47 protein-coding genes and 1 pseudogene are annotated in these 57,671 nt (G+C 56.7%); 26 read left to right on the top strand and 22 right to left on the bottom strand.

Features of this window, described 5'->3' with window-relative positions:
* The first annotated feature begins 121 nt into the window (after positions 1–121).
* Genes ACT3R7_RS15530 through ACT3R7_RS15510 form a run of 5 tightly spaced genes read left to right on the top strand, consistent with a single transcriptional unit; the run spans position 122 to position 6,159 of the window.
* Positions 122–616 carry a formate dehydrogenase subunit gamma gene (locus ACT3R7_RS15530; protein WP_018916916.1) on the top strand — a complete coding sequence of 165 codons (495 nt, stop codon included), beginning with the start codon at positions 122–124 and terminating at the stop codon, positions 614–616.
* Complete coding sequence (locus ACT3R7_RS15525; RefSeq protein WP_192538633.1) at positions 613–2,169, top strand: formate dehydrogenase beta subunit; 1,557 nt, start codon at positions 613–615, stop codon at positions 2,167–2,169. Before ACT3R7_RS15530 ends, ACT3R7_RS15525 begins: the two co-directional genes overlap by 4 nt.
* Positions 2,166–5,048, top strand: a complete 2,883-nt coding sequence (fdhF, locus tag ACT3R7_RS15520; protein WP_192538634.1) for a formate dehydrogenase subunit alpha — start codon at positions 2,166–2,168, stop codon at positions 5,046–5,048. The genes ACT3R7_RS15525 and fdhF overlap by 4 nt, the downstream gene beginning before the upstream one ends.
* Entirely contained in the window at positions 5,045–5,896 is an 852-nt protein-coding gene (fdhD, locus tag ACT3R7_RS15515; RefSeq protein WP_192538635.1) for a formate dehydrogenase accessory sulfurtransferase FdhD, read from the top strand. Before fdhF ends, fdhD begins: the two co-directional genes overlap by 4 nt.
* A gap of 11 nt (positions 5,897–5,907) precedes the next feature.
* On the top strand, positions 5,908–6,159 hold the full coding sequence (locus tag ACT3R7_RS15510) for a formate dehydrogenase subunit delta (RefSeq protein WP_192538636.1): 252 nt from the start codon (positions 5,908–5,910) through the stop codon (positions 6,157–6,159).
* A gap of 422 nt (positions 6,160–6,581) precedes the next feature.
* Here ACT3R7_RS15510 and ureG read toward each other — a convergent pair whose 3' ends face one another.
* From ureG to ACT3R7_RS15470, 8 genes are all read right to left on the bottom strand, one after another.
* Positions 6,582–7,211 carry an urease accessory protein UreG gene (gene ureG, locus ACT3R7_RS15505; RefSeq protein ID WP_192538637.1) on the bottom strand — a complete coding sequence of 210 codons (630 nt, stop codon included), beginning with the start codon at positions 7,209–7,211 and terminating at the stop codon, positions 6,582–6,584.
* A gap of 12 nt (positions 7,212–7,223) precedes the next feature.
* Complete coding sequence (locus ACT3R7_RS15500) at positions 7,224–7,934, bottom strand: urease accessory protein UreF (protein ID WP_087110732.1); 711 nt, start codon at positions 7,932–7,934, stop codon at positions 7,224–7,226.
* Entirely contained in the window at positions 7,924–8,472 is a 549-nt protein-coding gene (ureE, locus tag ACT3R7_RS15495) for an urease accessory protein UreE (protein WP_193092667.1), read from the bottom strand. Before ureE ends, ACT3R7_RS15500 begins: the two co-directional genes overlap by 11 nt.
* Positions 8,473–8,747: 275 nt before the next feature.
* Positions 8,748–10,463: an urease subunit alpha gene (ureC, locus tag ACT3R7_RS15490; RefSeq protein ID WP_192527747.1), complete on the bottom strand. Its 1,716-nt coding sequence runs from the start codon at positions 10,461–10,463 to the stop codon at positions 8,748–8,750.
* Positions 10,460–10,780, bottom strand: coding sequence for an urease subunit beta (locus ACT3R7_RS15485; protein WP_087110727.1), 321 nt, complete (start codon positions 10,778–10,780; stop codon positions 10,460–10,462). The genes ureC and ACT3R7_RS15485 overlap by 4 nt, the downstream gene beginning before the upstream one ends.
* Positions 10,781–10,860: 80 nt before the next feature.
* A complete protein-coding gene (locus ACT3R7_RS15480; protein WP_009098441.1) occupies positions 10,861–11,163 on the bottom strand; it encodes an urease subunit gamma in 303 nt (100 codons plus the stop codon).
* Positions 11,164–11,185: 22 nt separating this feature from the next.
* A complete protein-coding gene (locus ACT3R7_RS15475) occupies positions 11,186–12,070 on the bottom strand; it encodes an urease accessory protein UreD (RefSeq protein WP_087110721.1) in 885 nt (294 codons plus the stop codon).
* 403 nt (positions 12,071–12,473) lie between these two features.
* Positions 12,474–12,680 carry a hypothetical protein gene (locus tag ACT3R7_RS15470; RefSeq protein WP_225733841.1) on the bottom strand — a complete coding sequence of 69 codons (207 nt, stop codon included), beginning with the start codon at positions 12,678–12,680 and terminating at the stop codon, positions 12,474–12,476.
* Between the two features lie 213 nt (positions 12,681–12,893).
* Here ACT3R7_RS15470 and ACT3R7_RS15465 point away from each other — a divergent pair, with 213 nt between their 5' ends.
* From ACT3R7_RS15465 to ACT3R7_RS15440, 6 genes are all read left to right on the top strand, one after another.
* Positions 12,894–15,065 carry a TonB-dependent receptor domain-containing protein gene (locus tag ACT3R7_RS15465; RefSeq protein WP_444489847.1) on the top strand — a complete coding sequence of 724 codons (2,172 nt, stop codon included), beginning with the start codon at positions 12,894–12,896 and terminating at the stop codon, positions 15,063–15,065.
* Between the two features lie 85 nt (positions 15,066–15,150).
* Positions 15,151–16,521 (top strand): PepSY-associated TM helix domain-containing protein, encoded by a 1,371-nt coding sequence (locus ACT3R7_RS15460; RefSeq protein ID WP_087110715.1) that lies wholly within the window; start codon positions 15,151–15,153, stop codon positions 16,519–16,521.
* A gap of 398 nt (positions 16,522–16,919) precedes the next feature.
* Entirely contained in the window at positions 16,920–17,894 is a 975-nt protein-coding gene (locus ACT3R7_RS15455) for a metal ABC transporter solute-binding protein, Zn/Mn family (protein WP_192538643.1), read from the top strand.
* A gap of 15 nt (positions 17,895–17,909) precedes the next feature.
* Positions 17,910–18,692 (top strand): metal ABC transporter ATP-binding protein, encoded by a 783-nt coding sequence (locus ACT3R7_RS15450; RefSeq protein ID WP_087110711.1) that lies wholly within the window; start codon positions 17,910–17,912, stop codon positions 18,690–18,692.
* Positions 18,693–18,695: 3 nt separating this feature from the next.
* Entirely contained in the window at positions 18,696–19,787 is a 1,092-nt protein-coding gene (locus tag ACT3R7_RS15445) for a metal ABC transporter permease (protein ID WP_192538644.1), read from the top strand.
* On the top strand, positions 19,784–20,704 hold the full coding sequence (locus ACT3R7_RS15440) for a metal ABC transporter permease (RefSeq protein ID WP_087110707.1): 921 nt from the start codon (positions 19,784–19,786) through the stop codon (positions 20,702–20,704). The genes ACT3R7_RS15445 and ACT3R7_RS15440 overlap by 4 nt, the downstream gene beginning before the upstream one ends.
* Before the next feature lie 63 nt (positions 20,705–20,767).
* On the opposite strand, the gene ACT3R7_RS15435 is transcribed toward ACT3R7_RS15440, so the two are convergent.
* Positions 20,768–21,385 (bottom strand): TetR/AcrR family transcriptional regulator, encoded by a 618-nt coding sequence (locus ACT3R7_RS15435; RefSeq protein WP_087110705.1) that lies wholly within the window; start codon positions 21,383–21,385, stop codon positions 20,768–20,770.
* A 201-nt stretch (positions 21,386–21,586) separates the two neighbouring features.
* Between ACT3R7_RS15435 and ACT3R7_RS15430 the strand changes: the two genes are divergently transcribed.
* From ACT3R7_RS15430 to ACT3R7_RS15400, 7 genes are all read left to right on the top strand, one after another.
* A complete protein-coding gene (locus ACT3R7_RS15430) occupies positions 21,587–23,389 on the top strand; it encodes an ABC transporter ATP-binding protein (RefSeq protein WP_087110703.1) in 1,803 nt (600 codons plus the stop codon).
* 2 nt (positions 23,390–23,391) lie between these two features.
* A complete protein-coding gene (locus tag ACT3R7_RS15425; protein WP_225733845.1) occupies positions 23,392–25,152 on the top strand; it encodes an ABC transporter ATP-binding protein in 1,761 nt (586 codons plus the stop codon).
* Positions 25,152–26,093: an ABC transporter permease gene (locus ACT3R7_RS15420; protein ID WP_087110699.1), complete on the top strand. Its 942-nt coding sequence runs from the start codon at positions 25,152–25,154 to the stop codon at positions 26,091–26,093. The genes ACT3R7_RS15425 and ACT3R7_RS15420 overlap by 1 nt, the downstream gene beginning before the upstream one ends.
* Entirely contained in the window at positions 26,093–27,040 is a 948-nt protein-coding gene (locus ACT3R7_RS15415) for an iron chelate uptake ABC transporter family permease subunit (RefSeq protein WP_087110697.1), read from the top strand. Before ACT3R7_RS15420 ends, ACT3R7_RS15415 begins: the two co-directional genes overlap by 1 nt.
* Positions 27,037–27,813: an iron ABC transporter ATP-binding protein gene (locus tag ACT3R7_RS15410; protein WP_087110694.1), complete on the top strand. Its 777-nt coding sequence runs from the start codon at positions 27,037–27,039 to the stop codon at positions 27,811–27,813. Before ACT3R7_RS15415 ends, ACT3R7_RS15410 begins: the two co-directional genes overlap by 4 nt.
* Positions 27,810–28,781 (top strand): siderophore ABC transporter substrate-binding protein, encoded by a 972-nt coding sequence (locus ACT3R7_RS15405; RefSeq protein ID WP_172116955.1) that lies wholly within the window; start codon positions 27,810–27,812, stop codon positions 28,779–28,781. The genes ACT3R7_RS15410 and ACT3R7_RS15405 overlap by 4 nt, the downstream gene beginning before the upstream one ends.
* A gap of 248 nt (positions 28,782–29,029) precedes the next feature.
* Entirely contained in the window at positions 29,030–31,132 is a 2,103-nt protein-coding gene (locus ACT3R7_RS15400) for a TonB-dependent receptor (protein ID WP_303393867.1), read from the top strand.
* A 107-nt stretch (positions 31,133–31,239) separates the two neighbouring features.
* Here ACT3R7_RS15400 and urtE read toward each other — a convergent pair whose 3' ends face one another.
* From urtE to ACT3R7_RS15350, 10 genes are all read right to left on the bottom strand, one after another.
* Positions 31,240–31,947: an urea ABC transporter ATP-binding subunit UrtE gene (gene urtE / locus ACT3R7_RS15395; protein WP_192538647.1), complete on the bottom strand. Its 708-nt coding sequence runs from the start codon at positions 31,945–31,947 to the stop codon at positions 31,240–31,242.
* Positions 31,947–32,783: an urea ABC transporter ATP-binding protein UrtD gene (urtD, locus tag ACT3R7_RS15390; protein ID WP_192538648.1), complete on the bottom strand. Its 837-nt coding sequence runs from the start codon at positions 32,781–32,783 to the stop codon at positions 31,947–31,949. Before urtD ends, urtE begins: the two co-directional genes overlap by 1 nt.
* Entirely contained in the window at positions 32,780–33,958 is a 1,179-nt protein-coding gene (urtC, locus tag ACT3R7_RS15385) for an urea ABC transporter permease subunit UrtC (protein ID WP_192538662.1), read from the bottom strand. Before urtC ends, urtD begins: the two co-directional genes overlap by 4 nt.
* A 6-nt stretch (positions 33,959–33,964) precedes the next feature.
* Positions 33,965–35,581, bottom strand: coding sequence for an urea ABC transporter permease subunit UrtB (gene urtB / locus ACT3R7_RS15380; protein ID WP_192538649.1), 1,617 nt, complete (start codon positions 35,579–35,581; stop codon positions 33,965–33,967).
* A gap of 89 nt (positions 35,582–35,670) precedes the next feature.
* Complete coding sequence (gene urtA / locus ACT3R7_RS15375) at positions 35,671–36,960, bottom strand: urea ABC transporter substrate-binding protein (RefSeq protein WP_225736215.1); 1,290 nt, start codon at positions 36,958–36,960, stop codon at positions 35,671–35,673.
* A gap of 486 nt (positions 36,961–37,446) precedes the next feature.
* Positions 37,447–38,946 carry a tripartite tricarboxylate transporter permease gene (locus ACT3R7_RS15370; protein WP_192538651.1) on the bottom strand — a complete coding sequence of 500 codons (1,500 nt, stop codon included), beginning with the start codon at positions 38,944–38,946 and terminating at the stop codon, positions 37,447–37,449.
* A 38-nt stretch (positions 38,947–38,984) separates the two neighbouring features.
* Positions 38,985–39,467 carry a tripartite tricarboxylate transporter TctB family protein gene (locus tag ACT3R7_RS15365; protein ID WP_192538652.1) on the bottom strand — a complete coding sequence of 161 codons (483 nt, stop codon included), beginning with the start codon at positions 39,465–39,467 and terminating at the stop codon, positions 38,985–38,987.
* Positions 39,468–39,578: 111 nt separating this feature from the next.
* The gene (locus tag ACT3R7_RS15360) at positions 39,579–40,577 is read right to left on the bottom strand and encodes a Bug family tripartite tricarboxylate transporter substrate binding protein (protein ID WP_192538653.1); all 999 of its coding nucleotides are present in this window, start codon (positions 40,575–40,577) and stop codon (positions 39,579–39,581) included.
* Positions 40,578–40,765: 188 nt separating this feature from the next.
* Positions 40,766–41,497: a response regulator gene (locus tag ACT3R7_RS15355; protein ID WP_192538654.1), complete on the bottom strand. Its 732-nt coding sequence runs from the start codon at positions 41,495–41,497 to the stop codon at positions 40,766–40,768.
* A 32-nt stretch (positions 41,498–41,529) separates the two neighbouring features.
* Positions 41,530–43,212, bottom strand: a complete 1,683-nt coding sequence (locus ACT3R7_RS15350) for an ATP-binding protein (protein ID WP_192538655.1) — start codon at positions 43,210–43,212, stop codon at positions 41,530–41,532.
* Positions 43,213–43,376: 164 nt separating this feature from the next.
* Here ACT3R7_RS15350 and ACT3R7_RS15345 point away from each other — a divergent pair, with 164 nt between their 5' ends.
* From ACT3R7_RS15345 to ACT3R7_RS15325, 5 genes are all read left to right on the top strand, one after another.
* Positions 43,377–44,081: a DUF481 domain-containing protein gene (locus ACT3R7_RS15345; RefSeq protein ID WP_192538663.1), complete on the top strand. Its 705-nt coding sequence runs from the start codon at positions 43,377–43,379 to the stop codon at positions 44,079–44,081.
* Between the two features lie 259 nt (positions 44,082–44,340).
* On the top strand, positions 44,341–45,897 hold the full coding sequence (locus tag ACT3R7_RS15340; RefSeq protein ID WP_192538656.1) for a BCCT family transporter: 1,557 nt from the start codon (positions 44,341–44,343) through the stop codon (positions 45,895–45,897).
* A 398-nt stretch (positions 45,898–46,295) separates the two neighbouring features.
* Positions 46,296–47,291: a TAXI family TRAP transporter solute-binding subunit gene (locus ACT3R7_RS15335; RefSeq protein ID WP_192538657.1), complete on the top strand. Its 996-nt coding sequence runs from the start codon at positions 46,296–46,298 to the stop codon at positions 47,289–47,291.
* 59 nt (positions 47,292–47,350) lie between these two features.
* Positions 47,351–49,309: a TRAP transporter permease gene (locus ACT3R7_RS15330; protein ID WP_496199294.1), complete on the top strand. Its 1,959-nt coding sequence runs from the start codon at positions 47,351–47,353 to the stop codon at positions 49,307–49,309.
* A gap of 72 nt (positions 49,310–49,381) precedes the next feature.
* Positions 49,382–50,299, top strand: a complete 918-nt coding sequence (locus ACT3R7_RS15325; protein ID WP_172116943.1) for a LysR substrate-binding domain-containing protein — start codon at positions 49,382–49,384, stop codon at positions 50,297–50,299.
* Here ACT3R7_RS15325 and gcvA read toward each other — a convergent pair.
* Positions 50,268–51,155: a transcriptional regulator GcvA gene (gene gcvA / locus ACT3R7_RS15320; protein WP_172116942.1), complete on the bottom strand. Its 888-nt coding sequence runs from the start codon at positions 51,153–51,155 to the stop codon at positions 50,268–50,270. The genes ACT3R7_RS15325 and gcvA overlap by 32 nt on opposite strands.
* Positions 51,156–51,279: 124 nt before the next feature.
* Here gcvA and amaB point away from each other — a divergent pair, with 124 nt between their 5' ends.
* From amaB to amaA, 3 genes are all read left to right on the top strand, one after another.
* The gene (amaB, locus tag ACT3R7_RS15315; RefSeq protein WP_192538659.1) at positions 51,280–52,773 is read left to right on the top strand and encodes an L-piperidine-6-carboxylate dehydrogenase; all 1,494 of its coding nucleotides are present in this window, start codon (positions 51,280–51,282) and stop codon (positions 52,771–52,773) included.
* A gap of 64 nt (positions 52,774–52,837) precedes the next feature.
* Positions 52,838–54,274: a Na+/H+ antiporter NhaC gene (nhaC, locus tag ACT3R7_RS15310; protein ID WP_172116940.1), complete on the top strand. Its 1,437-nt coding sequence runs from the start codon at positions 52,838–52,840 to the stop codon at positions 54,272–54,274.
* 54 nt (positions 54,275–54,328) lie between these two features.
* Positions 54,329–55,621 carry an L-pipecolate oxidase gene (amaA, locus tag ACT3R7_RS15305; RefSeq protein ID WP_172116939.1) on the top strand — a complete coding sequence of 431 codons (1,293 nt, stop codon included), beginning with the start codon at positions 54,329–54,331 and terminating at the stop codon, positions 55,619–55,621.
* 56 nt (positions 55,622–55,677) lie between these two features.
* On the opposite strand, the gene hglS is transcribed toward amaA, so the two are convergent.
* Entirely contained in the window at positions 55,678–57,051 is a 1,374-nt protein-coding gene (hglS, locus tag ACT3R7_RS15300) for a 2-oxoadipate dioxygenase/decarboxylase HglS (protein WP_192538660.1), read from the bottom strand.
* Between the two features lies 1 nt (position 57,052).
* Positions 57,053–57,671 (bottom strand): annotated as a pseudogene (locus ACT3R7_RS15295) (FAD-binding oxidoreductase); the annotation flags it as partial.

Below are 57,671 nucleotides of genomic sequence, written 5' to 3'. Positions count from 1 at the left end.
TTGTCTCTGTTAGCTTGATGCTAGCGTTACATAGACCGTGGTGCACGCCTTTTTCATATCTACTCTAAATAAGCATAAGCGTGCATATATGCAAACAATAATCAGCACCAGGAGAGACATGATGAACAAGTCTCAAGAATGGTCGTTGCAGTCGATCCAGACTGAGATCAACGCTCTTCATCACAAACCAGGCGCGTTGCTGCCAATTCTGCATGCTCTCCAGGACCGCTTCGGCTTTATTCCTTCAGAGGCCATACCCCTTATTGCCGAATCACTGCAACAGACCCGTGCCGAAGTGCATGGCGTTATCAGTTTTTATCACCATTTTCGTACCACGCCACCGGGACGCCACGTGGTACAGATCTGCCGTGCCGAGGCCTGCCAGTCGGTAGGCGCGCGCCAGCTGGAAGCTCACGCCAAGGCGCGCCTGGGGGTTGATTACCATCAAACGACGCCCGACCGCGAAATTACCCTTGAAGCCGTTTATTGCCTTGGCAACTGCGCCTGCGGCCCGTCGATCCGTGTGGACGACAGCGTTCGCGGACGGGTTACGCCCGAAGCCTTCGATGCGCTGCTCGATGAGCTGCAAACCCGGCCGCTGGAGGTGATGGCATGAGCATTCGCGTTTTTGTCCCCCGCGATACCACTGCACTAGCGCTGGGCGCCGATGCTATCGCCAACCGGCTGGCGCGTGAAGCCGCGGCCCGTGGCGAGCCCATTACGCTGGTGCGCAACGGCTCCCGCGGGCTTGCCTGGCTGGAACCGCTGGTCGAGGTGGAAACCCCAACCGGCCGGTTCGCCTACGGCCCGGTTACCTCTGCCGATATACCCGCTCTGCTCGAAAGCGGCATGCTGGAAGGCAGCGTTAATCATTCCCTGGCGCTGGGGCCAACCGAAGACATCGACTATCTCGCCCGCCAGCAGCGTCTTACCTTTGCGCGTATCGGCATCACCGACCCGCTATCGATTGATGACTATCGCGCCCACAGCGGCTTTGTTGGTCTTGAGGCTGCGCTGGCCCTTGAGCCGCAGGGTATCGTCGAGGAAGTGAAGGCCTCCGGGCTTCGCGGTCGCGGCGGCGCGGCGTTCCCTACCGGCATCAAGTGGCAGACGGTGCTCGACACGCCCGCCGATCAAAAGTACATCGTGTGTAACGCCGATGAAGGCGACTCCGGCACCTTCGCCGACCGGCTGGTGATGGAGTGCGACCCCTACATGCTGATCGAGGGCATGACCATTGCCGGGCTCGCGGTGAAGGCAACTCAGGGCTACATCTATCTGCGCTCGGAATACCCGCTGGCCAAGGAGATTCTTGACGAGGCCATTGCCCGCGCCGAGCAGGCCGGCTTTCTGGGTGAGAACCTTTGCGGCAGCGGCCGCGCCTTTCATCTGGAAGTGCGCCTGGGTGCGGGGGCGTATATTTGCGGTGAAGAAACATCGCTGCTTGAAAGCCTGGAAGGCAAGCGCGGCCTGGTGCGCTTCAAGCCACCGCTGCCCGCCATTGAAGGTCTGTTTGGCCGACCGACCGTGGTCAACAACGTGCTCTCGCTGGCCGCCGTGCCGTTTATCCTCGCTGAAGGCGCTGAGGCTTACGCCTCGCACGGCATGGGTCGCTCGCGGGGCACGCTGGCACTTCAGCTGGCGGGCAACGTTCAGCGCGGAGGGCTGATAGAACTGGCCTTCGGCACCACGCTGCGCACTCTAATGGAGGAGTTTGGCGGCGGCACGCTAAGCGGCAAACCGCTGCGTGCCGTGCAGGTAGGCGGCCCGCTGGGTGCCTATTTGCCTGAAGCGCAGTGGGACCTGCCGCTGGACTACGAAGCCTTCGCGGCAGAAAGTGCGGTGCTGGGCCACGGTGGCGTAGTGATGTTTGACGAGAGCGTGGACATGGCCGAACAGGCGCGCTTCTCGATGGAATTCTGCAAGGTAGAGTCCTGCGGCAAATGCACGCCGTGTCGTATCGGCTCGACCCGTGGCGTGGAGGTCATCGACCGTATCCGCGCCAATCATAACCGCGAGGACAACCTCGCCCTGCTCCATGACCTCTGCGAAACGATGGTGGATGGCTCGCTCTGCGCCATGGGTGGCATGACCCCCTTCCCGGTACAAAGCGCGCTCAAATACTTCCCTGACGATTTCCAGCGGGCCGCGAACGGAGACAGATCATGATCGGACACTTTGACCCTAAACAGTACGCCAGAAGCGCCGCCCACGATAAAGACCTGGGCACGCCTTTCCCAACCGGTACGGCGCTGGTGAACCTGGAAATTGATGGCATCACCATCACGGTACCGGAAGGCACTTCGGTACTGCGCGCAGCGGCACTGGCCGATATCAATATTCCCAAACTGTGCGCCACCGACAGCCTGGAGCCGTTCGGCTCTTGCCGGTTATGCGCCGTAGAGGTAGAGGGCCGCCGTGGGCTGCCAGCCTCCTGCACCACCCCTGTGGTGGAAGGCATGAAGGTCACCACCCAGAACGAGCGTCTCGCTAAACTGCGCCGCAACGTGATGGAGCTGTACATCTCCGACCACCCGCTGGACTGCCTGACGTGCCCGGCCAACGGCGACTGCGAGCTGCAGGACATGGCGGGCAGTGTGGGCCTTCGCGAAGTGCGCTACGGGTTCGAGGGCGAGAACCACCTTGATGCTGTCAAGGATGAATCCAACCCCTACTTCAGCTTCGATCCGAGCAAGTGCATCGTCTGTTCGCGCTGCGTACGCGCCTGCGAGGAAGTCCAGGGTACCTTTGCGCTGACTATCGACGGACGCGGGTTTGATTCCAAGGTGGCGGCGGGGCAGGACGAAGCGTTCATGGACTCGGACTGCGTCTCCTGTGGTGCCTGCGTTCAGGCCTGCCCAACCGCCACGCTGATGGAAAACAGCGTGATCGATCACGGCGTGCCGGATAGAAGCGTCGTCACCACCTGCGCCTACTGCGGTGTGGGCTGTTCGTTCGAGGCTCAGATGAAGGGCGATAAGCTGGTCCGCATGGTGCCGTACAAGGGTGGCGACGCCAACCACGGCCACTCGTGCGTGAAGGGGCGCTTTGCGTTCGGCTACGCCACTCACCCGGACCGCCTGACTACTCCGATGATTCGCGAGAGCATCGACCAGCCATGGCGCGAGGCCAGCTGGGAAGAAGCCATCGGCTTTGCCGCCAGCCGTCTGAAGGCGATTCAGGCCGAGCATGGCCGCGAAAGCATCGGCGGCATCACCTCGTCACGCTGCACCAACGAAGAGACCTATCTGGTTCAGAAGTTGATTCGCGCGGCGTTTGGCAACAACAACACCGACACCTGTGCGCGAGTCTGCCACTCGCCCACCGGCTACGGCCTGAAAACCACGCTGGGCGAATCAGCGGGCACCCAGACCTTTGACTCGGTGATGAAGGCCGATGCGATCATCGTGATCGGCGCCAACCCCACCGACGCCCACCCGGTGTTTGGTTCAATGATGCGCAAGCGCCTGCGCCAGGGTGCCAAGCTGATCGTCGCCGACCCGCGCCGTATCGACCTGCTCAAGACCCCGCACCTGAACGAAGCCCAGCACCTGCCGCTGCGCCCCGGTACTAACGTCGCGCTGATCAATGCGCTTGGGCATGTGGTGATCACCGAAGGCCTGGAAGACCAGGCGTTCGTCGCCAAACGCTGCGACACCCAGGCGTATCAGAGCTGGCGCACGTTTATCGCCGACCCGCGCCACTCCCCGGAGGCCAGCGAGGCGATCACCGGCGTGGCCGCAGCAGCCGTACGCCAAGCGGCACGCACCTATGCCACGGCAGGTAACGGCGCTATCTACTACGGCCTGGGTGTTACCGAGCACAGCCAAGGCTCCACCATGGTGATGGGGATCGCCAACCTGGCCATGGCCACCGGCAATATCGGCCGCGAGGGCGTGGGCGTCAACCCGCTGCGCGGACAGAACAACGTACAAGGTTCGTGTGACATGGGCTCTTTCCCCCATGAGCTTCCGGGCTATCAGCACGTCGCCGACCCAATCGCGCGTGGCCGTTTCGAAGCCGCCTGGGGCGTGCAGCTTGACGACGAGCCAGGGCTGCGCATTCCTAATATGTTCGATGCCGCCATTGAAGGCACCTTTAAGGCGCTTTACGTGCAGGGCGAGGACATCGCCCAGTCCGACCCCAACACCCAGCACGTCGAGGCGGCGCTGCGCTCGCTGGACTGCCTGATCGTTCAGGATATCTTCTTGAACGAGACTGCCAAGTTCGCCCATGTGCTGCTGCCAGGTTCGAGCTTTTTGGAGAAGAACGGCACCTTTACCAATGCCGAGCGACGTATCAACCGGGTGCGCAAGGTCATGCCACCGGTAGCTGGCAAGCAGGATTGGGAAATCACTCAGGATCTGGCCAATGCGCTGGGCTACCCGATGAACTATGTCCATCCATCCGAAATCATGGATGAAATCGCTAGCCTAACACCGAGCTTCACAGGTGTGAGCTACGCCAAGCTTGAAGAGTACGGCAGCCTGCAGTGGCCGTGCAACGACGAGCACCCGCAAGGCATGCCGACCATGCATGAAATCAACTTCCCCATCGGCCTGGGACGCTTTGCAATTACCGAATACGTGGCCACCGAAGAGCGTACCAATCGGCGTTTCCCGCTGCTTTTGACCACCGGGCGGATACTCAGCCAGTACAATGTTGGCGCCCAGACCCGGCGCACCGATAACCAGCACTGGCACAACGAGGACGTGCTGGAACTGCACCCAAGTGACGCCGAAGTGCGCGGCGTGCGCGACGGCGACTGGCTGGGGATTACCAGCCGCTCGGGCCAGACGGTGCTGCGCGCCAGGCTGAGCGAACGCATGCAGCCGGGGGTGGTCTACACTACCTTCCACCACCCGGGCAGCGGCGCCAACGTTATCACTACCGATAACTCCGATTGGGCCACCAACTGCCCCGAATACAAGGTTACCGCCGTGCAGGTAGAAAGAGTCAGCCAACCTTCCGCCTGGCAGCAGCGGTTTAACGCCTTTGATCAGGCCCAGCGCGGCTATCTGGAGAAGGCACAACAGGAGGCGCCATGAGCGCAGACCGCGAAGGCGGCACGCCACCTCAACCGGATACCGCCCTGGCGCGTCTGCCGGTTGAGGTGCGCAAGAGCGCAACCGGCTGGTTCGCCGATATGCAGGAGGACACCCTGGCCCAGGAAGTGCCGGTGGCGCTGGTCTACAACGGCATCTCTCATGCGGTGATGATGGCAAGCCCTTCGGAGCTTGAAGATTTGGCCCTGGGGTTCAGCCTAACGGAGGGCATTCTGGCTCATCCCCACGAATGCTACGACCTGGAGCTTCGTGAGGAAGCCCAGGGTCTGGCCGTTCACCTGACCATTGCCACCCAGCGGCTGGCCGAACTCAAGCAGCGTCGCCGTAGCCTGACCGGGCGCACCGGCTGCGGGCTATGCGGCACAGAAGCCCTTGAACAGGCCATTCGGCCGATCCCCGCGGTAACAGCGCCGCAACTTGATGACGCGGCTATTCAACACGCCCTGGGAGAACTTGCCGCCTACCAGCCGTTAAAGGCGGCGACAGGCGCCGTACACGGTGCCGCTTGGTGCGATTTACACGGGCGCATTCAGCGGCTGCGCGAAGATGTAGGCCGCCATAATGCCCTGGATAAGCTGATTGGCTCGCTTGCCCGCGATGCAGCGCCGCTTGCAGAGGGCTTTGTGCTGGTTTCCAGCCGTGCCAGCTACGAAATGGTGCATAAATGTGCCAGTGCCGGGATCGGCGCGCTGGTGGCCGTTTCCGCCGCGACGGCCCTGGCGGTAGAGCAGGCACGCACGGCGGGCTTGCTGCTGGCGGGCTTTGCTCGCCCCGGCCGTCATTTAATCTACCACCGCCCTGTGGCGGCCGCTGCTATGGCTCAATGCTGAGGAGACACGCGATGTCGACGCACACCGATGCGAACCTGGTTCACATGATTAATCAGATCGCCGCCAACCTGGGCGGCGGGCGCGACGAAGAAGCCGCCGCGACCGCTACGTGCCGCCACCTGGAAACTTTCTGGGCGCGGCCCATGAAGCATCGCCTCGTTGCCAATCTCGAACTTGAGGGCGTCGAATTTTCCCCCCTGGCGCGGCGTGCTGCCACGCTGCTGGCGACCCGGCTTTTAGAACGGCAAAGTATCACGCGTTAGAAAGTGATCGTGTTAGAGCGTAATAAGGCTTGCCGCGCGGCAAGCCTTTTTTGCATCCGCACATCTTTATTTTACGTTTGAGCACTTCTCACTCATCTTCAGCATGCGCGCTGAGGATCGTTTTATTGGGTAAGCCAACTACTTATTGAGTTATTTTTCCTACTGTTCATCAGTCGCCAAATGACTGCTATCAAATTGACTTTTATCAACATTCTCATTATTTACGCTGATCTTTTGACCAATACAGCGTTAAAACACAGTATAAATTTAAATTCATAACCTAGGTTAAGGATATAAAGAATTACAACGTTCACTGTAACGGCGTGGTGGCCAGGGATGGCCCGTTTGGCATGAAGCCAACCACCTTTTTTTGGCTGCCATGACCTTTTACCGCCTGGTCATGGCAGCCTTTTTGTTTATATTTATTCAATAGCTTGCGGGCGTCTTTCGTCCAGCATCCCTTTATCCAGAATGAACCGGATAATTTCCTCAAGCCCCACGCCGTCATACAGATTGGTAAACACGAATGGCCGTTCGCCGCGCATTTTTTTTGAGTCGCGCTCCATGATCTCAAGCGACGCGTGAACCTGCTCGGCAATATCAATCTTGTTGATAATCAGCAGATCCGATTTAGTAATTCCCGGTCCGCCTTTACGGGGGATTTTATCGCCCGCCGAGACGTCGATTACATAAAGGGTTAAATCGGAAAGCTCGGGGCTAAACGTCGCCGAAAGATTATCGCCCCCCGACTCCACCAACACGAGCTCAAGCTTGGGGTGGCGCGCCTGTAGCTCATCAATGGCCGCCAAATTCATCGAGGCGTCTTCACGAATGGCCGTATGCGGGCAGCCGCCTGTTTCTACGCCCAGAATACGGTCAGCCGCCAGGGCATCGTGCTTGAGCAGAAAGTCAGCGTCTTCGCGGGTATAAATATCGTTCGTCACCACCGCGATATCGTAATAGTCGCGCAGCGCCAGACAGAGCTGCTTGAGTAGCGCCGTTTTACCCGAACCAACGGGGCCGCCCACACCAATACGTAAACAGTGAGTCATGGTAAGTATCTCCTAACTTCTAAATAGGCGTGAATATTGAGTTTCGTGTAGGGCACTGGCTAGCGCCAGCCCCGGCAATATGGGGCCAAGGTCGTGATCGTCGAGCGTTAATGCTTCATCTACCGCGCTAACCAGCGGCGATCGCAGCTGTTCGATAATCCGCTGAGCGGCCGTATGCCCAAGAGGTAGCGCTTTACAGGCCACCGCCAGCTGGTTTTCAAGCCATGCCCAGGCAAACCCGATCAGCGCCTGACGAATGCTTACGCCTCGCGCATGGGCGGTAAACGCAAACAGCGTGACATAGCCCGGCTGAACCGGTAACAAGGACGGTAGTAAGCCCTCACTGGGTAGCAGGCCAAGGCTACCCAACAGCCGCTTGAGAGAGGCTCCCAAGCGACTGTCTTCAGCGGCAAGCTCGGCGGTTTCCCGCGTGGCACTCAGCCAACCATCCCACTGGGCAATCGCCGCGCTGTCGTGCTGCGTAAACGCCGTATATAAGCGGACAATTACCGGTAGTTCACAGCGGGTCAGGCCATCTTCCAGCACGCCGGAAAGCCACTCGGCCAACGTCTGCTCATCGTGAACCCAGCCAAGTTCAAAGGCACTTTCCAGCCCTTGAGAAAACGCAAAGGCCCCGATGGGCAGTGCCGGGCTGACTAGCTGCATCAGCCCGAGCAGGGCTAGATCAGGCTGGCTGCCCAACGCTGCGGATTCAGTGGGCATGGTGATGGCTGTGGTCGTGGTCGTGGTCGTGGTCGTGGTCGTGGTCGTGGTCGTGGTCGTGAGCATGCGAGTGCCTGTGTGAATGACCATGTCCACCCACCTGGTTATAGGCGCCCGGCTCTGGATCAAACGTGGCCGCGTGACGTTCAAGCGTTGCGCCCAGCAGTTCAGCCAGCTCCTCCAGCACGTGATCGGGCGGAAAGCGTACCCAGCCGCCGCGCTCGTCTTCGCCCAGCGCCAACTGCACATGGCGGTTGCCCAAGTGGTAGGCCAACCGCGCCAGGGGTAAGCCAGCACTTACTCGTGCGGTCACTACCGGTTCAATGGCGGCGCATACGCGAATGACCTCGCCGCTTTCCGCTTTTAACCCTTCACCACTGCGCAGTACGGGGCCACGGTCTAAAAATAGCCCCAGCGCCTGGCCATTGTCGCTTTCGGCTTTTAGGCGCCCACGGATGCGCAGTTCAAAGGGAAGTGTGAGCGTATCGCTGGCTGCGCTTTCATCCACCGGGCCTAAACGTTCTATCAGTTTCAGCATCATTAACCTCTTAATCGCCCAATACATTGAACCTTTCCAATCAGCCTACGCCCTGCAGGAGCAGCTCCAGCTAGCGATGCAGTGCGCAGCGCTGCCGGGTTGGTGGCTAACACCATGTACCGCGCCATGCCAACCAAGGGCGGCTGCGCCGCCATCGCCGAGTGAACTCAGCTCCTACCGGTTAAAGTGCATGCACCTCCCGCAGGAGTAGCTCACGCCCCCTGTAGGAGTAGCTTCAGCTAGCGACGCAGTGCGCAGCGCTGCCGGGGTTGCATCTAGAACAAATGATAACGCTGAGCCAACGGCAGCTCTGTGGCGGGCTCGCAGGTTAACAGCTCGCCATCGCAGCGCACTTCATAAGTCTGCGGATCCACGGTCAGCTCGGGGCAGGCATCGTTGAGCTTCATATCCTTCTTACGCACCCCGCGTACGTTCTTGCACGCGGCAAGCGTGCTCTGAAGCCCCAAGCGCTCCTTGAGGCCTGCATCAATCGCCGCCTGGCTGACAAAATTGAGCCGGGTCTGGCTGGCCGCGCGGCCAAAAGCGCCGAACATGCGTCGATAATGAACCGGCTGGGGCGTGGGGATTGAAGCGTTAGGGTCGCCCATGGGTGCTGCCGCGATCATGCCGCCTTTTAAAATCAGCGACGGCTTAACGCCGAAGAAAGCCGGTTTCCAGAGCACCAGATCGGCAAGCTTGCCTACCTCAATAGAGCCCACCTCGTGAGCGATACCGTGGGTGATCGCCGGGTTGATGGTGTACTTGGCGATATAGCGCTTGGCACGCAGATTATCGGCACCAAGCGCTTCATCTTCAGGCAGCAAGCCACGCTGTACTTTCATTTTGTGCGCGGTTTGCCATGTGCGGCAGACCACCTCGCCTACCCGCCCCATGGCTTGAGAGTCGGAGGCGATCATTGAGATCACGCCCAAATCGTGCAGGATATCTTCGGCAGCAATGGTTTCACGGCGAATGCGTGAGTCGGCAAACGCCACGTCTTCGGGAATGTTGGGGTCCAGGTGGTGGCAAACCATGAGCATATCCAGATGCTCATCAATGGTGTTCACCGTGTAGGGCCGCGTGGGGTTAGTCGATGACGGCAGTACGTACTCTTTGGAACACGCAGTGAGGATATCCGGCGCGTGTCCGCCGCCCGCGCCTTCAGTGTGGTAGGTGTGAATGCCACGCTCTTTAAACGCCGCCAAAGTATCTTCCACAAAGCCCGATTCGTTAAGCGTATCGGTGTGAATGGCGATCTGCACGTCATAGCGCTCGGCCACGCTCAGGCAGGTATCAATTGATGCGGGCGTTGTGCCCCAGTCTTCGTGAAGCTTGAGGCCCATGGCGCCCGCTTCCAGCTGGGCCTCCAAGGCTTCCGGCAGGCTGGCATTACCTTTACCCAGCAGGCCGATATTCATGGGCAGGTCATCCACCGCCTGAAGCATTTTGCCAATGTGCCACGCGCCCGGCGTACAGGTGGTGGCATTCGACCCGGTGGCCGGGCCGGTGCCGCCGCCCAGCATGGTAGTGACACCGCTCATCAGCGCTTCGTCTACCTGCTGGGGGCAGATAAAGTGGATATGCGCGTCGATGCCGCCCGCGGTCAGGATCTTGCCTTCGCCCGAGATAATTTCCGTACCGGGGCCAATCACGATATCCACATCGGGCTGCACGTCTGGGTTGCCCGCTTTGCCAATCGCAGCAATACGTCCGTTCTGTAGCCCCACATCGGCTTTGACGATGCCCCACCAATCGAGAATCAGCGCGTTAGTGATGACGGTGTCCATGACGGTTTCATCGTTACGTTGGCTCTGACCCATGCCATCGCGGATCACCTTGCCGCCGCCGAATTTGACCTCGTCGCCATAGTGGGTGGCGTCTTTTTCGACCTCAATCCACAGCTCGGTATCGCCCAGGCGTACCCGGTCGCCTACTGTGGGGCCGTACATATCAGCATAGGCTTGCCGACTGATCTTGTTACCCGGTTTCATTGTTTATCTCCGTCCAGCGGTCCCATCACCTCGCCACGAAAGCCGTAGATCTCTCGCTTACCCACAAACGGAATCAGCGTGACTTCACGGGTCTGGCCAGGTTCAAAGCGGATTGCTGTGCCTGCGGCCACATCGAGGCGAAAACCGCGGGTCTTGTCGCGATCAAACACCAGCGCGGGATTGGCCTCAGCAAAGTGGTAGTGGGAGCCGAGCTGAATCGGCCGGTCACCGGTGTTCGCCACGTCCACCGTGATGCGCTCACGCCCCACGCATAGCTCAATATCATCTTCTTTTAACTGATACTCACCGGGAATCATCTACTTACTCCTTGTTTTGTTGTGAGGAGTAAGATGTGAGGAGTAATACCGCTTACCCCTAACCATTCACTCCTCACCCCTCACACAATAGGCGTGTGAACCGTCACGAGCTTGGTACCATCCGGAAAAGTGGCTTCGACCTGGACTTCGTCGACCATCTCGGCCACGCCTTCCATCACGTCATCACGGCTCAGAATCTCGCGCCCGTAGCTCATCAAATCCGCCACACTGCGACCGTCCCGAGCACCTTCGATAATCTCGAAACTGATCAGCGCGACCGCTTCGGGATAGTTAAGCTTCAACCCTCGCGCTTTGCGCCGCTCGGCAAGCTGGGCGGCGGAAAACAGCAGCAGCTTGTCTTTATCTCTTGGGGTTAATTCCATAGGGCGCCTCCATCAGAATCGATTAAGTTAACCAAATACGTGGAATATGGGCCTCGCGCTCAATCCAGCGCGGGCGCAGCAATTGCCAGGCCTGTTCGCACAGCGCCCAGGCTTCATTTCGTGAGTCACCCAGATAGCGCAGCAATAAAACGTCCTGGCGCACCGTTACCGCCCAGCGTGGGTTATCCGGCAGGGCATTACGCAGCTCCTCAATCGCCGCTGGCGCATCACTCATTCCCACCGCCCAAAGCGTGGCCTGCACCGTAGCGCCGCCCTGCCCCCAGCGCCCCATAAAGCGCGGGTGTAACGGGTCTAACGGCTGGCGTTCTAGCCACAGCGGCTTGCCATCCAGCGTCAAACGAAAATACTGCTCAATGCGTCCTGATAAGTATGGCAACTCGCTCGCCGGGCGGCCCAAGGCCATGACTTCCCAGCCTAAACAGCGAGCACTGCCGTGAAGATCAATATGGGTACGCTGTTCGCCTTTAGAGCCATCAAAGGCAATGGTTTCCTGAGGTAGCCACTCAAGCGTTGCGCCATCGGCGACCTCAAGTTCAGTGCGCTGGCTCCAGGCCACGCCTTGGCTATCGGCCTTATAAAGCTTATTCGCCGCCGGGGTGGTCAACAGGGCATGTGCGCCCTGCTCGACGTGAGCCTTGATGGTGAGCGCGTCGCCGCTGACCAATCCGCCGGGTGGGTGCAGTACGTAGATATGGCACGCCTCCTGGCTGCCTTCAGGATAAAACGGCCGCTGGACCCGAAGTGGCCCTTGGTGGCGTGCCTGGATTAACCGCGTGGCGCCATCGCGCTTGGCAAAACGCAGCGCCAGTGAGGCCGCCCAGTGGCGTTCCTGGTCAAAGCGGTGGCCGGAGCCCGCAAGCGGTGGGGCGAGTTCGCGCAAGGTCATGGAAGACAGTCGCATCCTTTTGAATAGGTCATAGCCTTTCAAATGCAAGGAATGCGCCAAAATGGGGAAAAGTGGACTTTTACTATCGCTGCAAAGTTTTAGCCGTCATAACCCATCAGCACTAACGGCTTTTTGCACCAAAAAAGATCATTAAAAGGGTCGGCCGCACCAAAAATAACAAGTAGTTAACCGCCCCTTGTGTGGCAAAAGACCACACGCCCAACACTTCTTATTTGGGAACTTTCCGATACTATTGGGCCATCCTCCGTCAACAGCTTGTCTGTTGCCCACCAAGGTAGATGGCTTCGTGCAGTTACAATGCTCAGCAAACAAGCTCTGGTATCGCATTGCGCTTTGTATGGCGTTTGTGGCGATGCAGCTGCTGTTAGTTGGGCCGCTGATTTCACAGTATCAGTCCGATGGGCAACATCACGCGCATCACGAAGCTAGTCATCACTCTAGCCATCAAGGCGGCGGTCATCATCAACATACTGCCCCTCAAGCAAGCCACCATCATCATGCGGGCCATGCTGAAGAAGTAGAACCGATATTCAACTGGTTCCACCAATGTGGTTACTGTGCCATCTGGCAACAGTTTCCAACGGCGCATACCTCTCTCCCTGCGATCAGCTTGCAAGCGTTTATTACGCATGACCAGCTGCTGACGCAACCGACACAGGCTATAAAGTCCTGTGATAACTACCCCCACGCGCTAACGCGCGCCCCGCCCTTTTTTCGGATCGTATAACGCCACATCGTCAGCCTTTTTAGCCTGAAGTTTGCTTCTGGCTGGCGGCTGTCTACACCAAAAAAAGGGATCATCATGCCGCATCTAACTATTGGGCATGGCGTCGTTACGCCTGCCCGCTTAAAAAACCGTTTTCAACGACACGTACTGACATTAAGCGTCGCTGCCGCATCGAGCGTTGTTGCTCAAGGCGTATGGGCACAGGCGCCTGCCGCTCACCACGAGCATCATCATGCGTTAAACACGATGGTCGTGACCGCTGTACCGCTAAGCTCACCGCTCACGGTGGAAACCGACCCGCGTATACCGCGGCAACCGGCCCCTGCCAGCGACGGCGCCGACTACCTTCAGACCATCCCCGGGTTCTCTGCCATTCGTAACGGTGGCACCAACGGTGATCCGGTGTTCCGTGGCATGTTTGGCTCACGTCTTCGCGTGCTGACCAATGGCAGCCAAATGCTAGGCGCCTGCCCGGCAAGAATGGATGCGCCTACGTCTTATATCTCACCTGAAAATTACGACAGCCTCACCGTCACCAAAGGGCCGCAGTCCGTTCTGTGGGGCCCCGGCGCTTCAGCGGCAACGGTGCGCTTTGACCGCGGCCCGGAGGAGTTCGATGAAGCCGGTGTGCGAGTGGATGGCAGCGTCATGCTGGGTACCTATGGGCGCTTTGATCGCCGCATTGATGCCGCTTTAGGCAATAAAGACGGCTACCTGCGCATTACCGGCAATCAATCCGAAGCTAATGACTATCAGGATGGCGATGGCAACGCCGTGCCCTCGTTATGGGATAAGTGGAACGGTGACATAGCGCTTGGATGGACACCCGACAACGATACCTGGCTTGAAGTCACCGCAGGCCGAGGAGACGGCGAAGCGCGCTATGCCGGGCGAGGTATGGATGGCAGCAAATTTCTGCGCGAAACCGTGGGCATCCGTTTTCAGCGCGAGAATTTAGGTGAACACTGGAAACGTCTGGAAATGCAGGCCAACTATGCCTATGCCGACCATATTATGGATAACTTCACGCTGCGCTCACCGGGCAGCATGGACATGGGTGGTGGCATGGACATGGGCAGCGGCATGGACATGGGTGGTGGCATGGACATGGGCGGCGGCATGGACATGGGCAGCGGCATGGATATGGATGGCGGTATGGACATGAGTGACGGCATGGCCATGCGGCTAGACCGTCGCACCCGCAGCGCGCGCGTCGCATCAACGTGGGAGTGGGAAAACACCACGTGGACGGCCGGTGTCGATGTCGAGCATCAGGTACATCGCAATCTGGATGGCGAACACTGGCAGCCCGACTACGAGCAGACCCAGTTTGGCGCCTTCAGCGAAGTCACCCGTTTTATCGATGAACGTGACCGTCTTATTGGCGGCGCCCGCGTAGACCGCTACCGCGTCAGTGACGAAAGCCTGGACACAGCTACCACAGGCCTCACCCGCCGCGACACTCTGCCCAGCGCTTTTATCCGCTATGAGCAGGATTTAGCCTCAGCACCGGTCACCTGGTATGCCGGGGTCGGGCATGTGGAGCGCTTTCCCGATTACTGGGAATTGAGCTCTAGTCAGGCAGGCCCGGCCGGTAGTTTGAATGCCTTTGACGGTGTTCAACCCGAAAAAACCACCCAGTTGGATATAGGCGCGCAGTATAACGACCAGCGCTTAAGCGCATGGGTGTCCGGGTATGCAGGATACGTTAACGATTTCATCTTGTTTGATTACAACACCGCGGGCATGGGCGGTACTCAGATCGATAACATTGATGCTCAGATTGCGGGTGCCGAAGTGGGCGCTAGCTATCAACTAACCGACAACTGGGTAAGCAATGCCTCGCTGGCCTATGCCTGGGGGCGAAATGCCAACGACGATGAGGCATTACCACAGATCCCACCGCTGGAAGCCAAGGTCGGCCTGACCTATGCACACGATGACTACTCTGTGGGTGGCCTATGGCGTGGTGTTGCGGCACAAAACCGTATTGCGCTCGAAAAAGGCAATGTCGTCGGCCAGGATCTGGAATCGTCGTCAGGCTTCGGGGTGTTCTCGCTTAACGGTGCCTATCAAGCAAGCAACCACCTAACGCTAAGTGTGGGGGTGGATAACGTTTTCGATACCACCTACACCGAACACTTGAATCTGGCGGGTAATGCAGCCTTTGGCTATCCCGCTGATTTGGATCGCGGCATTAATGAGCCTGGCCGCATGGTGTGGGCACGGGCCGACTTCAGCTTCTGATTCATTCAGGTGCTCAGTAGAGCACCTGTTTACCCTTACCGCTTAAAACCACCAGGCTAGATGCCTGGTGGTCTGGAGAGACTTCATGTCGACCACGTCACCCCCACAAGAAGGTAAACGCAAGACCTTCGACCTGTATCGCGCCGTTTGGCGCTGGCACTTTTACGCCGGCCTTTTGGTTCTGCCGTTCATGATCACCCTGGCAATTACTGGGGGCCTTTATCTTTTCAAGGACGAACTGGATGCACTCATACACGCTGATGTGAAGCGCGTAGCCGTTCAAGAGGCGACGCTCCCTCCCTCTACGCTGGTAAGCGCAGCCCTTACGGCTCACCCTGGCACTGCCGTAAAATTCACCGACCCCGCCACGCCGAAAAGCTCGGCGGAGATCACAGTGAATACTGCCTCGGGCGAGCGGTTAGCCGTTTACGTCAATCCGTATACTGCCAATGTGCTGGGGGCGCTGGATGACCGCGGCACGGTGATGTGGACCGTTCGCTATCTGCACAGTTTGAAATACTTTGGACCTACAGCGCGCAAACTGATTGAAATAGCCGGCGGCTGGGCAACCCTGCTAGTGCTCACCGGCATTTACCTCTGGTGGCCACGGCGTAAAGGCAAAGGCGGCGTGATTAGCGTGCGCGGCAAGCCAAAAAGCCGCGTGTTCTGGCGTGATCTGCATGCCGTGCTGGGTATTTTTGTCGGTGGGTTTATCGTCTTTCTGGCGATCACCGGAATGCCTTGGTCGGGCGTGTGGGGCGCGCAGGTTAATCAGTGGGCTAACGGTAACAATTTCGGCTACCCCTCTGGTGTGCGCGTTGAAGTGCCCATGTCGGAAGCGCGTTTAAACGCGCAAAGCCCGACAAACTGGTCACTCGAACAGGCACAAATTCCAGAATCCACACAGGGACCAGGCCAGGCAACGAGCATTGGCCTTGACGGCGCTGTCGCCATCTTCGATGAGCTGGGATTGCATCATGGCTATGCGGTCAGCCTGCCCACCACAGAGACCGGCGTGTACACCGGATCAGTCTATCCTAATGACCTTAGCCAACAGCGCGTGGTGCATCTTGATCAGTACAGCGGCGAGCGCTTGATCGACATGAGCTACTCCGATTACGGGCCCCTGGGTCGCTGGTTGGAATTTGGTATCAACGTGCATATGGGCCAGCAGTTTGGTCTGGCCAACCAACTGCTCTTTTTGACCGTGTGCGTGGCGATTATCCTGCTGGCGGTATCGGCCGCAGTAATGTGGTGGAAGCGCCGCCCCTCACGCGCAATGGGCGTACCGCCACTACCGGCAGACAAACGCGTTTTCCGGGGTCTGATTGCCATTCTGGCGATAGGCGGATTGATTTTCCCGCTGGTAGGCGCGTCGTTGATCGTCATGCTGCTGCTTGATTGGCTGATTGTGCGCCCGCTCCAGGAGCGGAGGCTGGTTAACCAGCCAAGGTAACACCTCAGTTTCTATCACTCCCTCTTTCTGGCCCCCTTGGGGCCAGAAGCTCAGGTTTATCTAAATCTCAATTTACGCCTCTCGCTCTATCTTTCCCGCTACTCACACGCGCCACAGAATAGCCACTATCGGTATGCCTTCAAGTATCGAACGATGCCAGCGCAAGACCCGTTGATGCCTTGGCCAACTAAAGCGATACATTAATAGCGCATTTGCGCTTATTGCCTCATAAACTCATGCCTATTTCAGTCTACCTCAGCACGTTTATCCGCTTGACATTAAATTATTTGCGCCACAAACTTAGCCGAGGCTATACTTGTTTCCACAGCGCAAAATGATTACACGGAGTAACACTGCTTCGTCTACTATCTACCTCATGTCGAGTCTGGAGCTTAATAATGGCAACAAAACATGCTGTGATTCTATTGGGAATGCTGCCTTTCAGTACCTTGGCAGCGGCTGATGAAACGCCCCTCAACGTGGTGGCAACCATTGGCATGATTGCCGATGTGGCACAGGAGGTAGGCGGCGAATGCGTTAGCGTCCAGGCCATGATGGGCCCCGGGATCGACCCGCATCTTTTCCAGGCCAGCGCCAGCGATGTTTCGCTGTTGCGCGGCGCCGAACAGATTCTTTACTCGGGCTACGCCCTGGAAGGCCAGCTGGGTTCGGTGCTGGAAAATTTCTCTTCGCGCACCCCGACGCTTGCTGTCGCGCCCTCTTCGATCGACCCTTCATCGCTGATTACCGCGCAGGATATCTACGGCATCGATCCGCACCTGTGGATGGATGTTTCGCTTTGGGCGCAAACGCTGCCGACGCTAAGCGATACCTTTATTGGAGCGCGCCCCGACTGCGCGGATACTATTGAAGCCAACACCGAGCGCTACCAGACCGAACTGTTGGCGCTCCACAAGTGGGTCAAGGAGAGTATCGCGACCATTCCCGAGAGTCAGCGCGTGCTGGTGACCGCCCACGATGCGTTTAGCTACTATGGGCGCGCCTACGATATCGACGTTGAAGGTATTCAAGGCATCAGCACCGAAACCGAAACCGGCATTGCCGATATCCGCAACATGGCGACGAGTGTGGTAGAGCGCGACGTACCGGCGGTGTTCGTTGAAAGCACCATCAATCCGCGCACCGTCCAGGCGGTGATCGACGCGGCCAAGCAGCGTGGCCATGACGTTGTGGTTGGCGGCGAGCTTTATTCCGACGCCATGGGCGATGACGGTACCGTCGACGGCACCTATATGGGTATGATCTACCGCAATACCCAGCATATCGTTAACGCACTCGGCGGCACACTTTCCCCACTGCCCGATGAGCTCAATGACTGGGCAAGCGAGTGGCAGCTCGACCAACAGGGATAGAAGGGCATACTCTCGATGGTAACATCTGCAAGTGCCGAGCCCGCTCTCAGCATCAACAATTTGACCGTGAGCTATCATAATCAGCCCGTGCTTTGGGATATCAATCTCGATATCCCGGCGGGCGTGATGGCGGGAATTGTCGGCCCCAACGGCGCAGGCAAAAGCACGCTGATCAAAAGCCTTTTAGGGCTGGTGCCATCGCTTTCCGGCGAGGTGCTGGTGCACGGCAAGCCTTATGCCGCCCAGCGCAAGCGGGTGGGCTACGTGCCCCAGCGCTCGAGCGTGGATTGGGACTTTCCCACCACCGCGCTCGATGTGGTGACCATGGGCCTTTACGGGCGCCTTGGCTGGTTCAAGCGCCCCGGGCGCCGAGAACGTAAAGAGGCGATGGACGCGCTCGACATGGTCAGCATGAGCGAGCTTGCCCACCGCCAGATCAGCCAGCTTTCCGGCGGCCAGCAACAACGCGTGTTTCTGGCCCGCGCACTGGTGCAACAGGCCGACGTTTACTTTCTGGACGAACCCATGGCCGGGGTCGATGCCACCACCGAACGGGCGATCATCGATATACTGCGCCGCCTGCGTGATGCGGGAAAGACGCTTATCGTCGTCCACCACGATCTGCAAACTGTCGGTACCTACTTCGACTGGCTATTGCTACTGAACGTGCGCGTGATTGCCAGTGGCGACGCCAAAGACGTTTTCAAGATCGACAACCTCCGCCAGGCCTACGGCGGCCAGATCGCGCTGCTGGGTGACCACGAGTCATTAACGTTTCCCGCCTCAAAAGTGACCTGACCCATGCAGTGGCTCGAACTTCTATCGGATTATACCTTTCAAAACGTGGTGATCGGCGCCTCGCTTCTGGGCCTGATCAGCGGCCCCTTGGGCTGCTTTGCGGTGCTGCGCCGTCAAAGCCTGCTGGGCGACGCCATCTCCCACGCGGCTCTTCCGGGAATATGCCTGAGCTTCATCATTACCGGCAGCCGCGATATTGGCGGCATCATGATCGGCTCGCTTGCTACCGGCTCTCTTGCAGCGCTGATCATGCTGCTGCTCACCCGCAAAAGCCGCCTGAAAACCGATGCGGGGCTAGGCGTTTGCCTGAGCCTCTTCTTTGCCGTTGGTATCGTGCTGCTCACCTACATTCAAGGCACCAGCAACGCCGCCCAGGGCGGGCTCGAGGCCTTTTTATTCGGCCAGGCCGCCGCCACGCTGCGCTCGGATCTGTGGGTGATGGGTGGCGTGACGCTGGTAACGCTTTCGCTGCTCGCCGCCTTCTGGAAGCAGGCCAAGCTGGTCACGTTCGACGCCGAGTACGCCCGAACGCTTGGCATGCCCGCCACGGCCATAGAGGCGACACTGACCGCCATGGTCGCACTGGCGGTGGTGGTTGGCCTGCAGATGGTCGGCGTCATTTTGATGGCGGCGATGATCGTTGCCCCGGCGGCGGCCGCGCGCCAGTGGAGCCGCCACCTGGGCACCATGCTTGCCATCGCGGCGGGCGTGGGTATCGTCAGCGGCGTCTCCGGCGCGACGATCAGCACGCTCTCGCGCGGGCTTGCTACCGGCCCGCTGATCGTACTAACCGCCACGGCCATCGTGCTGCTGTCGCTGGCGCTGGCGCCAGGGCGCGGGCTTTTATGGGGCATCATGAAACACTACCGCCAGAAAGCCGAGCTTCAAAAACGCCAGCTTCTCTACACGCTATATAAACACCCGGCCCGGCCTGCATCACGGCGTTTATCGCTGAGCGCACGGCTCACCCTTGCCCTGTTAAAACGCCAAGGCTACCTGACCCGCTCACAAGGTGAAGCGGACTGGGGGCTGACGACAACAGGGCAGGCAAAAGCGCGCCAGGTGGTCGCCACGTTCGAGGAGGTCGCGCCATGATCGCAGAGCTTCTCAACAGTACCGCGCTTCCCATCATTCTGGTCGGCGCCATGGTGGGTATCGCCTCATCAGCGGTGGGCACGTTTTTGGTGCTGCGCGGCAACAGCATGCTGTCGGATGCCATCAGCCATTCGATCGTGTTCGGCATCGTGATCGTCTGGATACTGACCAAGCAGCAGAGCGGGCCGGTGCAGCTCATCGGCGCCGCGCTGACCGGGCTTTTGACAGTATTTCTCACCGAGGCGCTGGCCAATACCAAGCGGGTGAAGCAGGACGCCGCCATCGGACTGGTGTTCCCAGCACTCTTCTCCATTGGCGTGTTACTACTCAATATCTACGCCCACGACGTGCATATCGACACCCACACCGTGCTGTTGGGTGAAATCGGGTTTGTCTGGCTGGATACCGTCGAGCTTTTCGGCCTGCCGATTCCCCAGGCGCTGGTCTCGATGAGCGTAATGACGCTGCTCAACTACGCGTTTATCGGGCTCTTCTATAAAGAGCTGAAGCTCGCCACCTTCGATCCCGCGCTGGCCAAAACCTTTGGCTTCATGCCGACGATCCTGTTCTATGTACTTTTGATGCTGACCAGCTCCACCGCCGTGGCGGCCTTCGACGCCGTGGGGGCGGTGCTGTTCATCGCCTTTGCCATTGTTCCCGCCTCCGCCGCCTATTTGCTGACTGACCGCCTGTGGATGATGTTCATTTTCGGCGCGCTGATCTCGATCGCCTCGAGCATTTCCGGCTATTTCCTCGCGGTGCATTTCAACGTCTCCATCGGTGGCATGATGGCGGTAATGACCGGCGTATTTCTGATACTGGCCTTTTTGGGCGGGCCGCGCTACGGGCTGATTACCCAAATGCTGAAGCGCCGCCGGGCGCGGCAGGCGCCGATGGAGCCGCCTTCATTGTTTTGAAAGGCTAAACGCCAGACCAGGGCGCCACTTGCAACGACGAAGACGCACGCTTTTATAAAGGCCCTATCCACGTGAGCGCTCGTTCAGTATTACTAGCGCACCAGTAATAAGCGCTCGCATACCTTCCTCTAATTCCGCCTCCATTTCGGCCTCCTCCAGGCCGCGGCTCGCCCCCTCGACAGGCTCTTTCCCCACTACCGAATAAATCGTATCGGCGACGGAAAAGCATTGAAAAGCTATGGTCGCCAGAAGCCAGCGAGCTTGCTCCTGGGAGATATCATAAACCTCAGCAATATGGTTTTGATGTGCACGAATTTTTTCAATCATGGGCTGAGTGGCAGCCAAGCGACGGATCACATAGGGCGTTAATCCTGGGTGAGCTTTGACAAACTCGCTTATCGATGCGGCAAAAGTGGATAGATACTCTTTCAATTCCCCGGGCGCATCATTGGAAGCTCGTGGAATATTCCAACGTTGAAATATTTCTTCGGCCACTAAGCATTTCAGCGCCTTTAAATTGGGCACATGCTTATAAAGCGCCATATGGCTGATGCCTAGCGCGCTGGCCACCCCGACAAAGGTGATGTTGGGTAGGCCGATTTCGATACCCGCATTCGCAATACGCTCAAGCGTGATGGTAGGCGGCCGCCCGCGTGCTTTAACTGGCTGTTGCGTGGTCATATTGCATCCTTAATCGCTGACGTTCCTTATCTAGCCACTCACTCACTTTAGGGTCAATTAGTTGATTGGCATGCAATTATATTAATTAGTTTATTGCCATGAAACTAATTATCTATTAGCCTATTTAAACGCGACTAATTCTCGTTACAAACTACTGCTATGCAGGTTCGATAATCCCCTATGGCCGAGTCATAACGCTTCATGAGCACGCACGATACATCGAGATCCCAAGGTAAGAGCCCCATCAGCCAAGTGTTGGCCCCTATACGCACACGGCTTTTTGCCGCGGCAATGCTGGCGGGCATCGGCACGATATTAACGATGGTGCCGCTTGCCGGTATGGCACATATCGCCAAGATTCTTGTGTCTGATCCAGGCGCCGCCTGGGAGTTATCAACCGCCAGCATGCGTGAAATTGGCTGGGTGGTAGCAGCCAGCATCGTGAGCCTCTTTGTCGGCATGGGGTGCATGTTTCTCGGCGAGCTGGTAGCGCACCTGGCGGATAACAAACTCACCTACCAGCTACGCTTGGCTGTTATGCGACGCTTGTCCCAAGCACCGCTTGGCTGGTTTACCAGCCGCGCATCCGGCGACGTAAAACAGGCGATGCAAGACGATATTGCGACGCTGCACAGCCTGACCGCGCACTTTTACACGGCGGTAGGACGCGCGTTTGGCGCCTTACTGATCTCGGTGGTCTACCTGATCATGCTGGATTGGAAAATCGCCGTTATTACGTTACTGCCTCTTCCCGGTTTCTTTCTTTTCCTGCGCCGACTCATGCAAGCCAGCAAAGCCAATATGGGTGAGTTTATTGCCCAGCTTGAGCGCATGAATAACGCCATTAATGAATTTGTCTGCGGCATTCCCGTCGTCAAGGCCTTCGGTACGACCGGACAAGCCTATCGTGGCTACCAAGCAGCAGTGGATAGCTTTGCCCATGCATTTGAGCAATTTACCCGCCCTCTGGTCGCTTCTATGGCACATGTTCATGCGATGGTGACAACGGTGACGATATTGGGACTGGCGCTCACGGTTGGCATATTTTGCGTCGCCAACGGCTGGTCAGAACCGGTCGATCTGTTGCCATTCATTCTAGTAGCCCCCGGTATCTGTGCTCCGTTACTGCTGCTGCATACCTTGCTGCACGACTTAGGCAGTGCCGTTGGCGCCGCCCAACGCGTCATGGCACTGCTTGAAACGCCGGTATTGCCATCAATCCCCTCCAGTGAGTGCCAGCTCCCCAACGATCATGAAGTTCGCTTTGAAAATGTCAGTTACGTCTATAACAATGCCCAAAACGGGCTATCGAACCTGCACTTTACTCTTGCACCTGGCAGCGTTACGGCGATTGTTGGCCCTTCGGGGGCAGGCAAATCCACCCTGGCACGCCTGATGCTGCGCTTTTTTGACCCCACCCATGGGCGCATTACGTTAGGCGGGGTGGATCTGCGCCATCTTGAGATGTCAACGCTCTACCAGCGGATTGGTTTTGTTCTGCAGGACGTGCGTCTGATCCATGCCAGCATTCGAGACAACATTGCGTTGGGCCGCCCTTCGGCCAGCCAACAGGAAATCGAGGATGCCGCTCGCGCGGCGAATATTCACGAACGTATCGCCGCACTCCCTAACGGCTATCGATCGATGGTTGGCGAGGATATTCAACTGTCAGGTGGCGAGCAACAGCGCGTCAGTATTGCCCGCGCCATGTTACTTGATCCGCCTCTATTGGTGCTGGACGAGCCGACAGCAGCGGTTGACGCCAGCAATGAGCTGGCCATCCAGCAGGCTCTGTCGCGTTTAACCCGGGGGCGGACGCTTGTGATTATTTCGCATCACCTAAAGTCGATCATCCACGCCGACCATATTCTGGTACTCGATGGCGGCACGGTTGCTGAGCAAGGCAATCACGACCAGCTACTGGCCAGCAATGACCTTTATGCTCGCCTTTGGGCACTGGAAGAGAAAACAAACTCACTGGAATCGAAGGTGGCAGCGTGCTGAAAATGCTCAATCAACTGCTTGGCGAAGACACCGCGCTCTTGCGTCGCTATCTCGGTCTGGTCACTGTCTATGGTGTGCTAAGCGGTCTGACCATCTTGGCCCTTATCCCTCTTCTCTATTACCTCCTGATTGGCCAACTCAGTGTGGCCACCACATGGCTAGTAGTGCTGCTTTTCGGCATCCTAATCTGTTGGGGAGTGCGATGGCACGTGGAGCAGGCAGGCGTCCGTGTCGGCGTCGCCATCTTGCAGTCGGGCCGCCATCGCCTTGGCGAACACGTGATCCATCTGCCGGTTGGCTGGTTTACCGCGACAAATACCGCGCGCCTTAGCCATGTAACCACGCAGGGTATGATGGCGGTGGCCCAGCTTCCTGCTCACGTCTTTACACCGGTGATCAGCGGGCTTGTCACGCCTATCGTTCTCCTTGCCGCGCTATTGGTGTTGCATGCACCGCTGGGCATTGCGGCGCTGGTCGCGCTGCCGCTACTTTTGGGGGTTTTATTACTCACCGCCAAGCTTGCCCAGCATGCCGACAGGGCCTTCCAGCAACACTTTTCTGATACCAGTCAGCGCATGGTCGAGTTCGCCAGTGCCCAGACAGTCTTACGCGCCTTTAGTGGGAACAACCACAGCACACGCTTCTTAGAACAGGCCATGGAACAACAGCACCGCTCGGGAACAAGGCTGGCTTGCCTATCGGCACTTTCGGCGCTGCTCAATGCCTGGGCAGTGCAGACAGTCTTTGCCGTGCTGCTGATCGTCACAACCCTGTGGATCAATACGCTTTTGGAAGGATCACTGACGGCAGCGAGCATTATAAGCGTCATCATTGCGCTGGTACTGGTAAGCCGGTTCGTCGAACCGCTGCTGGACATCGCTCAACACAGCGACATTTTGCGTAGTGCAAGGGGGCAACTCGAAGAGATCCAGGCGATTTTCGACGCTGCCCCCCTAACCGAGCCAACGGTCCCTCAGCCACCGCGCGATGCCTCCATCGAATTGAGAGCCGTCCGCTTTCGCTATGCGCCGCATGAGCCCGACGTGCTCAACGGGGTTAGCCTATCTATCACGCCCGGTAGCATGACCGCATTGATCGGTGAGTCAGGTTCAGGCAAGACCACTCTGGCGCGCCTGGTCGCGAGATTTTTCGATGCAGATCACGGTAGTGTGCTCGTCGGCGGCGTGGACGTCCGCGATATGTCTAGTACCCAGCTGGCGGATCACGTCAGCCAGATCTTCCAGGAGAGCTACCTGTTTGCCGGCAGCATTGCTGACAATATTCGCTTTGGCCATCCCGACGCCAGCGATGCCGACCTGATGGACGCCGTGCGTCTGGCCGGTGTCATCGAGATCGTCGAACGCCTGCCCCAAGGATTGGACACACCAGTGGGCGAGGGAGGCGCCCGCCTTTCCGGCGGCGAACGGCAGCGTATCGCCATCGCCCGAGCACTCATTAAGAATGCGCCCATTCTGCTGGTGGATGAAGCGACTGCCGCACTGGATGCGGAAAATCAAGCCATCATTACCCAGGCGCTGGTGCGACTGAGAGGCCAACGTACGCTATTGGTGATCGCCCACCAACTCTCTACGGTGAGCATGGCTGATCAGATCATCGTGCTAGATGACGGACGCATCATTGAGCAAGGCGCGCCCGATGAACTGCTCGCTCAGCAGGGGCGATACGCCACGTTTCTTGACCAACGCCAAACCACCAAAGGGTGGCGCATCACCCCGGATAAAACGGGAGAAACCTCACAGTGATGCGCGTGTATCTGCCTCTCCTGTTTGTATTGCTGTGCGGGATGTCATTACTGACAGGCGCGCGGCAGATAAGCGGGTACCAACTTATCACCCTGTCAGATGATGCTTGGTTGACGTTGACGGCCAGCCGACTGCCGCGCCTGATCACGGTGTCCTTGACCGGAGTGGGCCTCGCGATTTGCGGTGTGATTTTGCAGCATATCGTGCGCAATAAGTTCGTGGAGCCCGCCACCTCGGGTGGGCTTGATGCCGCCAAACTGGGCATTCTCGTATCGCTGTCTCTAATGCCTACGGCTGGCGCTGGATCACGAATGCTTGCAGCCCTGCTCTTCTGCTTCGCTGCGAATGTTGTCTTTATCGCTATCGTTCGCCGCATCAAGTTCACCAACACGGTACTGGTTCCCGTCATCGGTTTGATGTACGGCGGCGTGCTAAGCGCCCTAGCCGAGTTCTACGCCTACCGCCATAACATCCTGCAAAGCATGCAGGGCTGGCTGCTGGGAGATTTTTCAAAGATCGTCCAGGGCCATTACGAAATCATCTACCTAATCCTGCCGGTCGTTGTGCTCGCCTACGTCTACGCTCATCGCTTCACGGTGCTGGGCATGGGCGAAGACATGGCGACGAGTTTAGGCGTGAACTATCTCGTCACCTCCGCCATTGGGCTGATGCTGGTGGCCATTACTGTCTCGGTCACGGTCATCGCGGTGGGCGCCATCCCCTTTGTCGGATTAGTGGTTCCCAATCTGGTAGCGCTCTACTACGGCGATAACCTGGCTCGCACCCTACCCGCCGTAGCACTGTCGGGGGCAACACTGCTGCTGGTCTGCGACATTGCGGGACGCCTGCTGATCTATCCCTTTGAAGTGCCCATCGGCTTAACGTCGGCTTGTGTCGGAGGCGTGCTGTTTCTGATCCTGATTGTCAGGAGGGCACAGTGATGACTATCAAAGCTCGCCACACCGTTTGGGCGGCCGTGATCGCTCTTGCGCTCGCTTTTGTCTTTGTACGCTCCGGTTTCGACTTCGAGTATGTGATACCGAAACGACTTGAGCGCTTGGCCACCATGGTGATCGGTGGCATTTGTGTCGCCTGGTCCGCCATTACGTTTCAGAGCCTTACCGGTAACCGGATATTAACGCCTGCCATCATGGGCTATGAGGCCGTCTATCTGCTGTTTCAGGCCCTGTTGATGCTGGTGCTGGGCACCCACAGTCTGATGGTGCTCGGCGAGCATGGCAACGCCGCACTCTCGGTCCTGCTGATGCTTGGCTACTCCTGGACGCTGCATCGATGGCTGTTTAGAGACGGCAGAGACAATGTCTATTTCCTGCTGCTGGTAGGACTGGTACTGACAATGGTCATTACCACTTTCACACAGTTCGTTCAGCTCAAAATGAGTCCAGGCGAGTTTTCCATTCTGATGGGTTACAGCCAAGCCGCTTTCGGTAACGCCAGCACCACACAACTGCTATACGCCACACTGATCGTGGCCGCGATTTGTCTGGTGGGACTGAAAAGCCTCCCAATGCTAGATGTGCTCTTGCTGGGCAGAGAGCAGGCCATGTCACTTGGCATCGATTATCGACGCTGCGTGCAACACCAGCTCTTTCTGATCGCCTCGCTGGTGGCTGTATCGACCAGCCTGCTTGGCCCCACGGCGTTCATGGGCATTTTCGTGGCCAATACGGCCTATGCGCTTGCAGGCACTTACCGTCATCGGGTCACGCTACCGGTGGGTTGTGCCCTCGCCATCGCCCTTTTCATCCTCGCCCAACTGCTGGTCGAACATCTCTTCAACTACACAACCACCGTCGGCATCCTCGTCAACCTCGTATGTGGGGCTTACTTCCTGTCGCTGATGGTGCGTACGCGAGGCGCAGCATGATCACGGTTCAAGACCTTCATAAAACCTACGGCGACCGTTCGGTGCTATCGGCGATCAATCTCTGCTTTCCATCAGGTCAGTTGACGTCCCTGGTGGGCCCCAACGGCGCGGGTAAGACGACGCTTCTGATGATGCTCGCGAGACTACTTAAGCCCTCTCGGGGGGATATTCGACTCGACGGCTCCCAGGTAACGCGCATTCCCATCAGCGAGTATGCCAGGCAGGTGGCCACGCTACGCCAGACGCCTGAGTTCAACCTACGCCTGACCGTCGAGGAGTTGGTCGCCTTTGGCCGCTTTCCCTATAGCCGTGGCACACTCACTCGGCACGACCATCGTGTGATTGACGACGCCCTGTCGTTTCTATCGCTGACGGCACTACGCGGTGCTTATCTGAACGAGCTCAGCGGCGGCCAACGCCAGATGGCGTTCCTGGCCATGACCATTGCACAGCAAACCGATTACCTGCTGCTCGACGAGCCACTGAATAACCTCGATATCAAACATGCCGTTCAGATCATGCAGGCTCTTCGCCGTCTCTGCGACGAGCATGGACGAACGGTCATCCTGGTCGTTCATGACATCAACTTTGCCGCCAACTACTCCGATTACATCGTCGCCATGAAGGATGGGGAAGTGCACTGCGATGGCAACGTCACCGACGTCATCACCGAACGGCGCTTGAGTGAGCTTTACGGACTGAAGTTCGACATCGCCCATAACGAACGCGGTTATCTATGTAATTACTTCAAGCCCTCAGGAAACCTGGAATGAAACGATCTCTAAACAACCGCTTGGCACGCCTTCTCCCACTCGCCTTGGTGGCGTTGCTACAAGGGTGCGATCAGCCCTCAGCCAACAATATGTCCGCACAGGAGGCCATAACACCGATCACGATTCACCACGCGCTGGGAAGCACCGTGATCGATCACCGTCCACACCGGGTAGCGGCATTAGACATGAATGAAGTCGATTTTCTGGATCAGTTGGACGTTCCGGTGGTGGGCATGCCAAAGGACTTTATTCCCCATTTTCTGGAGAAGTATCGAGACGACCCGACGATTGAAGATCTGGGCGCTATCGTACGCCCTAACCTTGAGCGAGTGCATCGCGCTAACCCTGACCTCATTCTTATGACGTCGTTACAGGCCAACGACTATAACGAGCTGACTCAGATCGCACCCACGCTGCACTTTGACGTGGATTACCGCAACAGTCAGACCAACCACATTGACGTTGTCATGGATCATCTCATGGATCTTGGGCAGATCTTTGGCAAACAGAAATTGGCCCGTCAGCGGGCAGCCGAGCTGGTTCATACCGTCGAGGAGGTCCGGCGTGTTACCCAAGGCCGCCCTGAGAAAGCCCTTATCCTGCTGCATAATAATGGGGCCTTCCACTCCTTTGGCGTGCAGTCACGCTACGGCTTCATCTTCACTGAATTCGGCGTTGCCCCCGCCGCTCCCGACATCGATACCGGCCTGCACGGCCAGCCGGTTTCTAGCGAATTCATCCAGCAGGCCGACCCCGACATCATCTATGTCGTGGATCGTACTGCCGTAATGGAGCACCGGCCCACCATGAGTACCGACAGCCTGGCCAACCCCCTATTACGCCAAACTAACGCCTGGCGAAATGACCGGGTGGTCTTTGTCGACCCCGAAGCCTGGTATGTCACCGCCGCCAGCGTCAGCGCTCTGGCGATCATCGCGGATGACATTATCGACGGCTACCGGCACTAGCAGACCATAGCACTAAAGCACTAAAGCACCTAAAAAAACGCTTTCATCGACTGCTTCAATGCGCCTTTTAACAGGCGCTCAATTGAAGCGGTGTAGTTCCTCTGTGTTTAAAAATGGAGATCGACATGCCCTTACATTGCCACCACCGTCCCCTACAGCCGACGAGAGCACTACATTGCGCCTCTTGCTCAAACCCTTTATCGCTCGTCAGGAGCGCATTTCTGCTCGCTCTGAGCGCGAGTGCTGTCATGCTGCTGTCTTCACAAGCTCTCGCACAGGCCCAGGAGACCGAGACCCGCAGTACTACTGCCCTAGCACCCATCACCGTACACGGAGAAGCGACATCCGTTAACGATACGTATGCCGGCGGCCAAGTCACCTACAGCAACCGGGCGGGCTTCCTGGGGAAAAGAGACTTCATGGAGACGCCTTTCAATGCCATCAGCTATACGGATCGCTTTATCCAGGATCAACAAGCTCAGAGTATTACCGATGTAATTGCAGCGACGGATCCGAGTGTCTTCAGCAACGGCGTCACCAGTGCCTGGAGCGAAACCTATTCGATCCGTGGTTTTGACGCCAGCACACGTGACGTCACGTTCGGTGGTCTGGCCGGGATGGCCCCCTACTACCGTACGTCTCCAGAAATGTTCGAGCGTATCGAGGTGCTCAAGGGGCCTTCGGCACTACTCAACGGGATGCCGCCAGGTGGCTCCGTTGGCGGTGCCATTAACCTGGTTCCCAAACGGGCTGGCGATGAACCGTTGACGCGTTTCACCACCACGTATATGTCCGACGCCCAGATTGGCGGGCACCTTGATGTCGGCCGACGCCTGGGTGACGACCAGCAGTTTGGCGTTCGCGTTAACGGCGTATACCGCGACGGCGAGGGGGCTGTGGATAACCAGACACCAAAGGTTCAAATGGGCTCTCTGGGGTTGGACTGGCGCGGTGATCACGCTCGACTATCAGCCGACTTGTACAGTGCGGACGACCATATTGATGGACCCGCTCGAGGTATCAACCTGGCCCCCGGCCTGGCAGTTCCGACGCCTCCCGCCCCCGATACACTGATCAACCCGGACTGGGCCTTTGCCGACACGCGCGACAAGGGGGCCATATTGCGTGGCGAATTCGACTTTACCGACGAGATCATGGGGTACGCGTCAATAGGTCAAAGCGAAACCAATTACACCTACAACGGTGCCATGTCAGCCCAGGTGCTTGATGATCAAGGCAACTATCGCACAAGCGTTGGTCAGCTTGCCTTCGATGTCGAAAAAACATCGGCGGAAGTCGGGGTTCGCGGTCACTTCCAGACCGGCGCTGTCAGTCACGACATCAGCGTCAATGCCACCCATTATGAGCACGAGCAGCACGATTACGGGCGCAGAAGCGTTCCCGATGCGGACTGGATCACCAACCTATACAATCCGCAATGGGGCCCCGCCGCTGATTTCATTACACCGCACATCATGCATACAGAGCTACGCTTGAACAGCTACGGTTTGGCAGACACGCTCTCGTTTGCCGATGATCGCATACAGCTGACGCTCGGCGCCCGACGCCAGGAAGTGGTGAGCGACACCTACAGCGTGATGACCGGCACACGTATCTCCCGCTATGATGAAAGCGCGGTCACACCCGCCGCAGCACTACTTTTCAAAGCGACCGACCAGGTATCGCTCTACGCCAACTATATCGAGGGGCTCAGCCAGGGGGCCACGGCACCTATGACTGCCGCCAACGCTGGTGAGGTGTTCGAGCCTTACAAGACCAAACAGAGCGAGGTTGGCGTGAAACTTGATCTGGGTGATTTTTCACACACGCTTAGCCTGTATGAAATAAAGCGGCCCAGCAGCTACACCGACCTGGCAACCAATATCTTCTCGGTTGGGGGCGAGCAGCGGAACCGAGGAGTGGAGTGGAGTTTCTTCGGCAGTCCTCTCAGCAACCTGCGCCTGATGGGGGGCATCGCTTATGTAAACCCAGAAATCACGCGCGCCGCGAGCGATGAAGAACAAGGCAATCAGGCAACCGGCGTACCAGACCTGCAAGCCAAGCTAGGCACTGAATGGGATCTATCCGTAGCACCAGGGCTGACACTGACCGCTAATGCCACCGCGATGTCAGAGCAGTACATTAATAGTGACAACTCCCTATCAGTACCCGGACACACTATTTATGACGTTGGAGCACGCTACGCCTCTAACCTTTCCGGCTATCCACTCACACTGCGTGCCACTGTTAACAATGTGACCGATAAAACGTACTGGGCAATGCCACAACTCTCAAGCCTCGCATTAGGCGCCCCCCGCACCTTTATGTTTTCGGCCTCACTGGACTTCTAGACGACTGTAACAAGCGGTGCTAATGCCATAACACCGAATATTTTTCACTACTAACTCCGTAAAACCTCCCCACCTACGCTCGCCGAGCGGGCGTAGGTGTGGATAACTTAAACCGTTAGGTGCTGCTTGATCAGCTCGTTGGAAAGCTCGCTGATATCACCTTTGGCCACCGGGCGGCCGCGGTCCATTATCACAAAGCGGTCGGCGTATTTGCGCGCAAAGGGCAGCTTCTGCTCGACCAGCAGCACCGTTAGGGCGTCTTCGGCAATCAGCTGGCGAATCACCTGGCCAATTTGCGCGACGATATTGGGCTGAATGCCCTCCCCCGGCTCATCCAGAATCAAGAGTTTGGGCTCGATTACCAGCGCTCGGCCAATGGCAAGCTGCTGCTGTTGCCCGCCGGATAAGTCACCGCCGCGGCGGTGCTTCATCTCCTTGAGCACTGGAAACAGTTCATAGATACGCTCGGGGATTTTTTTTAGTCCGTCGCTGCGTGCGGCAAGGCCGGTACGCAGATTCTCTTCTACGGTGAGTAGCGGAAAAATCTGCCGCCCTTGCGGTACAAAGCCAATGCCCAGCCGCGAGCGCGCTTCCACGGCTTTTTGGGTTAGCTCAACCGCTTCGCTGCTCGCCTGGTAGCGCAACTGGCCACTTTTTACCGCCACTTCGCCCATGATGGCTTTCATCAGCGTGGTTTTACCCACTCCGTTGCGGCCCATCACGCAGGTGCACTGGCCAGCGGGTACGTCCAGGTCCAGATCCCATAGCGTATGGCTTTCCCCATAAAACTGGTTGAGCTTTTCAATTGCCAGCATCAGGCAGCCTCCTCGTCGTCAGCACCCAGGTACACTTCGACTACGTTGGGGTCGCTTGAGACCTGATCCATGCTGCCTTCGGCCAGCACACTTCCTTGGTGAAGCACGGTCACCTTGCGGGCAATTGAGCGCACAAAACCCATATCGTGTTCCACGACGACCACCGACTGCTTACCCGCCAAACCGGTCAGCAGTTCGGCTGTACGCTCCATTTCCTGCTCGGTCATCCCCGCGACCGGCTCATCCACCAGCAGCAAGCGAGGGCGCTGCATCAGCAGCATGCCAATTTCCAGCCACTGTTTTTGACCATGAGAGAGGATCCCGGCGGGCTGATAGCGCAGTGGCACCAAGCCGATGGTTTGCAGCACTTCGTCGATGCGGTCCTTGATTTCGCCGGTCATGCGCGCCGTTAGCGTGGGCAATATTCGTTTGTCAGTCGCCATGGCAAGCTCCAGGTTTTCAAACACGCTTAGCGCTTCAAACACCGTGGGCTTTTGAAACTTGCGCCCGATGCCGAGGCTCGCGATCTCCGGCTCGTTCATATGAAGCAAATTATGGCGGCTGCCGAACCAAACGCTGCCCTCGGTGGGCCGCGTCTTGCCGGTGATGATATCCATCATGGTGGTTTTACCCGCGCCATTGGGGCCGATAATGCAGCGCAGTTCGCCGTCATCGATGGTCAAGTTGAGGTTGTTGATCGCCTTGAAGCCATCAAAGCTTACCGTGACGTCTTCCATATACAGAATCGGGCCATGGCGAACATCAACTGGCGAGGCGTCTGGCGCCATAAAGTCAAACACCCGGTCGCGGGCTTTGAGTGATTGCAGCAAACTCATACGATAGCCTCCTGAGTACCCGCGCTGTCTGATGTAGCGGCACGGCGGCGCTTACGCAGAAGCCCCGCCACGCCTTTGGGTAGAAATACCGTCACGAGAACAAACATCGCGCCCAGGGCAAACAGCCAGGCATCGGGCATTACCCCGGTAAAGATGGTCTTGGCGTAGTTGACTAAAATCGCACCGATGACCGCGCCATACAGGGTGGCCCGCCCGCCAAGTGCAACCCAGAGTACGATTTCGATGGAGAACAGCGGGGAGAACTCGCTGGGGTTAATGATGCCCACCTGAGGCACGTAAAGCGCACCGGCCAGCCCCGCGATCATCGCGGAAACCACAAACACAAACAGCTGAAAGCGCTCCACCCGGTAGCCGATAAAGCGCGTACGCGCTTCAGCATCCCGTGTGGCCACACACACCCGGCCCAGCTTGCTGGAAACAATCGCCCGGCACAGGATATAGCTCAGCGCGAGTGCGACGCCGGTGGCCAGGAAAAGCCCCAGACGTGTGTCGTTGCTGCGTAGGTTAAAGCCTAAAATCTCGCGAAAATCGGTCAGGCCGTTGTTGCCGCCAAAGCCCATTTCGTTACGAAAGAACGCCAGCATCAGCGCAAAGGTAAGCGCCTGGGTAATAATTGAGAGATACACCCCGGTAACCCGCGAGCGAAACGCCAGAAAGCCGAACACCAGTGCCAGAAGCCCCGGCGCCAGCAGCACCATGGCAAACGAGAACCAGGCCATATCAAAGCCCTGCCAGTACCAGGGCAGGCTGTCCCAGCTCAGGAAAACCATGAAATCCGGCAGCTCCGGGTGGCCGTAGGTGCCCCGGTCACCAATCTGGCGCATCAGGTACATGCCCATGGCATAGCCTCCAATGGCAAAAAATGCGCCGTGGCCCAGGCTTAAAATGCCCAGATAACCCCACACCAGATCCACCGCAACGGCAAGCAGCGCATAGCTTAAGTACTTGCCGAACAGGTTAACCGTGTAGGCGTTAACGTGCAGCGGGCTACCTTGAGGCACCACGGTATGCAGCACCGTGACGAGCAGCAGCGCAGCCAACAACACGCCCAGGAAAATCTGCGTGGCGCGCTCGCCAAACGGGCGGGTGAGCCAAAACTGGCTTGATGGTGACGGGGTTGTTGAAAGTGACGGTTTTGAAAAAGATCGTGTCATCATGGGTTAGCCCTCCGCAGCCCGGCCCTTCTGCGGGAAGAGTCCACGCGGGCGTTTTTGAATAAACAGGATGATAAACACCAGTACGATAATCTTGGCCAGCACCGCGCCCGCCCAGGGCTCCAGCACCTGGTTGATCACGCCCAGCGACAGCCCGGCCACCAGCGTCCCCCACAGATTGCCCACACCGCCGAATACCACCACCATGAACGAATCGATGATGTAGTTCTGGCCGAGGTTCGGCCCCACGTTGGTGAGCTGGGAAAGCGCGACCCCGGCAAGCCCGGCAACCCCCGAACCCAGCGCAAACGTCATGATATCCACACGTGTCGCACGGATGCCCATGGAGCGTGCCATGGCGCGGTTCTGGGTCACGGCACGCACTTCAAGCCCCAGGCGCGTGCGGCGCATAATCAGCATCAACGCGGCGAAAACGACCAAGGCAAAGATGAGCACCACCATGCGGTTAATGGTTAGCGACAGCGCATCGTTGATCACCAGCGAGCCGCTCATCCACTCAGGGGTAATCACCGTGCGGTTAAGCGGTGAGATGCCGGTGCGTACCAGCTGCTGCAGAATCAGGCTGATACCGAAAGTGGCGAGCAGCGTTTCCAGCGGGCGGCCTTTCAGAAACTGAATAACGCTGCGCTCAATCGCGACACCCACGAGGGCGGCGACCAGAAAGCCGGCCGGGATGGATAGCACCAGCGCCAGCCCCGGCTGGCCGGGCAATAGCTGCTGCATCATCCAGGTAGTGTAAGCACCCAGCATCATCAGCTCGCCGTGGGCCATGTTGATCACACCCATCACGCCAAAGGTAATCGCCAGACCAATGGCGGCCAGTACCAGTACCGACCCCAGGCTCAAGCCAAAGTAGAGCGTTTCAACCCCACGGTTGATTTTCAGGTTCTGTTCCACGCTGACAAGCGCGGCGCGGGCGGCATCCGCAACTACCGGGTCGTCGCCATTGGCTGCGCGGTTCAGAGCCACCCGAGCACGGGGATGCAGGCTGCCGGTAAGCGCCTCGACGCCGGCCATTTCTCCCTGCTCGGCGCGATAAATCGCCACCGCCTGGCTTAGCCGGGTGCGCACCTGACTATCGTCTTCTTCCAGTATCAGTTCATTGATCGGTTCGACCAGCTCGCTGTCCACTTCGCCCAGCAGTCGAGCGGCGGAGGTGCGGCGGCGTTCCAGATTGGGCGAGTAGAGATCCACCACGGCAATCGCACTGCGCAGCTGGTTACGCAGGGCGTTATTGATGCCCACGCGGTCCAGATCGCGACGTGACATTTCACCCAGCGGTTCATTCGTCAAGGCGTCTGCCACCGGCCACTCGCGGCCACTGTTATCGAGTACGACAACAAATTGACCATCGTCGGCACGCTGCAAGCGGCCATCCAGCAGGGCCTGCAGCCAATCACGGGCGCGCTCGTCGTCGCTTTGTAAAATGGCGGTGATGGCCTCGCCTTTATCGCGGTAAGAATCAACATCCAGTGCGTCAAGAAGCGCAAGCGCAGCGGTATCATTAGGTGAGGAATTGGCGGTGTTTGTTTGTGCCTGCGCGGTGAGGGTGACCCCCAACAGCAGGCAGCAGAGCATCGCCAAGGAAAGGAAACGCCTCATAGGGTTCTTCCTTTGGTTATCCAGGTGAGAAGGTAGCGTGCTCCTTGCCGCGCCGGGGCGCGGCAAGGGAGATGTTTTAGCGCAGTTAATTACTCGGCGAGTGCCGCTTCGGCTTCTTCAGCGGCGGTGCTGCCACCGCACGAGCCGTTCACGACGTTAAAGTTGCCGCACTCCATGGGCTTGCGCCAATCGGCAATCAGATCACGCGAGCCGGGCAGGTAATCAGACCAGGCATCACCCGCTACCGTTGAGGGCGTTTGCCAAACGATGTCGAACTGGCCATTGTCCTGAATTTCACCAATCAGCACTGGCTTGGTGATGTGGTGGTTAGGCATCATCGCCGCATAGCCACCGGAAAGGTTGGGTACGGTCACACCGATGATGGCGTCTTTTACCGAATCGACATCGGTAGTACCCGCTTTACGCACCGCTTCGGCCCACATGTTGAAGCCAATGTAGTGCGCTTCCATGGGGTCATTGGTGACGGTTTCTTCGTCGCCGGTGTAATCGATCCAGGCGTCGATAAAGTCGTAGTTATCGTCGTTATCGACGCTCATAAAGTAGTTCCAGGCAGCCAAGTGGCCCACCAGCGGGCCGGTATCAATACCGGTAAGCTCTTGCTCGCCAACCGAGAAGGCGATAACCGGAATATCGGCGGCGTCGATCCCCTGGTTAGAAAGCTCGGTATAAAACGGCACGTTGGCATCACCGTTAATCGTCGAAATCACGGCGGTCGGTTTGCCCTCTTCACCAAAACGACGGATTTCTGACACGATATTCTGCCAATCGGAGTGGCCGAACGGTGTGTAGTTGACCATGATGTCTTCTTGCGCAATACCGTGCTCATCCTTAAGGAAGGCTTCGAGGATACGGTTAGTGGTGCGCGGATAAACGTAGTCGGTACCGATCAGCGCAAAGCGCTCAATGCCGACTTCATTGATCAGATATTCAACGGCAGGAATGGCCTGCTGATTAGGCGCCGCCCCGGTGTAGAACACGTTTTCTGATGACTCTTCGCCCTCATACTGCACCGGGTAGAACAGCAGGCCGTTTAACTCTTCGACCACCGGCAGCACGGCCTTACGCGATACCGACGTCCAGTTACCGAAAATGACATCAACCTCTTCCTGGGCCAGCAGTTCACGGGCACGTTCGGCAAACAGCGGCCAGTTAGAGGCCGGATCAACCACTACCGCCTCCAGTTGGCGGCCCAACAAGCCCCCAGCGTCATTTTGCTGCTCAATCAGCATCTCGACCGTATCCTTGAGAACGGTTTCACTGATCGCCATGGTGCCGGACAGAGAGTGCAGGATACCGACCTTGATCGGGTCGTCGTTCTGATCGCCGCTTTGGGCAATGGCCTGGGCGCTTGCACCCATCACTGCGGCGGCCAGTAGAGAAGTAATAAAACGGCGAGAAAGGACATTGTGATGTTGTATGGCCACTTGAATCTCCTTGCACCCTTTATAGCTGGGGCTTGTTATGAGGGCTTCGCGACCGAGCTGACTGCCATTACGCGTGATTATTATGGGTACGGCATCGACTCGGTACGTCCACGAGGACTTAGCCACTAGCATTTGCAAGGGGTGCGCCACATTGAAACAAAAGCTAGTATTAACTTTTAAATCAATTGCTTGGATATATTTAAAAAGCTACCATTCTGATCTTTTGCACTGCGGTAGCGCGTCCATGCATTTGCGGCGCACACTTCTTATGCACCAGGACGACGCTTTGCACCAACAGTGCACGTTAAGGCTTCAGATACAAAAAAACGCCCTAGGAAACTCCAGGGCGTTTTGGATTAGAGCTTGAAAGAGCACTTAAAGAAGTACCCAAAAAGTACTTAAAAAAGCACTAAAAAATGCTTATTCGGCAGCCGCTGCCGCCCGCTTACGACGCTTTTTCAACAGCGGTAAGCCAAGCGACAGTAACGCGATTACCAACAGCGAGAGTGAAATCGGCTTATCAATAAACGTCGTCCAGTCACCGCCGGAGATCTGCAGCGCACGGCGCATGGACTCTTCCATGATATTGCCCAGAATCAACGCCAGGATCAGCGGGGCCGCCGGGAAGCCAAACAGGCGCATGCCCAGGCCCAGCAGGCCAAAGCCCAACAGCAGCAGCAGGTCAAACACGCTAAAGCTCATGCCGTAAACGCCGATCATGCAGAAGATTAGAATCAGCGACAGCAGCAGCGGCTTGGGGAGGTCGAGAATTTTGGCAATCAGCGGAATCAGCGGCAGGTTCAAGACCAGCAGGAAGATGTTGCCGATATACATACTGGCTACCACGCCCCAAAACACGTCCGGGCGTTGCTCAAGCATCATCGGGCCAGGTGTAACGCCCATCACCAACAGCGCGCCCAGCAGTACCGCCGTGGTGCCCGAACCCGGTACACCCAACGTCAATAATGGTACAAATGAGCCGGTACACGCCGCATTGTTGGCGGCTTCAGGAGCTGCCACCCCTTTAATGTTGCCCTGACCGAAGGTATTACCATCTTTGGCAATACGCTTTTCCATGCTGTAGCCCAGAAACGAGCCAATAGTGGCGCCAGCACCAGGCAAAACGCCGGTGAAAAAGCCCAGTACCGAACTGCGGCCAACCGGTCCGGCGATCTCTTTCACTTCAGAACGGGTTAGTTTTAGCGAGCCAATCGCATTGCGTGGCGTCTCTTTACCGCCCCCGCCACGCAGCAGCATGTAGAACACCTCAGCGAGCGCAAAAATACCCAGCGCGACCACCAGGAAATCAATGCCGTCAAGCAACTGCGCCGAACCAAAGGTAAAGCGCTCAGTACCAGTTTGCATATCGATGCCGACAATCGAGATCATTACCCCGACAACCGCGGCGATTAAGCCTTTTACCAGCGACTTATCAGACAGCGACACAACGGCGGTCAGGCCCAATACCATCAGGGCAAAATATTCAGCCGGACCAAAGCTAACCGCCACCTTGGAGAGCAACGGAGCCACCAGCATCAAGAAAATGACCGACACCGTGCCGCCCACAAAAGATGAATAGGCGGCTATGGCAAGCGCTTTACCCGCCAGCCCTTTCTTGGCCATGGGATAGCCGTCAAACGAAGTAGCCACCGTGCCCGCCACCCCTGGCGCATTAAGCAGGATGGATGACGTGGAGCCACCGAAAATAGCCCCGTAATAAACTCCCGCCATGAGAATCAAGCCAGAAGATGGCTCCATGGCAAAGGTAATCGGAATCATCAAGGCAAGTGCACTGATGGGGCCTAACCCCGGCAGCATGCCAATAATCGTGCCAGCAAACACGCCGGCAAAAACGTAAGCGATATTGATCGGCTCAAGCGCGATGCCAAAGCCGTACATAAGATTATTCAAGGCATCCATGAGAGTTACCCTCTTAAAGACCTGCTAAAACGGCTTGTTTAGAAAGGCAAAACGCCCGTCGGTAGATACACATCCATGACCCGTGTCATGGTGAGATAGAGGGCTAATACCACTCCCAACGACGTGGCAATGTTGACTATTAGGCGGCGATAGCCGTAGTAGGCAGTCAACCCTACGCATAGCAGCGTGGAAGCCAGGACAAATCCTAACGGCACTAGTAGCAGCGCATACGCTGCAATCGCCAGTGACGTGACAATAACGCGCGCCCAAGGCGTCAGCAGCAGCGGGCCCTGAGTGGCTTCTTCGTCAATCTCATCTGCGCCGGCTATCGCGCCAGGTTTTTCAAAAAACAGAAAGGCCGCCAGCAGCAGCAGAGCGACACCTAATACCTTGGGGAACAGGTCAGAATCGACCGGGCGTGGCAACGGAAACGTAGGCACTTGCCACGCCATGGCCAAATAGGCAGCAGCGAAGAGCGCCAGTACCACCGCCAGCCACTGGTTGGTATTCAATTTAGTCATTGGAATTCTCCGGGAGCACACGCCCAGTCGTTTCGGACAGGGACGTCACGAACAGACGCACCCAGCGGCACATTGGCCGCTGGGATAACACAGCATTGCTCTATAGGGTGTTTATTGGCGCAGCAGGCCAAGGTCGCTCAGCACGCTGCTGAACTGCTCTTGCTGCTCATCAAGGAAGACACCAAATTCTTCGCTGTTCTGATAGGCATCGATCCAACCTAACTGGTCGCTTGCCTGACGCCAGGCATCGGTTTCGAGCATTTCAGCGAACAGATCTTCGTAGTAGGCAACTGCTTCTTCGGGCATATCCGGGGTGCCCATCACGCCACGCCAGATGTCGAAGGTGTAATCGATACCTTGTTCCTGGTAGGTCGGCACGTCAGCTAATCCACCGCCCAGACGCTCTTCGGAAGATACGCCCAGGGCGCGCAGTTGACTGCCCTCACCCAGTTGGCCCACCGACTCACCCGCACCGGTAATGACCGCTTCAATATGCCCGCCCATCAGGTTGGTCATGGCATCGCCACCGCCTGAGAACGGAATATAGTTAATGCTTGAAGCATCAAGGCCAGCTGCCGAAGCAAGGCCTGCGACAGAAATATGATCCATCGAGCCCGGCGCACTGCCGCCGCCCACGCTCAGGCGGGGATTCTCTTTGAGTGCCGCAAACAGATCGTTAAGATCCTGATATTCAGAGTCTGCGGCTACCAGAATGATCGAGTAATCGGTATTGATGCGTGCCACCGGGGTGAAGTCGGTGTGATCGTAGCGCGACGCACCGGCAAGCGGAACCAGAATCACTGGTGGGCTAGTAGCAAACAGTTTGTGTGGGTTACCGCTATCACGAGCGATTTGCGCCCAGGCCACCGCACCACCACCGCCAGGTACGTTGATTGCGGCAAAGTTCTTGTCAGCCAGTTCTTCTTGCTGAATAACACGCGACATGGTGCGCACCAGCGTATCCCAGCCGCCACCCGGGTTGGCGGGGGCAACGAACTCAATCGATTTGCTCGGCGTCCACTCCTGAGCCTGGGCAGTGACACTCATACCCGCCAGAGCGGCCATCGGTAGGGCAATTACGGCTAAGCGCTTCAAGGAAAGCGAGGTCATTTGGCGTTCTCCACATATATATGTTGTTGTGTGGTCCACTGTTATTATTTCGTGGTTACGCCGCGAACGTTAGAAGAGGTCGCCCCTTGCCGACAAGTTTGTGAACATAAAGAACAAAAAGTGCATTGTGAGCGTTTTGTTCATTATGCTCACGCACTGGGTTTATAAATAGGGCTTGTAAATAGAATTTATAATGTGTCCATCCACTCCCGGCCCCGCTCAAGTAGGCGATAGCGGCGCTCGGGACGCCCCACATCGCCATAACCTAGCTCAGCAGCCACGCTCTGCTCGGCGACCAGAAATTCCAGATAGCGGCGGGCAGTCGAGCGGCTTGCGCCCATGGCTTTAGACACCTGCATCGCCGTTAGCGGCAGCGACGAGATCGTCAATGCGTCGATCACGCTGCGCAGCGTTAATCGATCAATCCCCTTGGGCAAACTGCCCACCGGCGTGCGGGGGCTGGCGTCAGGCATCAAGCGTGCCAATACTTGATCCAGCTCATCCTGGTTCATTTCATTTTGATTGGCCAGCGCTTCGCGCTCACGCTGAAAACGCATGAGCGTCTGGTGCATTCGAGAGGCTTCGATGGGCTTGATCAGGTAGTCAAAAACACCACAGCGCAGCGCTTCACCGATGGTGTCGACCTCGCGTGCAGCGGTCACCATCACGATATCCACATGCACATAGTCGCGCCGAATGGCCCATAGAAGCTCTAGCCCCTCTACATCCGGCAGATAGGCATCCAACAAGATCAAATGGATATGGTCAGCATGCTCGGCCATCAGGGCTTTGGCTTCGCTGCCATTGCGCGCCATACCCACTACGTGAAAGGCATCACTTTGCTCAATGAAGGTCTTGTGGATGTCGGCGATGCGAAAATCGTCTTCGACAACCAGAATGCCGTATTGGGTTGCAGGCATGCTCACTCCTTTTACGGGCGTCATTATTATGCTTAGGGCGCATCAGGTTCAGCGCACAGTGAGCGGTCCAGCACTGCAATAAAGCAGGCGCCGCCCAGCTCGCTCTCTTCAAGCGTTACGGCACCACCATGCTGTCGGCAAAGCCTTGCCACCAGCGCCAAGCCGATGCCGCAATGCTTGCCCGCTTTAGTAGAAAAGCCTTCCTGGAACACCGACTCGGCATGCTCGGGGAGTACGCCTGGACCATTATCCTCTACTTCAATCAGCAACTGCTCACCCAAATCAGTGAAAAACAGTCGTACGCTGGGCGCGCTGCTATTAGGGCCGTTAAGCGCGGCGTAACAGGCATTATCCAGCAGGTTACCGACCACACTCATCATGACTTCCTGCCCGGTCGGGGTCAGCGGGCAGGAGAGCGAGCTCTGCTCGTCGATCTCAAGCGTCACGCCCAGTTCACGTGCCCGGGTAAGTTTACCCAACAGTGTACCGCTGAGCACCGTATCGGCGACATTGCGCATCAAGAAACTCATCTGTGCCTGCGCCCGCTCGGTTTCCTGATGAATGAGCGCCAGCGCCTCGTCAATGCGCTCAAGCTGAAGGAGCCCGGAAATGGTATAGAGCTTATTGGAGAACTCATGGGCTTGGGCACGCAACATATCCACATCCCGGCTTGCCTGGGTGAGCGCCTGGGAAAGGTCGATGATTTCCCGACGGCTTCGAAACGTGGCCACCGCGCCTTCGATTTCTCCCTCATGCAGAATGGGCACCCGGTTAACCACCGCCGGGTGGTCACCCAGCCACATCTGCTGATCAAACTCCTGCTCGCCGTGCTTGAGCACTTCCAATAGGCGGGTGTTGGGCACCACATCCTGAATCGGCTGGCCCAGCATGACATGCTCATCGGGCAGATTGAGAAAACGTCTGGCCTGTTGATTCACAAGAGTAATATAGCCATCGCGATTAACCGCCAGGATACCCTCGTGAATGGACTGCAAGATGGCTTCTTTTTCCATTGCCAGCCGGGCGATTTCATAAGGCTCCAGGCCTAGAATCACCTTCTTAAGGTGCTGGGATAACCAATACGCACCGGCAAAGCCCAAAGCAATCATCAGCGCGACGAGCGCCCAGCCGAAGCTGGTGTAACGCGCAACATCCATCTCTACCCGGTCCATCATAAAGCCGACGGAAACGAGTCCGATAATATTGCCCTCTTCATCCCAAATCGGGGTTTTACCGCGCATAGCGGTCCCCAATGTGCCGGTCGCCTCGGACACGTAGGACTGACCATAAATAAGCGCCTGGTCGTTATCCCCGCCCACCATCGCCTCGCCAAGTCGCTCTGTGACAGGGTGTGAATAGCGAATCGACTGCGCATTGCCGACCACCACATAGCGCGCGCCAGTTTCTATACGCACTCGCTCTGCAAGTGGCTGAATGATCAGCGCCGGGTCAGGCGTGGCAAACGCATTTACAATCTGCGGCATGCCCGCCACCGTTTTTGCAACCGCCAATGCCCGCTCGCCCATCTGGTGGCTGATAATCTCTGCTTTGCGGTGATTGAGATATGTACCTTGAGCCAGTAGCATGCCGGCCAGCAGTAACCCCACCAACAGCATTACCTGCAAACGAAAGCTACGTTTATACCAGCGACGTTTCGCACGAGTACGGCGCCAGCGCTGTAATTCAGCTAAGGTACGGGGGCGGGTATCAGTCATGGCGGAACTCAAAATGCGCGACAACGTCATTATGACATGCGCAGCAAGGGGGCGTTAATCGCCATCTTTTATGTCATTCAGGGAGGCGTTGGGTGTTCAGCATATTTAAACGCGTTATTTCGTCGAACGGCTGTCTGTTTATCAGCACTACTTATTTAAGTCTTATGCTTGCCAGTCCGGCGGCCGCTAATCCTTTTTATGCGCCCCCGCCACCCACCGACGACGCACCGATTTTTAGCGGCGACGCTGAACTTGGCTTTACCCACCTTTCCGGTAACACCAATAGTCAGACGCTGATTGGCAAGTCCCGCTTGACCTGGCTGACCGGCGATTTTATACATTCGCTGCGCGGCGAGGTGCGTAACGTGAGCAAGGATGGCGAAACCAGCGCCGAGCAGTATCTGGTAGCTGGCCGCGAGCGCTATGATTTCAACGGCCCACACTACGTGTTCGGCTTTGCCCGCTGGGAGAAAGATCGCTTTGCGGGTTACGACCAGCAGCTTTCCGTGATCGGCGGTTATGGCCGCCAGCTGTTAGAAGGCTCGCGCCATTCTCTTTCGCTTGAGGCAGGCCCAGGCTACCGGAATGACCGCTTGCGCGACGCTGATAACGAACAGCTTGCGGTTGCCTATACCGCCTTGGCCTATCACTGGGGCTTTTCGGATTACGCTGATATCGAGCAGGAAATGTCGGTGGAGTACACCCAGCAAAACATCACGGGCAGATCACTGACAGCGCTCACCGCCAGGCTCAACTCGCGTATGTCGCTACGCTTGTCCCATGAAATTAAACACAATTCTCAGCCGCCGGACGACGCCAGCGAACGCACCGATAACACCACCAGCGCCTCGCTACTTTATCACTGGTAGTCAAAGCAACACTTATGTTGGCTGGCCAGCCAATATTAACACCGGCTTTGTTTTTTTCATCGCTCCAGTATGGTGCATTGCCTTGTTTTAAGCTCCCATATTTAAGCATCCAATCCAATCACGTTCGACTTTGGTCTAGTCGCACGATATACTAGCGCCAGTTTCCTGTCCTCGCGCCATTCAATGAATGGCGCTTTTTTTTTGCTGCGCTTTCCGCATTTGCGCTGTTTCCTCATGTTCCACCAAGGTGTTCTTATTGATGAACCAACCAATCTCCGATGCTGAAAGCTATAAGCATTCTTCGCTTGGCGACCCCATCGTACTCACGTTAAGCATTGGCTTTATCGTGCTTTTTCTAGCGCTTTCCTTTTACGATCTGGACCTTGTCGCTGACTCGATCAGCCAGGGTTTTGCCTGGAGCGCGCTGACCTTCGGTACCTACTTCCAGTTTCTGATGCTGTTGACGTTCTTCATCGCCATCGGGCTTGCGCTGACGCCAGCCGGCAACGCCAAGATCGGCAACCTGGATGCACCGGAACTGAGCACCTTTAAGTGGCTTTCGATCATCTTGTGTACGCTGCTGGGCGGTGGTGGTGTCTTTTTCGCCGCCGGTGAGCCGATCTATCACTTCGTGAACGTGCCGCCCACCTTCGATACCGACCCGGGTGTGGCCGCCGCAGTGCCTGGCGCGCTCGCGCAGTCGTTTACCCACTGGGGATTCGTCGGCTGGGCAATTCTGGGGTCGCTCACCGCAATCGTGCTGGCCCACGCCCACTACGTGAAAGGCCAGCCGCTGCAACCACGCACCCTGCTCTACCCGTTATTCGGTGAGCGCGTAATGCGTGGCCCGCTGGGTGGCGTCGTGGATACCTGCTGCGTATTGGCAGTGGTAGCGGGCACCGTCGGTCCGGTCGGCTTTCTGGCGACCCAGGTCAGCCATGGCCTTGAGGTGCTGTTCGGGCTGCCTAACACCTTCGTTACCCGGCTTTTGGTTCTGGCGACCCTGGGTATGGTGTACGTGCTTTCAGCGGTCAGCGGTGTACACAAGGGCATGCAGCTCTTGAGCCGCTTCAATGTCATGCTGGCGCTGGGCATCGGCGCGGTCATCTTCTTGTTCGGGCCGACGCTGTTTCTGTTCAACAGCTACTTTGCCAGCATGGGCACGTACCTGGACAACTTCTTCAAGATGGTCACCGCCACCGCGGAAACCTCGCCGGCGGATTGGATGCAGTGGTGGATCGTGTTCTTCTACGCTTGGTTCATCGCCTTTGCGCCCTTGATGGCGATCTTCGTAGCGCGCATCTCGCGCGGGCGTACCATTCGCGAGATGATTCTGGCCGTGGCGGTCATCGCCCCCATCGCCACCACGGTCTGGTTCACACTGCTGGGCGGCTCAGGCATCTACTACCAGTTGACCGGCGTGATCGAACTGACCGATGCGCTGACGAACTTTCAGTTCGATATCGCCACGCTCACCTTGGCCCAGGCGCTGCCTGGCGGTACCTGGATGGCGCTGGCAATCCTGCTGCTGACGACCATCTTCGTGGCCACCACCGGCGACTCCATGAGTTACTCCATTGCCATGGTCGGTGCGGGCCACGATGAGCCCAGCCCGTTTCTACGCGCCTTCTGGGGCGTGACCATGACGATCATGGCCGCGGTGCTGCTGGCCATGCGTGAAGGCCAGATCGCCGCACTCCAGCAATTCATCGTGATTACCGCCGTGCCGGTATCTTTGATTCTGCTGCCCTCCCTTTGGGATGGCCCGAAAGCGGCGTTCGCCATGGCCCGGGAGCAGGGCATTATTGACAGCTAGCGACTCTGGTAAATCTTTCTCATCTGAATGTGATGTGCATGGCCTTATTGTATGAGGCCATGCATTCCCACATTGAATACAAACAATGCTAATTTTAACTAGCATTTTACAGAGTTAAGCTACGCCGCTCCCCTAGTTATAAGTAACTTATGAAATTTAATTTCATGTAAATGGTGCTTTTGTAATTAGCTGACAAGCAATTCTCACTCTGACTATGAGAAAATGGAATGCATACGCAACTTAATTTCTTTTGTCTGCTGCCCCGTGTGTGTGAACAATAGCCAGTCTATTTTCCGCTCTCTTTTCCGCTTAGTCACTCTTCACTCATAAAGCGAAGACTTGATCGAGCTATGGGCGCATCTGAATTATTAAAAATAATTTTATTAGCAGGAGTTAATATGAAACCTTACCTGTCCAAGGTCTGCTGTGGCTTAAGTGCTGGTCTTTTACTAGCGGGATGTAGTAGCGACAGTAAGCCTAATATCGCTATTGGGCCTCCTGCCAGTACAACGCAAAGCGTTTCCCAACTGCTGTTTGATGCCTACGGTATAGGCAAGGACAAATACAGCACGTATCAAGAGGGCTTTGGCGCTGCACTTGATGGCGTACAAGATGGCAACATTGATATTTCGATCGGCATTCTTGGTTTGCCTTCAGGTAGTATTGAAAACCTGCAGGCTTCAAGCGGTGACGCTCGACTATTGGGTCTAAGTGACGAGGCGATCGACTACATAGAAGCCAATAGTGCCTATAAGCGTTTCACGATTCCCGCAGGTAGCTACGACTTTCAGGACCAGGATGTAGAAACCATCACGGCCTACGCTGTCTTGGTCGGCAATACCCAGACGATTGATGAAGAACTCGGCTATGAGCTGGCGCGTTTGATGCATGAACACGCTGAAGAGAATACACACGCTCAGTCAGCCTTCATGACCCTGGAAAATGCCTTGAACGGCTCTGAAGGCCTGCCGATTCATCCTGGTGCCAAGCGCTACTATGAGGAGCAAGGGCTGACGGTCGATAACCCCGTGGCAGAGCTTGGTGATATCGAACCGAAAAGTGAATTCGTTCTGGGCACCGGTAGCCAAGGCGGTACTTATTACCCACTGGGTGGCGAAATGGCGACTATCTGGAATCGTTACCTGGATGGCCAGAATTTTACCAATATCGAAACCGGTGCCTCCATCGAGAACCTGGTCAGCATCCGCGATAACAATATGGACCTGGGGATGACGGTTCACGCCCCGGCGCAAGACGCCGTTGCAGGCCGTGGTGAGTTCGACGGTGGTGCTATCGATAACGTCGCATTCATCGGGCATATCTACCCGGAAGTCATCCAGATTGTCACTCGTGACCGCTCCGAGATCGAAAGTCTGGGCGACCTGGCCAATTAATTTGTGATCCCTTCCCGCCGCTGGGTAAACCAGCGGCGTCATCCGCATGAGGCTTAAACGTGGATAAAAAAAAAACTCCTGACGAAGCATCGCTATTAGAGAAATATGATCGCGAGTCGCAGATACGCTCGCCGCTCCAATTAGGCAAATGGGCTTGGCTCATTACCCTGATGGGCGTATCCCTCACCTGCTTCCATCTATACACCGCGTATTTCGGCACGCTTCCTTCGCAGCAGCAAGGCGCGGTTCACCTCGGCATGGCCCTTGGGATGATATTCATCCTATTTCCTGCCACACGTGGCACTGGCCCTCGCCATGGTGTTCCCTGGTACGACATCGTACTGGCCTTCGCGGCAACCTTTGCAGCCTATTATAAAATCATTTTTTATGAAGAGGTGCTGCGCGCCCGGATTACCGGCTACTCTACGTTTGATCTCACCATAGCCGTGCTCGGCGTACTGTTTGTTCTGGAGGCAACCCGCCGTACCGTTGGCATGCCCATTGTCATCATGGCTACGTTAGCGATTCTATACGCGCTGTTTGGCAACTTGATTCCGAGTCCTTTACTCTCGCATCCGGGTTTTGCCCTTGAGCAGATCTCGCCATATTTATGGTTTAGAGAAAGCGGGGTATTTGGCACACCGCTGCAAATATCGGCGCGCTTTATCTTCCTGTTTCTATTCTTCGGCGTGGTATTGATGCATACCGGCGTGGGCCGCTTCTTTAACGATCTGGCGTTTGCTGCCACCGGCCGTTTTACCGGCGGAGCAGGGAAAGCAGCCGTCATGGCAAGCTCACTACAAGGCATGATTTCCGGAAGCTCAATCGGTAATACCGTTGCCTCGGGCTCGTTCACTATCCCGATGATGAAGAATGCTCGCTTCCAGCCTGAAGTCGCAGGCGCCATTGAAGCCTCAGCCTCAACCGGCGGGCAAATCATGCCGCCGCTGATGGGGGCGGCTGCCTTCATCATGGTGGAGTATGTGGGGGTCTCTTACCGGGAGATCATGTTTGCCGCGTTGATTCCGGCCATTCTCTATTTCACCGGTATTTTTATTGGCGTCCACTTTGAAGCCAAGCGCCACCGTATCCTGGGGCTTCCCAAGGACCAGTTGCCCAGCAAGCGTAAACTGCTGCTGGAAAAAGGCTACATGCTGTTGCCGCTGCTGGTTATCGTGACCACGATCAGCATCGGGTTTACGGCTCAGCGGGCGGCCTTGCTGGGTATCGCCTGTGCCTTTGCGGTGAGCCTGGTGCGTAAAGAGACGCGACCTACCTTGAAAGGCGTTCTCAATATCTTTGAACAGGGGGCTCGCGTGGCCTTGCCGGTCATTGCCGCCGTCGCGTGTGCAGGCATCATTGCAGGCGTCGTGGGCATGACCGGCATGGGGGCGAAATTTGCAGCCGGTATCATCAGTCTAGCAGACGGCGTGTTGATACTTGCCCTGCTGTTCACCATGGTCGCCTGCATTGTGCTGGGCATGGGCCTACCCACCACGGCCAACTATGTGGTGACGGCCACCATCGCGGCACCAGCGCTGATCAACGAGTTTGGCCTGCCCCCCATGGCAGTACACCTGTTCGTGTTTTATTTCGGCATCATCGCGGATATCACCCCGCCAGTGTGCTTGGCGGCCTTTGCCGGCGCAGGCATCGCTCAGGCTAATCCGATGAAGACCGGCTTTACCGCCGTTAAATTGGCCATAGGGGCCTTTATCATCCCCTACGCATTTATCTATAATCCTATGCTGGTATTGGTCGACCCGACACCGATTGGGTTGATCAGTGCGTTGGCCTTCTCACTACTCGGCATCATGGGCGTCAGCAGCGCATTACTGGGTTACTTTATTCGCGACTCCCACGTATGGGAGCGTCTAGTGCTCTTGGCCGCCGGGCTTGCCATGGTCGTCCCTGAACTAATGACCAGCGGCTTAGGACTGATTGCCATGGCAGCCATTGGCTGGTGGCAGTCACGTCGAAAGGATGCTTTCCAGGATGCTCAGCCACTCGCTTCATGAGTTATGATCACCTCAACATTACCCCGGTGCTTGGCTGCCGGGGTGATTCACAGGTTATCAGGAGCATCCCCCTTGGCCTCACGCAACCTTCCTTCAACCGCCGCCATGCAGTGTTTCGAGGCGGCGGCGCGCCATATGAGCTTTACCCGGGCGGCCGATGAGTTAAGCCTGACCCAGAGTGCGGTCAGCAAGCAGGTCGCCCACCTTGAATCTACGCTGCAGCATAAGCTGTTTCGCCGCGTAAGACGCACGCTTGTGCTGACACCAGAGGGCGCCATCTTCTTAAGCGACGTACGCAAGGTACTCGCCCAGATAGAGATGTCGACTCACGCCATCATGACTTATAGCGGCAATAGCGAAGTGCTTAAAGTGGCCACTTTGCCAAGCTTTGGCAGCCGTTGGCTAGCGGACAAGCTGCCCCCCTTTTTAGCTGCAAACCCGGGCATTAGCCTGGAATTTCACGACAGGGTTGAAGACTTTGCCCTTGAACAACAAGATATCGATATTGCGCTGTTTTATGGTCACGGTAGTTGGCCTAATCTTGCTTGCCATAAACTGGTAGATGAGGAGATGGTCGCGGTTGCCGCTCCATCGCTTCTGGCTCAACACCCTATCCATACTGCGAGTGACTTGGCCCAGCTGCAACTACTTCACCTTTCTACCCGCCCGGATGCCTGGCACCACTGGTTTGCAGGACAACAGATCACCACTGATCGCAGCTACCACGGCACTCGTTTTGAAACCTTCCCCATGCTGGTACGCACCGCCATGGCAGGTGGGGGCGTTGCTTTAGTGCCACACTTTACCGTGGATGAAGAGTTGGCCGCCGAGCGCCTTGTACTCGCCTGGCCGCATCGGTTATACAGCGAGAGCGCGTATTATCTTGTTTACCCTGAGCACCTGGGTGAACTGGGTAAAGTACGCCGCTTCGTCGAGCACATTACGGCCAGTGCCGCTATTAATCCAAACGCTGGCAAATCCACTCGATAAAAACGCGTACTTTATAAAGTTCCGTCATATGTTCTGGATATGCCATGTAGTAAGCATCCTTGCTTTTTAACGAGAATTGCCAAGGAATAATCAGTTTGCCTTCGTCAAGCTCTTCTTGAGCTAGAAATTTCGGTACCAGCGCCACACCGCAGCCCGCACGCGCTGCGCGTAATGCCATATAAAACGTATCAAATCGCGGGCCGTGATAACTGTGTTCCGTATAGAGCGACTGCGCGTCGAACCATTCGTGCCACGCCTCGGGGCGAGTGGACACCTGTAATAACACCAAACCAGTTAGTGCCAAGGGGGTATCCACTCCCTTTTGCTTAATCGTCGAAGGTGCACAAACAGGAACCAGCTCCTCGTCCAATAGTTTAATGCACTCCGCCCTCGGCCATACCCCGTGGCCAAAAAAGAAAGCCACTTCAATACGCTCTTTTTGCATATCGAATGGCTCTGAGCGATTGGAAATATTGAGATTGATAGAGGGGTGCTGATGGCGAAACCCATTCAACCGTGGGATTAGCCAACGTGCTCCAAAGGTTGGCAAAGTTGCCACATTGAGCACGTCTGATTCCACCCCGTACGACTGCATATAGCGTGTCGACATCTCTACCTGAGCCAAAATTTTACGCGCCTCACCTAGGTACACAGCACCTTCCGGCGTCAGGTGAAGGCGCTTTCTCACTCGCCGAAACAAAGGGTGTAGCAAAGTAGTTTCAAGTTGCGCGACCTGCTTACTTACCGCGCTTTGCGTCAGGCTTAATTCATCTGCCGCACGAGTAAAGCTAAGGTGCCGTGCAGCTGCCTCAAAACAGTGCAAAGCCGTTAAAGACGGCAAATGATTACGGCGCATGCCAACCCCACTTAATGAAAAAAAAGAATGATATTTTTCTTAATCATCGTTTGAACGCTTGCTCAAAGCCTAGCAATACTGGCATCACATCCATGCGATTCAAAACATAATACGAGGTATAAGAATGATTCATTCTCTAATGGAAAAAATGGGCGTGGCAACTCATCAATATCAAGGCGGAGATCTTGTGGTGACCACGCCAGTCGATGGCAGTGAAATTGGACGCCTAAAAGTGGCCTCACAAAGCGAAGTGGATACAGCGATTGCCAACGCAGAAGAAGCCTTTCTTGCCTGGAGAAGTGTTCCTGCTCCCCGCCGCGGCGAGCTAGTTCGTTTATTCGGCGATCAACTACGCCAGCATAAAGAAGCACTGGGTGAACTAGTAACATGGGAGTGCGGCAAGATTTTGCAGGAAGGGCTTGGCGAAGTGCAGGAAATGATCGATATCTGCGACCTTGCCGTTGGTCAGTCACGACAACTGTTCGGTCTGACCATCGCTTCCGAGCGACCAGGCCACCATATGCGTGAAAGCTGGCATCCCCTAGGTCCGATTGGACTGATTACGGCCTTCAATTTTCCGGTAGCTCCTTGGGCATGGAATGCTGCACTCGCCCTGGTTTGTGGCAACAGTTTGCTTTGGAAGCCATCAGAAAAAACCCCCTTAACCGCACTAGCCTGTCAGGCACTACTGGATCGCGCTATTGAGCAGTTTGGTGACGATGCTCCCAAGCACCTAAGCCAAGTGATTATTGGCGAGCGAGAAGCTGGTGAGCAGTTGGTGGATGACCCTCGTATTGCTCTTATCAGTGCCACTGGCAGCACGCGCATGGGCCGTGAAGTAGGTCCCAAGGTGGCAGCACGTTTTGGCCGTAGCATTCTTGAGCTGGGCGGTAATAACGCCATGGTGCTCGCCCCAAGCGCGGACCTGGATATGGCAACCCGTGCAATTCTGTTTTCAGCAGTAGGCACTGCTGGCCAGCGGTGCACTACCCTGCGCCGCCTGGTTGTGCATGAATCCATTAAAGACGAAGTGCTATCCCGACTGAAGAAGTCCTATAGCGCCGTTACCATTGGCAACCCACTTAAAGGCAATCTAGTTGGACCGCTGATCGACCACCAAGCTTTTGACGCCATGCAGAGCGTGCTGGCCAAAGCGCGCGAGCATGGCGCTGAGGTGTTTGGCGGTGATCGTGTGGAGATTGCCGGTAGCGATGCCGGCTACTACGTTGCTCCGGCGATCGTTGAGATGACCGAGCAAAATTCGCTGGTGAAACATGAAACTTTTGCCCCCATTCTGTATGTACTTACCTACAAAGAGTTGGACGAAGCAATTGCCACTAATAACGATGTTCCCCAGGGTTTGTCATCATGCATTTTCACTACCGACGTACGCGAAGCTGAAACGTTCGTATCTGCGGTAGGCAGTGACTGCGGTATTGCCAACGTTAATATTGGCCCGAGCGGCGCTGAAATCGGTGGCGCCTTTGGCGGCGAGAAAGAAACCGGTGGCGGCCGCGAATCAGGGTCTGACGTTTGGAAAAGCTATATGCGTCGCCAGACAAACACCGTCAATTACTCTCGAGAACTGCCTTTGGCTCAAGGAATTAAGTTCGACTAAACCTCTCGCTATTGAGGGCCCTCACTTGTCGGGCCCTCACGATAAAATAAAAAGAAGGTGATTTATGCGTGACGATGTCCAAATCGGCCCGACGCCGGGTTTAGTGATGGCAATATTACCGCTCCTTGCCACCACTGCTATTTTGATTTTGCAGTTTTTTGTTTTCTCAGACTTCACCCCCCACATCCCATTGGCTTTCGGCATTATGATTTGCGCGCTTTGTGGGCGCATTCGCGGCGTACCCTGGCAAAGAATGGAAAACTCGATGCTTGAGGTAGTCAAACTAGGTATACCTGCGATTTTTATTCTCATGGCAGTTGGCATGGTTATCGGCACTTGGATTCTTTCTGGCACGGTACCAACGCTGATGTACTATGGCTTCCAACTTGTCTCCCCATCGTATTTTCTCGTTGCTACCTGCTTGGTAAGTGCTTTGGTATCACTTGCTACAGGCACCTCCTGGGGAACTATCGGCACCCTTGGGCTCGCCCTAATGGGGATCGGAGAGGGCCTCGGCATTCCCATGTATTTGACCGGTGGGGCATTGGTATCCGGCGCGTTCTTTGGCGATAAAATGTCGCCTTTGTCAGAAACCACCAATTTAACGCCAGCTGTGTGTGAGACAGATTTATGGACGCACATACGCAGCATGATGGCGACTACCGTGCCGGCCATGTTGATAGCACTTATTTTGTATATCTGGCTGGGTGCCAGCTATGGCGGACAGTTCGAGCACAGCACCGATATAGCCACATTTCGTCAAGCTTTGGACGACACTTTTACCCTTTCCTGGGTAACCCTGATTCCACCGTGTGTCGTTATCGCCCTGGCACTTGCCAAGTTTCCACCCTTCCCCACTATTTTCACCGGGGCAGCGCTAGGCGGGCTGGTTGCGATTGGCGTTCAGGGAGAAACCCTGCACGCAGTATTTGATGCCATGCAAAATGGCTTTAGCAGTAACACTGGCAATACCGCGATTGATGCTCTGTTAAGCAGTGGTGGCGTACTCTCAATGACGTGGGTCGTTACTTTAACGTTCTTTGCCTTAGGTTTTGCTGGCATGCTGGAGGCCTATGGCACCGTAGATGCAATTATTAAACAGTTGATGCGCTTGATTAAAGGGCGCTTTAGCCTGATCGCAACAAGTTCGGGCACCACCCTTGCGGTCAGCACCATCATCGGGGATGTCTATACCACGCTAGTACTGCCAGGCCGCTTACTGAAAGGGCAATATCAAGCGATGGGTTATAAAACATCAACGCTTTCACGCGCGATCGAGGATAACGGCACACTTTCATCTCCCTTGATTCCCTGGAATATGGGCGGCGGTTTTGTGGCATCCACCATCGGTGTCCCCACCTTGGCATATGCGCCTTTCGCTTTTGCTTGCTGGTTATCTCCCTTGTTCGGCCTACTTTGGGGGTTAACCGGCCGTTTTATTCCCCACGAGGATGCCGCCGCCCCCTCCAAAACGACGCTCTCCTCTCAACCAACAGCGTAACAAACAAGGTCGGCCCTTGAGCCGGCCTGCGCTTTTTTCAGGAGATATTATAAAATGCAAACCGCCCTCTCCGAGCGCTGCCTTTGGCTGCAAACAAGCACAGAAGAGCCTTTCCAATACCCGTCACTCGGCCACCATGAAGAAGCGACTGTCTGCGTGGTGGGCGGAGGTATAACAGGCCTTTCCACAGCGCTTCATTTGGCAGAAAAAGGTATCAAAACGACGCTATTAGAGGCAGGGGATATCCCCAGCGGTGGGTCAGGGCGCAATGTTGGCTTAGTCAATGCAGGGCTTTGGATTCCACCCGACGATATCGTAGCCGCTCTGGGTGCAGAGAAAGGCGAGCGTGCGAATACCGTGCTGGGCGGTGCTCCCGCCAAAGTGTTCGAGACTATTGAACGTTACGGCATTCAGTGTGACCCGACACGAGAAGGCACACTTCATCTTGGCCATAATGCCAAAGGAGGCCAAGAGCTTGAACGTCGCCGGGATCAGCTACAAAACCGTGGCGCCCCCGTTACCTTATTAACCGGTGACGCCTGCGAGCAGATCACCGGGACAGCAAAAATTAAAGCGGCGCTGCTGGATAAGCGGGCAGGCACGCTAAACCCCTGCGCTTATACACGTGGGCTTGCCCGTGCCGCTCATAATCTGGGGGCTACGCTTTACTGCCAAAGCGGTGTTACGGGCATTGAGCGACAAGGAGACCGTTGGCGCGTATTGACTCACAACGGTAGCGTAACGGCCGATAAAGTCGTCATAGCCACAAATGCTTACACAGAAGATGCCTGGAACCAGGTTCGCAAACATTTTTTTATTGGTCACTACTACCAGCTTGCTTCAGAACCGCTAAGCGGTGATGCTGCCGATGCAATTCTTCCCGAGCGCCAAGGCGCCTGGGATACCCGTACCGTGCTAAGTAGCATACGCCGTGATAAGGAGGGCCGGCTGCTGCTTGGCAGTCTGGGTAAGGGCGAAGGTAAGCCACTTAGTTATCTTAGTTGCTGGGCGGATACCATTCAGAATCATTACTTCCCAGCGCTTGGCAAAGTACGTTGGGACTACACATGGACGGGTAAGATCGCGTTTACGCCTGACCATACGCTGCGCCTGTTTGAGCCAGCCCCCGGCATTCTAGCAGCGACAGGCTATAACGGGCGTGGTGTGACTACGGGTACCGTTGTGGGTGAAGGCTTTGCCCACTACATAGCCAGTGGCGACGATAGCCTGCTGCCCCTGCCAATTTCACAGCCCAAGCAAATCAAAGCGCGCCCGCTATGGCGCTGTGCTTATGAAAGTGGCTTTGCGCTATATCATGCGGGCCAGTGCTTAAGAGTACTGATCTAATCCAAGCTACATTAGCCGTATGCGCCCTTAAGGGCGCATACTGTTAGCATGGCGCCTCATACGGATGCAGTGGAGCTCATTTGGGCCAACACATGCTGTTTAGAAGCCTGTTCCCGTTCGGCATAAAGCGCCAGTTCATCGGTCACTTGAGCACCTAGCGCCTCTTCAAAAGCATCCCGATTGGCGTTACCCGCATAGGCTGCGTTCTCGCCTCCGCCTAAGTTTGACTGGAAGATACCTGCCGCACTAACCGGCAAGAAATCTTCATAGGTAATCGGTTGCGCTTCCACCAGCCCTTGAGCGATCAAGGCGTCGATATCAGCATTGACACCGCCTGAAGCGGCTTTACCGGCCTCTGTCAGGTGGTAGTGAAAGTAAGCCAGGTCTTCTCGGCGCATTGCTTCATCGCTATCAGGCATGGCGGCAAATACCTTGTCCATAACCGCCTGGTGGGCGTTGTTATCAAGCCCCGCGGCTTGTTTACGCCCTTCATTAAGCAGCTGATCGTAAAGCGCGCGCCCTTTCGGCGTGAGCGCCATGCCGCGCTGCTCGATTTCGCCAAAGCGGGCAGTATGCGTACCTTGGGCATCGCCTGCAAAGCGAATCGATTCTTCTAATGCCTTAAAGCTTGTCTGGCGGAGTAAAATGGGCGCTTCACGGCGCGGCGGGCCTTCGATGACTGCCTTCGGGTTCATGCCAACGCTTGGCATACGGCGCTGAACTTCGTCGATATCCAACGTGCGCGGCGTTAAATGGTTGATATGCGGCCCGCGAAAACACACCACATCGGCAATCAGACGGTGTTCATCGCTCAACGCCTGGTAGGTGTCCAGGTCGACCGTGGCATCCTGGTGCCAGCGGAAGGTTTCCAAGGCCTCCTTGACGAACTGATCCGCCTCTTCAGAGGTTAATCCGCCCTGGGTTTCAAAACGCTCAATAAGCTCACGAGCGGCGGGCGTGAAAATATCCCGCTTGGCCAGAATTTCTTCGGCACGCTGGCGCAGCGTCTCGCTCTCGATGAGTTCCAGACGCAGCAGCGAGGTAAAAACGCGAAACGGGTTGCAGGCCAGCGCGTCATCCTCAACCGGACGAAACGCTGTGGAGTGAACCGGCACCCCAGCTTCAGAAAGGTCGTAATAGCCCACCGGGTACATTCCCATCACGGCAAACAAGCGGCGCAGCATGGATAGCTCTTTGGCTGAGCCCACGCGAATCGCCCCGTGGCGTTCTACGCTAAGGCGCGCAAGCTCGCCCTGGGCTTCCAGGCGGCGGCGTAGCGCTGGCTGCTGGCTAAGCGTTTCCTGGTTTACCTGCTCGACCAACTCCAATAGCGTGCCGTACTGGGGCACTTCCGTTTGGTACATCACTGACATGGCTTTGGAGAAACGATCGCGGATATCATTGGTAGCTAAAAACAGTGCGTTGTTCATTTCACAGCTCTCTATGCATATTGTTACGGTGAAAGGGAATGTTCGATTTTAGTTGTGCTAATAGTGCCTGAAAGGGATGTTGTAAGCTTATATGGGAAAAGCGCTTTACCTGACTTCGGCACGAATAGCCCGTCGCCAGCAGTCTTCCCGCGTTCCCGGGGGCGTCCACCTGCGGCTGCCAGGACTGGGCATAAATCGTTTTGGACGTTTCTGCGTTACGGGTTTCATGGCCATAGGTGCCTGACATTCCACAGCAGCCCGTCGCTGCCAGCTCAAGCGTGAGCCCAAACGCGGAAAATACCTGCTGCCATGCTTTCGGGCTGCCCGGTGCATTGGTCTTCTCTGTGCAGTGAGACAGCAGCGTAAAGCCGGGGTCGCTCAGGGAAAGATGACTCTGCGCCAAGGTGTTCACCCGGGTGGCCAGCCACTCCTGAAGCATTAAGACGTCAGGCACGGCGTCGGCCCCCAGCGCTTTAACGTATTCCTGGCGGTAGGTCAGGGTCATTGCCGGGTCGATGCCCACCATGGGCACCTCAAACTCATTTAAGACGCGCAGCCGCTTGGCCTGCTTTTCTGCGGTACGTTCAAAGGCGCCTAAAAAGCCTTGCACATGCAGCGGC

Origin of the sequence: Halomonas sp. AOP43-A1-21, assembly GCF_052376775.1 — a bacterium.
GTDB classification, from domain to species: domain Bacteria; phylum Pseudomonadota; class Gammaproteobacteria; order Pseudomonadales; family Halomonadaceae; genus Vreelandella; species Vreelandella colorata.
The sequence above is the reverse complement of the archived record's forward strand: the minus strand, read 5'-3'. Positions and strand labels throughout refer to the sequence as shown.

Bases quoted from the DNA above. Each gene is read 5' to 3' on its own strand.
- ACT3R7_RS15530 (WP_018916916.1), top strand. From the start codon at position 122: ATGAACAAGTCTCAAGAATGGTCGTTGCAGTCGATCCAGACTGAGATC.
- ACT3R7_RS15525 (WP_192538633.1), top strand. From the start codon at position 613: ATGAGCATTCGCGTTTTTGTCCCCCGCGATACCACTGCACTAGCGCTG.
- fdhF (WP_192538634.1), top strand. From the start codon at position 2,166: ATGATCGGACACTTTGACCCTAAACAGTACGCCAGAAGCGCCGCCCAC.
- fdhD (WP_192538635.1), top strand. From the start codon at position 5,045: ATGAGCGCAGACCGCGAAGGCGGCACGCCACCTCAACCGGATACCGCC.
- ACT3R7_RS15510 (WP_192538636.1), top strand. From the start codon at position 5,908: ATGTCGACGCACACCGATGCGAACCTGGTTCACATGATTAATCAGATC.
- ureG (WP_192538637.1), bottom strand. From the start codon at position 7,211: ATGACTCACTGTTTACGTATTGGTGTGGGCGGCCCCGTTGGTTCGGGT.
- ACT3R7_RS15500 (WP_087110732.1), bottom strand. From the start codon at position 7,934: ATGCCCACTGAATCCGCAGCGTTGGGCAGCCAGCCTGATCTAGCCCTG.
- ureE (WP_193092667.1), bottom strand. From the start codon at position 8,472: ATGCTGAAACTGATAGAACGTTTAGGCCCGGTGGATGAAAGCGCAGCC.
- ureC (WP_192527747.1), bottom strand. From the start codon at position 10,463: ATGAAACCGGGTAACAAGATCAGTCGGCAAGCCTATGCTGATATGTAC.
- ACT3R7_RS15485 (WP_087110727.1), bottom strand. From the start codon at position 10,780: ATGATTCCCGGTGAGTATCAGTTAAAAGAAGATGATATTGAGCTATGC.
- ACT3R7_RS15480 (WP_009098441.1), bottom strand. From the start codon at position 11,163: ATGGAATTAACCCCAAGAGATAAAGACAAGCTGCTGCTGTTTTCCGCC.
- ACT3R7_RS15475 (WP_087110721.1), bottom strand. From the start codon at position 12,070: ATGACCTTGCGCGAACTCGCCCCACCGCTTGCGGGCTCCGGCCACCGC.
- ACT3R7_RS15470 (WP_225733841.1), bottom strand. From the start codon at position 12,680: ATGCGCCGTTGGAAACTGTTGCCAGATGGCACAGTAACCACATTGGTG.
- ACT3R7_RS15465 (WP_444489847.1), top strand. From the start codon at position 12,894: ATGCCGCATCTAACTATTGGGCATGGCGTCGTTACGCCTGCCCGCTTA.
- ACT3R7_RS15460 (WP_087110715.1), top strand. From the start codon at position 15,151: ATGTCGACCACGTCACCCCCACAAGAAGGTAAACGCAAGACCTTCGAC.
- ACT3R7_RS15455 (WP_192538643.1), top strand. From the start codon at position 16,920: ATGGCAACAAAACATGCTGTGATTCTATTGGGAATGCTGCCTTTCAGT.
- ACT3R7_RS15450 (WP_087110711.1), top strand. From the start codon at position 17,910: ATGGTAACATCTGCAAGTGCCGAGCCCGCTCTCAGCATCAACAATTTG.
- ACT3R7_RS15445 (WP_192538644.1), top strand. From the start codon at position 18,696: ATGCAGTGGCTCGAACTTCTATCGGATTATACCTTTCAAAACGTGGTG.
- ACT3R7_RS15440 (WP_087110707.1), top strand. From the start codon at position 19,784: ATGATCGCAGAGCTTCTCAACAGTACCGCGCTTCCCATCATTCTGGTC.
- ACT3R7_RS15435 (WP_087110705.1), bottom strand. From the start codon at position 21,385: ATGACCACGCAACAGCCAGTTAAAGCACGCGGGCGGCCGCCTACCATC.
- ACT3R7_RS15430 (WP_087110703.1), top strand. From the start codon at position 21,587: ATGAGCACGCACGATACATCGAGATCCCAAGGTAAGAGCCCCATCAGC.
- ACT3R7_RS15425 (WP_225733845.1), top strand. From the start codon at position 23,392: ATGCTCAATCAACTGCTTGGCGAAGACACCGCGCTCTTGCGTCGCTAT.
- ACT3R7_RS15420 (WP_087110699.1), top strand. From the start codon at position 25,152: ATGCGCGTGTATCTGCCTCTCCTGTTTGTATTGCTGTGCGGGATGTCA.
- ACT3R7_RS15415 (WP_087110697.1), top strand. From the start codon at position 26,093: ATGACTATCAAAGCTCGCCACACCGTTTGGGCGGCCGTGATCGCTCTT.
- ACT3R7_RS15410 (WP_087110694.1), top strand. From the start codon at position 27,037: ATGATCACGGTTCAAGACCTTCATAAAACCTACGGCGACCGTTCGGTG.
- ACT3R7_RS15405 (WP_172116955.1), top strand. From the start codon at position 27,810: ATGAAACGATCTCTAAACAACCGCTTGGCACGCCTTCTCCCACTCGCC.
- ACT3R7_RS15400 (WP_303393867.1), top strand. From the start codon at position 29,030: ATGCTGCTGTCTTCACAAGCTCTCGCACAGGCCCAGGAGACCGAGACC.
- urtE (WP_192538647.1), bottom strand. From the start codon at position 31,947: ATGCTGGCAATTGAAAAGCTCAACCAGTTTTATGGGGAAAGCCATACG.
- urtD (WP_192538648.1), bottom strand. From the start codon at position 32,783: ATGAGTTTGCTGCAATCACTCAAAGCCCGCGACCGGGTGTTTGACTTT.
- urtC (WP_192538662.1), bottom strand. From the start codon at position 33,958: ATGACACGATCTTTTTCAAAACCGTCACTTTCAACAACCCCGTCACCA.
- urtB (WP_192538649.1), bottom strand. From the start codon at position 35,581: ATGAGGCGTTTCCTTTCCTTGGCGATGCTCTGCTGCCTGCTGTTGGGG.
- urtA (WP_225736215.1), bottom strand. From the start codon at position 36,960: ATGGGTGCAAGCGCCCAGGCCATTGCCCAAAGCGGCGATCAGAACGAC.
- ACT3R7_RS15370 (WP_192538651.1), bottom strand. From the start codon at position 38,946: ATGGATGCCTTGAATAATCTTATGTACGGCTTTGGCATCGCGCTTGAG.
- ACT3R7_RS15365 (WP_192538652.1), bottom strand. From the start codon at position 39,467: ATGACTAAATTGAATACCAACCAGTGGCTGGCGGTGGTACTGGCGCTC.
- ACT3R7_RS15360 (WP_192538653.1), bottom strand. From the start codon at position 40,577: ATGACCTCGCTTTCCTTGAAGCGCTTAGCCGTAATTGCCCTACCGATG.
- ACT3R7_RS15355 (WP_192538654.1), bottom strand. From the start codon at position 41,497: ATGCCTGCAACCCAATACGGCATTCTGGTTGTCGAAGACGATTTTCGC.
- ACT3R7_RS15350 (WP_192538655.1), bottom strand. From the start codon at position 43,212: ATGACTGATACCCGCCCCCGTACCTTAGCTGAATTACAGCGCTGGCGC.
- ACT3R7_RS15345 (WP_192538663.1), top strand. From the start codon at position 43,377: ATGCTTGCCAGTCCGGCGGCCGCTAATCCTTTTTATGCGCCCCCGCCA.
- ACT3R7_RS15340 (WP_192538656.1), top strand. From the start codon at position 44,341: ATGAACCAACCAATCTCCGATGCTGAAAGCTATAAGCATTCTTCGCTT.
- ACT3R7_RS15335 (WP_192538657.1), top strand. From the start codon at position 46,296: ATGAAACCTTACCTGTCCAAGGTCTGCTGTGGCTTAAGTGCTGGTCTT.
- gcvA (WP_172116942.1), bottom strand. From the start codon at position 51,155: ATGCGCCGTAATCATTTGCCGTCTTTAACGGCTTTGCACTGTTTTGAG.
- amaB (WP_192538659.1), top strand. From the start codon at position 51,280: ATGATTCATTCTCTAATGGAAAAAATGGGCGTGGCAACTCATCAATAT.
- nhaC (WP_172116940.1), top strand. From the start codon at position 52,838: ATGCGTGACGATGTCCAAATCGGCCCGACGCCGGGTTTAGTGATGGCA.
- amaA (WP_172116939.1), top strand. From the start codon at position 54,329: ATGCAAACCGCCCTCTCCGAGCGCTGCCTTTGGCTGCAAACAAGCACA.
- hglS (WP_192538660.1), bottom strand. From the start codon at position 57,051: ATGAACAACGCACTGTTTTTAGCTACCAATGATATCCGCGATCGTTTC.